36 protein-coding genes and 1 pseudogene are annotated in these 41,590 nt (G+C 45.3%); 23 read left to right on the forward strand and 14 right to left on the reverse strand.

Annotation, left to right across the window (positions count from 1 at the left end):
* Window positions 1-202: 202 nt before the first annotated feature.
* The 11 genes and pseudogenes from R7127_RS23450 to tldD all read left to right on the forward strand — a co-directional run.
* Window positions 203-301: pseudogene (locus tag R7127_RS23450) on the forward strand (MSHA biogenesis protein MshO); the annotation flags it as partial.
* Window positions 291-725 (forward strand): hypothetical protein, encoded by a 435-nt coding sequence (locus tag R7127_RS23455; protein WP_054702507.1) that lies wholly within the window; start codon window positions 291-293, stop codon window positions 723-725. The pseudogene R7127_RS23450 and the gene R7127_RS23455, both read left to right, overlap by 11 nt.
* A gap of 8 nt (window positions 726-733) precedes the next feature.
* Window positions 734-5,281 (forward strand): DUF6701 domain-containing protein, encoded by a 4,548-nt coding sequence (locus R7127_RS23460; protein WP_238974999.1) that lies wholly within the window; start codon window positions 734-736, stop codon window positions 5,279-5,281.
* 151 nt (window positions 5,282-5,432) lie between these two features.
* Window positions 5,433-6,476: a rod shape-determining protein gene (locus tag R7127_RS23465; RefSeq protein ID WP_005381144.1), complete on the forward strand. Its 1,044-nt coding sequence runs from the start codon at window positions 5,433-5,435 to the stop codon at window positions 6,474-6,476.
* Between the two features lie 150 nt (window positions 6,477-6,626).
* The gene (gene mreC / locus R7127_RS23470; RefSeq protein WP_005381142.1) at window positions 6,627-7,523 is read left to right on the forward strand and encodes a rod shape-determining protein MreC; all 897 of its coding nucleotides are present in this window, start codon (window positions 6,627-6,629) and stop codon (window positions 7,521-7,523) included.
* Window positions 7,513-8,001, forward strand: coding sequence for a rod shape-determining protein MreD (mreD, locus tag R7127_RS23475; RefSeq protein ID WP_005381141.1), 489 nt, complete (start codon window positions 7,513-7,515; stop codon window positions 7,999-8,001). The genes mreC and mreD overlap by 11 nt, the downstream gene beginning before the upstream one ends.
* Before the next feature lie 4 nt (window positions 8,002-8,005).
* Window positions 8,006-8,575: a Maf family protein gene (locus R7127_RS23480; protein ID WP_017821310.1), complete on the forward strand. Its 570-nt coding sequence runs from the start codon at window positions 8,006-8,008 to the stop codon at window positions 8,573-8,575.
* Between the two features lie 18 nt (window positions 8,576-8,593).
* Complete coding sequence (gene rng / locus R7127_RS23485; RefSeq protein ID WP_005381138.1) at window positions 8,594-10,063, forward strand: ribonuclease G; 1,470 nt, start codon at window positions 8,594-8,596, stop codon at window positions 10,061-10,063.
* Between the two features lie 12 nt (window positions 10,064-10,075).
* A complete protein-coding gene (locus R7127_RS23490) occupies window positions 10,076-13,957 on the forward strand; it encodes a YhdP family protein (RefSeq protein ID WP_172563484.1) in 3,882 nt (1,293 codons plus the stop codon).
* 33 nt (window positions 13,958-13,990) lie between these two features.
* Window positions 13,991-14,812, forward strand: coding sequence for a carbon-nitrogen hydrolase family protein (locus R7127_RS23495; RefSeq protein WP_172563485.1), 822 nt, complete (start codon window positions 13,991-13,993; stop codon window positions 14,810-14,812).
* Window positions 14,813-14,823: 11 nt separating this feature from the next.
* On the forward strand, window positions 14,824-16,269 hold the full coding sequence (gene tldD, locus R7127_RS23500; protein ID WP_005381134.1) for a metalloprotease TldD: 1,446 nt from the start codon (window positions 14,824-14,826) through the stop codon (window positions 16,267-16,269).
* Window positions 16,270-16,335: 66 nt separating this feature from the next.
* On the opposite strand, the gene R7127_RS23505 is transcribed toward tldD, so the two are convergent.
* Entirely contained in the window at window positions 16,336-17,712 is a 1,377-nt protein-coding gene (locus tag R7127_RS23505) for a PhoH family protein (RefSeq protein ID WP_005381133.1), read from the reverse strand.
* Between the two features lie 561 nt (window positions 17,713-18,273).
* Here R7127_RS23505 and rapA point away from each other — a divergent pair.
* Window positions 18,274-21,183, forward strand: coding sequence for an RNA polymerase-associated protein RapA (rapA, locus tag R7127_RS23510; protein ID WP_005388434.1), 2,910 nt, complete (start codon window positions 18,274-18,276; stop codon window positions 21,181-21,183).
* 108 nt (window positions 21,184-21,291) lie between these two features.
* Here rapA and R7127_RS23515 read toward each other — a convergent pair whose 3' ends face one another.
* A complete protein-coding gene (locus tag R7127_RS23515; protein ID WP_172563486.1) occupies window positions 21,292-22,557 on the reverse strand; it encodes an NRAMP family divalent metal transporter in 1,266 nt (421 codons plus the stop codon).
* Window positions 22,558-22,899: 342 nt separating this feature from the next.
* Between R7127_RS23515 and R7127_RS23520 the strand changes: the two genes are divergently transcribed.
* Window positions 22,900-23,652, forward strand: a complete 753-nt coding sequence (locus R7127_RS23520; protein ID WP_017821305.1) for a pseudouridine synthase — start codon at window positions 22,900-22,902, stop codon at window positions 23,650-23,652.
* A 103-nt stretch (window positions 23,653-23,755) separates the two neighbouring features.
* Window positions 23,756-24,718: a D-2-hydroxyacid dehydrogenase gene (locus R7127_RS23525; RefSeq protein WP_017636188.1), complete on the forward strand. Its 963-nt coding sequence runs from the start codon at window positions 23,756-23,758 to the stop codon at window positions 24,716-24,718.
* A gap of 89 nt (window positions 24,719-24,807) precedes the next feature.
* Here R7127_RS23525 and yjgA read toward each other — a convergent pair whose 3' ends face one another.
* Window positions 24,808-25,335: a ribosome biogenesis factor YjgA gene (gene yjgA / locus R7127_RS23530; RefSeq protein WP_033907410.1), complete on the reverse strand. Its 528-nt coding sequence runs from the start codon at window positions 25,333-25,335 to the stop codon at window positions 24,808-24,810.
* Between the two features lie 110 nt (window positions 25,336-25,445).
* Between yjgA and pmbA the strand changes: the two genes are divergently transcribed.
* A complete protein-coding gene (pmbA, locus tag R7127_RS23535; protein WP_033907409.1) occupies window positions 25,446-26,789 on the forward strand; it encodes a metalloprotease PmbA in 1,344 nt (447 codons plus the stop codon).
* Window positions 26,790-26,853: 64 nt separating this feature from the next.
* Here pmbA and mgtE read toward each other — a convergent pair whose 3' ends face one another.
* The 11 genes from mgtE to R7127_RS23590 form a co-directional block, all read right to left on the reverse strand.
* Window positions 26,854-28,212 (reverse strand): magnesium transporter, encoded by a 1,359-nt coding sequence (mgtE, locus tag R7127_RS23540; RefSeq protein WP_005381121.1) that lies wholly within the window; start codon window positions 28,210-28,212, stop codon window positions 26,854-26,856.
* A gap of 148 nt (window positions 28,213-28,360) precedes the next feature.
* Entirely contained in the window at window positions 28,361-28,636 is a 276-nt protein-coding gene (locus R7127_RS23545; RefSeq protein WP_005381120.1) for an HPr family phosphocarrier protein, read from the reverse strand.
* A gap of 2 nt (window positions 28,637-28,638) precedes the next feature.
* Window positions 28,639-29,502 (reverse strand): RNase adapter RapZ, encoded by an 864-nt coding sequence (rapZ, locus tag R7127_RS23550; RefSeq protein WP_005381118.1) that lies wholly within the window; start codon window positions 29,500-29,502, stop codon window positions 28,639-28,641.
* 14 nt (window positions 29,503-29,516) lie between these two features.
* Window positions 29,517-29,963: a PTS IIA-like nitrogen regulatory protein PtsN gene (gene ptsN / locus R7127_RS23555; protein WP_005381116.1), complete on the reverse strand. Its 447-nt coding sequence runs from the start codon at window positions 29,961-29,963 to the stop codon at window positions 29,517-29,519.
* Window positions 29,964-29,965: 2 nt separating this feature from the next.
* Entirely contained in the window at window positions 29,966-30,253 is a 288-nt protein-coding gene (gene hpf / locus R7127_RS23560) for a ribosome hibernation promoting factor (RefSeq protein WP_005381114.1), read from the reverse strand.
* A 24-nt stretch (window positions 30,254-30,277) separates the two neighbouring features.
* Window positions 30,278-31,747, reverse strand: a complete 1,470-nt coding sequence (locus R7127_RS23565; RefSeq protein WP_005381112.1) for an RNA polymerase factor sigma-54 — start codon at window positions 31,745-31,747, stop codon at window positions 30,278-30,280.
* A 50-nt stretch (window positions 31,748-31,797) separates the two neighbouring features.
* On the reverse strand, window positions 31,798-32,523 hold the full coding sequence (gene lptB, locus R7127_RS23570; RefSeq protein WP_005381111.1) for an LPS export ABC transporter ATP-binding protein: 726 nt from the start codon (window positions 32,521-32,523) through the stop codon (window positions 31,798-31,800).
* A gap of 1 nt (window position 32,524) precedes the next feature.
* Entirely contained in the window at window positions 32,525-33,019 is a 495-nt protein-coding gene (gene lptA, locus R7127_RS23575) for a lipopolysaccharide transport periplasmic protein LptA (protein ID WP_005381109.1), read from the reverse strand.
* Entirely contained in the window at window positions 33,000-33,563 is a 564-nt protein-coding gene (gene lptC / locus R7127_RS23580) for an LPS export ABC transporter periplasmic protein LptC (protein ID WP_172563487.1), read from the reverse strand. Before lptC ends, lptA begins: the two co-directional genes overlap by 20 nt.
* 86 nt (window positions 33,564-33,649) lie before the next feature.
* On the reverse strand, window positions 33,650-34,621 hold the full coding sequence (gene kdsD / locus R7127_RS23585) for an arabinose-5-phosphate isomerase KdsD (RefSeq protein WP_005381104.1): 972 nt from the start codon (window positions 34,619-34,621) through the stop codon (window positions 33,650-33,652).
* A 29-nt stretch (window positions 34,622-34,650) separates the two neighbouring features.
* Window positions 34,651-35,616 (reverse strand): calcium/sodium antiporter, encoded by a 966-nt coding sequence (locus R7127_RS23590; protein ID WP_005381102.1) that lies wholly within the window; start codon window positions 35,614-35,616, stop codon window positions 34,651-34,653.
* Between the two features lie 374 nt (window positions 35,617-35,990).
* On the opposite strand from R7127_RS23590, the gene mlaF reads away from it, so the two are divergent.
* The 8 genes from mlaF (at window position 35,991) to R7127_RS23630 (ending at window position 41,440) form a co-directional block, all read left to right on the forward strand.
* On the forward strand, window positions 35,991-36,794 hold the full coding sequence (gene mlaF, locus R7127_RS23595) for a phospholipid ABC transporter ATP-binding protein MlaF (RefSeq protein WP_005388422.1): 804 nt from the start codon (window positions 35,991-35,993) through the stop codon (window positions 36,792-36,794).
* Window positions 36,784-37,575, forward strand: coding sequence for a lipid asymmetry maintenance ABC transporter permease subunit MlaE (mlaE, locus tag R7127_RS23600; protein ID WP_005381100.1), 792 nt, complete (start codon window positions 36,784-36,786; stop codon window positions 37,573-37,575). The genes mlaF and mlaE overlap by 11 nt, the downstream gene beginning before the upstream one ends.
* 2 nt (window positions 37,576-37,577) lie before the next feature.
* Window positions 37,578-38,066, forward strand: coding sequence for an outer membrane lipid asymmetry maintenance protein MlaD (gene mlaD, locus R7127_RS23605; protein ID WP_005381099.1), 489 nt, complete (start codon window positions 37,578-37,580; stop codon window positions 38,064-38,066).
* A gap of 2 nt (window positions 38,067-38,068) precedes the next feature.
* Window positions 38,069-38,707 (forward strand): phospholipid-binding protein MlaC, encoded by a 639-nt coding sequence (gene mlaC / locus R7127_RS23610; RefSeq protein ID WP_033907408.1) that lies wholly within the window; start codon window positions 38,069-38,071, stop codon window positions 38,705-38,707.
* Complete coding sequence (locus tag R7127_RS23615; RefSeq protein ID WP_025767617.1) at window positions 38,707-39,027, forward strand: lipid asymmetry maintenance protein MlaB; 321 nt, start codon at window positions 38,707-38,709, stop codon at window positions 39,025-39,027. The genes mlaC and R7127_RS23615 overlap by 1 nt, the downstream gene beginning before the upstream one ends.
* A 3-nt stretch (window positions 39,028-39,030) precedes the next feature.
* Window positions 39,031-39,285 carry a BolA family iron metabolism protein IbaG gene (gene ibaG / locus R7127_RS23620; RefSeq protein ID WP_005381092.1) on the forward strand — a complete coding sequence of 85 codons (255 nt, stop codon included), beginning with the start codon at window positions 39,031-39,033 and terminating at the stop codon, window positions 39,283-39,285.
* Between the two features lie 9 nt (window positions 39,286-39,294).
* Window positions 39,295-40,551: a UDP-N-acetylglucosamine 1-carboxyvinyltransferase gene (murA, locus tag R7127_RS23625; RefSeq protein WP_033907407.1), complete on the forward strand. Its 1,257-nt coding sequence runs from the start codon at window positions 39,295-39,297 to the stop codon at window positions 40,549-40,551.
* 163 nt (window positions 40,552-40,714) lie between these two features.
* Window positions 40,715-41,440, forward strand: coding sequence for a 1-acylglycerol-3-phosphate O-acyltransferase (locus tag R7127_RS23630; protein ID WP_005381088.1), 726 nt, complete (start codon window positions 40,715-40,717; stop codon window positions 41,438-41,440).
* Window positions 41,441-41,590: the final 150 nt, after the last annotated feature.

Genomic DNA, 41,590 nt, shown 5'->3' on the forward strand with positions numbered 1-41,590 from the left:
AAACTCAGTATATTGTATAAAAGTCGCTCAACTTTAGGAGGTTTGGTTTCTCGTCTGAATTACGCAACAAAGCCGTTGGAATGAACAAAATAAAGTGATTGAGCGGGGCAACATATCTGTTAGCAGTCATGATGATATGGTCGATGTGGAAACCATTTCAGCCAACGTTAGCTCAACTGCCTTTGAATTTCAGCTTCGTGCCCTTCAATCGGGTGGCATTGTCCATATGGACTTTGTGTTTGAACAAGATGGAGAGCGCAGTGCTTACCAACAAGACGTGCAGGTGCTGAATGTTCCGTAAAAAACAGCAACAAGGAAACGTTTTAGTCATCGTGTTGTTCGTCATCGTTGTGATGGGGTATTTAGCCGCATCGCTAATGCGTGTGACTTGGTCCTACCAAAGTGGCGTCACCCGAGAATTTTTGGGCACACAAGCTTGGTTTGTGGTCCAATCAGCGAATGAATGGGCACTCACCAAGTTATATCCACTCAACGGTTCGAGTGATAGCGTGTCGACGCTCTGTACTGACGAGGTAAGTGGTGCAACGCCTAATGTCACACAAGGGACAGGATGCACGCTTAAATCAATGAGTTGTGTATATTTAGGAACTCTGAACAAAGATACGTCTGCAGCAGAGTCATTATTTAGGGTGCAAGCTACGGCCGTTTGTGGCTCGGGCTTATCAAAAGTTCAGCGCCAGCAAGAGATTTGGGTGAGGGAGTAATAACAAGAATGAAAAAACTGATTTGCTTAGCCTTGATATGTATGATGAGTACGGCGAGCGCCTTAGCTAAAGAATATGATCTTACGCCGAAATGGAGCTGGGAAGATTGGGATTTGATCGCTACCAATAGTCCGTGTCCAAATAGTGGCTTTTATACTGACGGACTGTCTTCTTATAAATGTTCAAGTAATGTTACGTTGAATGAAGGCGACAGTATTATTGCTGGTCCCTATACGTCAACGTTATATTTAGAACGCTACTCGACGTTTAAGGGAAATAATACGATTGGTAGTGCTAGTAGGAACCTTTCTTTAGATCTGGAAAGGAACTCTTTCACTGCCAATGGACTATACGTTTATGGTCACGTAGATAACGGCAGTTATATTGAATTAAATCAATCAACGATATTAGGCTCATTAAGAAGTTCTACCAATGGAATTAAACTTACAAATGCTAACATTGGGCAGAACGTTTTAGCAAAAGCGCAAATAAGCGGCAGCGCAAGCAATATTAGCGGATATGTTGTAAGTGACAATGGCGGCGTAACATTTAGTGCCGTTAATGTTGGTTCATATATCGAGGCTAAGAATCAAATAACAATTACAGATGGAACCATAGGAGGACATATATTGTCCTCTAATGGTGGTGTGGAAATTACAACATCAGGTGCTACCAAACTAATAGATGGTTATATAAGCGCTAAAGATGCGGTTAAGGTGACCAACTATAAAGTTAACCAGTCTATCTCTGCTGGTGACTATATTGAGTTAAATAACTCAAACGTCACTGGAAGCCTGACTTCTCAAAGCAACGGAAGTTCTTCGATTGCTGTGTCCAATAACTCGTCGATTTCTGGTGATATTCTCACTAAAGGCTACGTTAGTGTTTCTCATTCAAGTGTGGATGGAAATATTGATAATACACAGGGCAGTAACCAGAGCATGGCTATCGTCAGCAGTCGAGTTGGAGGCAATATTACAGCGAAAGGCTACGTCGACATTCAGTATTCTCAAGTTTCAGGTGTTGTGTCGAGCACTAATGAAGGTGGTCAGGTTAAGAACTCAAAAGTCAAAGGTAATGTTGATGTTAAGAAATATCTTCATGTGATCGAAAGTTCCTACGTATGTGGTGTCGCTTCCAGCTCAAATGAAGGGGCAAATATTAGTAATTCATATGTTGGTGATGACGTCTCTACCAAGAAATATTTAGACGTGAATAACTCTTCTGTTTTTGGTACCACGAGTGTAAAAAATGAGGGAATGGCGTTATCGTCGGCTAAAATTCTTGCGGACGCTAAAGCGATTGGTTTCCCTACCAACAAATACGTAAGTATTGAGAGTAACTCAACGCTTTGCGGAACCGCAAACTCTTCATACTCTTACAGTGGTCAATTAGTTGGTTATTGCGGTCTAAATGATCCGTCATGTAGAGCTTCTCAAACGCTAGGTACATGTCCAGTTGATATAAGTGAGAACTCTCAATATAAAGATTTCTATGACTACTGTGGAATGACGCCACCAGGCCCTGACCCAGAGCCTATTCAATGTGAATCGTTGCCACCTGAAGATTTTGACTCAGGCTCTCTTACAAACTGGTCTGTGATGGGCTTTAAGAATAGTGCTAAACCGAGCATTACTGGTGGCAAGTTTAGGTTATCAAGCAACCAATATAATCAAGCAACAGCATCAGCCTACAACTATATCTTCCCATCTGATGATAACGTTATGCAGGTGGAGTTTAATCACTATGCTCATTCAAATACCACACGACCTGGTGCAGATGGGGTTGGTATCGTTTTTTCTGACGCAAATGTCCCACCAGCGACAGGTGCATTTGGTGGACCTTTAGGTTTTGGTGTAAAACCCGGTTTAGAAGGTTTTGCCGGCGGTTGGTTAGCATTTGGTATCGATGAGTATGGTAACTTCTCGAATGAAGGCAGTTATTATGAGAATGACTATGGCCGTCCAGGTCGTAGCCAACAATCTATTGCTATTCGCGGAGCAGGTTATAAGAAGACAATCCAGTACAACGGTCAGTCCAAAGAAGGTTGGTTTGGGGGCTATAAATTTATTAAAAATAATACAGATGTTGGTGCACTTGATGTATTCGGAACTTATTACAATGGTCGAGGTGAAGATGAGGTCCACCGTTACAGAATGACTGTAGACTCTCGCAAAACCGTTAAAAACCGAGCGAGCGGAGTTTGGGTTTCTATTGAGCGTCAAATTGATGGTGGTCGCTGGGAAACGTTAATCAAATCATTCAATGTTATGAATGGTTATGGACAGTCTATTGCTCCAGAAAACTTCCGTATTTCTGTAACTGCATCGACGGGGTCATATACCAATATCCACGAAATTGATGATTTCCAAGTTTGTGCAGATAAATACAAGAAGTTAACGGATGGTATCCATCACTTTGAATTTGACTATTCAGGATCCGGTAGTACGTGCCAGCCTTCGAAAGTCACGCTAAAAGCATGTATGAATGAAAGGTGTACTCAAACCTATCCAGAAGATGCAGCCGCAAGCGAAGGCGAGTTAGAACCATTGACAGTTACTTTACTGCCATCATCCACCAATAGCGTCGCTAACTGGGTAAATGGAGAGCAAGAAAAGCTCACGGACATTACTTTCAACAATTCAGTTGATCTTCTATTACAGGGGTATAAAGCCGGTACGGTTACGATGGGAGTCGCGAATAGTTCGGTACCTCAGTTTGGTTTTGAAGGAGCGCGTTGTCGCATCAATAACGGTGATGAATTGTCCGTCGAGAACTGTAATGTGTTGTTTTCTCAAAACGTACTCGGAGTAAACATAGGGGATGTGGTTTCGGCTAGACAATCTGCCGGTGCAGATCATCTTTCATTCTGCTCATCACATGTAAAAGCTGGGGGCGAAAGCCGAGATGTTACTATGAAAGTGACTCACGAGATTGCACCCGTCGATAAAACGAAATCTGTTGAGGTATGGTACAAAAAAGCGGGTGACAGCAATGCTAAATGGAGTGGTCATACCGTATTGCAACCTCAAGTTGCTAAGTCTTTGTCCGATGTCTACTTTGATTCAAATGGTAAAGCTTACCTCAAAGTTAATTATAAAGAGGTTGGTAAAATCCGTATCGATGCGAAAGTTAACGACGTGAAGGATTCGGCGGGCTTTGCATCATTTGTGAGTTTCCCTGAGAAGTTAAGTCTGAACGTAAGTGGTAATGGTGCGTGTTTACCTGATTGCAAAAGCTATATTCCAGCAGGACAAGAGTTCACAATGCAGGTAACAGCATATCAATCAGACGGAGAAGTTGCCCGAAATTACCAAGAGTCGCATATTAGTATTGATCATGTAGTGACTTATCCAGACCCGACAACGAGTGTGAACAAGGGTAATGTTGTGAATGGCTCGTTACTAACAGAAAAGCTACCAGAAGACGCTAAGTGGGTTAGTGGTTCCGTGTCTTTCAAGCAGTCTGTTGATGAAGTAGGCTCATTCGAGTTTACCGCTACTGCCCCTGTTGGTGGTGAAGGGGAAGCATTCTCTACCTATCTGGGAAGCAGCACGTATAAGATTGCCGATGCAACGCTCAATGTTGGACGTTTCTACCCTAGTAAATTCAATGTTTACAGTAGCGATCAAACAACTTCGTACAACAACATATGGGATTACCCAAATGGCCAAGCATTTGCTTATATGGGACAGCCTTTTGGGTTAAAACAGTTCTACGTTGAAGCATTGTCGAAAGGAGACGGTGCCTTACATAATTACGCGTATTTTGATGCACGACACCAAGCTAAATTTAACTTGTACGAAGATAACTATGCCAATGTTAATAGGTTCAGTGCGCCGGGCACGTACACTGGTAACTGGTTGAACGGTAGTAAAGGTCCCTATGTTTCAGGGCAAAGTGTCGGGAAATATAGCGCGAGTGGACTGGTGTGGAATAAAGTAGTCACTAAACCTGACGGCCCATTAAATTACTTAGAGAATTCTTCAGATACGTCTATTTCTATTGATCTTTCCTCATCATCAGTAGATAAGGTTGGTGTGACTATTGGTACCAAGGAGCTATTTGTCCAGCCGGATTTACGCTTTGGCCGAGTTAATTTGGCTGATGTCGGCGGTAAGCAAGGTGATAACAACAAACCCGATTCACTTAAATTGCAGGTACCTCTAACAGTGGAATATTGGAAAGATGGTCGATTCGTGACAAACATTTCTGATAGTCAAACTACTATTTATGGTGTGAGAGAGAAATTCGAGCATAAATGGAAAGGTAATGAGCCTGACTCTAAGTATGTAGATGTGAGCTTGAACGGTGGAGGTGTCGTTACCAAAGGTACTTCAAGAAGCATTGTCGCGGTCGAAAGCGAATCAAACCGTCAGCAAACGGAATTGTGGCTAGATCTTACCGCGGGATCTAATCATCTCCCATGGCTCAAGTACAACTGGGACAATAAGAAAGCTGGTGAAGAAAACCCATCCTCCGTCGTCACCTTCGGTATTCACCGTGGTAATGACCGTGTGATTTACCGTGGTGAGCCAGGGTTAACCGGACAGTAACAACTTAGGTTTTTGCCCTTAAGTTAGGAAACTGCAAGAAATTGAGGCTTTCTGCTCATGTTTGTGTACCAATACCTTGCTGTGACAGCGAGGCATTGGTACATTTAGAGCAATTTTTGTCTTCTATATTTTTGCAGGATGAGCGAAGAGTATGTTTAAGAAACTTCGTGGCATGTTTTCTAACGATCTATCTATCGATTTAGGTACAGCCAACACTCTAATTTACGTAAAAGGGCAAGGAATTGTCCTTGATGAACCTTCTGTAGTTGCTATTCGTCAAGATCGTGTAGGTTCTGCAAAAAGCGTTGCTGCAGTCGGTCACGCAGCAAAACAGATGCTTGGTCGTACACCTGGCAACATTTCCGCTATTCGCCCAATGAAAGACGGCGTAATCGCTGACTTCTACGTAACCGAAAAAATGCTTCAGCACTTTATCAAGCAAGTGCACGATAACAGCATCCTAAAGCCAAGCCCACGTGTTCTTGTTTGTGTTCCTTGTGGTTCTACCCAAGTTGAGCGTCGCGCAATTCGTGAATCAGCACTTGGTGCTGGTGCGCGTGAAGTTTACCTAATCGACGAGCCAATGGCGGCGGCAATTGGTGCTGGCCTTCGTGTATCTGAGCCGACAGGTTCAATGGTGGTCGATATCGGTGGTGGTACAACTGAAGTTGCCGTTATCTCTCTAAACGGTGTGGTTTACTCATCGTCTGTACGTATCGGTGGTGACCGCTTTGATGAAGCTGTGATCAACTACGTACGTCGTAACTACGGCAGCTTGATTGGTGAAGCAACGGCTGAAAAGATCAAACACGAAATCGGTTCTGCTTACCCAGGTGATGAAGTTCAAGAGATTGAAGTTCGCGGTCGTAACCTTGCAGAGGGTGTGCCACGAAGCTTTAGCTTGAACTCAAACGAGATCCTAGAAGCGCTTCAAGAGCCGCTATCTGGCATCGTATCAGCAGTCATGGTTGCACTAGAACAGTGTCCACCAGAGCTTGCTTCAGACATTTCTGAAAACGGTATGGTACTAACAGGTGGTGGTGCACTACTTAAAGACCTAGACCGTCTACTGATGGAAGAAACTGGTATTCCTGTTGTTATCGCGGAAGATCCACTAACGTGTGTTGCGCGTGGTGGCGGTAAAGCTCTAGAAATGATCGACATGCACGGTGGCGATCTGTTCTCTGAAGAATAAAGGTTTAGGTGAAGCTCATGTCGGGCTTCACCTTCATTTCTGCTCTCTCTGTAATTCAAACATGCTCCATACCTAAAAGTATTTAGTTAAGTATTTTTAGGTTGCCAAGTAAGGCTCAATAATCATGGAAGCAATCAGGTCAAAAACAAGATGAAACCGATTTTCGGCAGAGGTCCGTCTCTGCAATTACGTCTGTTTTTTGCTGTCATCGTGTCGGCGAGCTTAATGCTGGCCGATAGTCGTCTAGATACGTTTTCCAACGTTCGATACCTACTAAACAGTATGGTTGCACCGATTCAGTACGCAGCGAATTTGCCTCGTAGTATGTTCGATGGCGTATTTGAACGTTTTAATTCTCATCAGGCATTGGTTGAAGGCAATCGCAGCTTAAAGCGAGAAGTGCTACGCCTGAAAAGCGAGCTTATCTTGCTCGACCAATATAAAGAAGAAAACCAACGCTTACGTAAGTTGTTAGGATCTTCATTTGTCCGTGATGAAAAGAAAGTCGTGACAGAAGTAATGGCGGTGGATACTTCACCTTATCGTCATCAAGTGGTGATCGATAAAGGCCGTATTGATGGTGTTTACGTTGGTCAGCCTGTTATCAACGAGAAAGGCATCGTCGGTCAGGTTACGTTTGTCGCAGCGCACAACGCACGTGTTCTGCTGCTAACGGACGCGAAAAATGCAATTCCTGTCCAGGTGATCCGCAATGATATCCGAGTGATCGCATCGGGCAATGGTGAAATGGATGAAATCCAACTGGAGCACATTCCAACCAGCACAGATATTCAGGTTGGTGATTTATTGGTGACATCCGGTTTAGGTGGCATTTACCCTGAGGGATATCCAGTCGCGACGGTTACCAATGTGGATCACGATACGCGTCAAGAGTTCGCCTCAATCAAGGCTGAGCCGGTTGTGGAGTTTGATCGCTTACGCTACCTACTGCTGATTTGGCCGAATGAAGACCGTCAACACAAAGTACTGCGGTCCAATGTAGATGAAGGGTTAGAGCAAGAACAAGAGGTAACCGATGGCCAATAATGTATTGAGTAGCCGAATGGTGATTGGCGTCAGTTTCTTCGTTGCGCTGGTACTGCAAACCATTCCATGGCCAGGTGTGTTAGATGTGTTACGCCCTTCATGGTTGTTCCTTGTTACGTGTTATTGGGTGTTGGCACTACCGCACCGAGTGAACGTCGGAACTGCGCTAGTGTTGGGCTTATTATGGGACATTTTGATCGGCTCAACGCTTGGAATTCGTGGCATGATGATGTCGATCGTTATCTACCTCGTGGCGCTGAATTTCCTGTTGATTCGCAACATGGCTTTGTGGCAACAGTCGATTTTAATTGCCTTTTTTACTGCGTTATTGGAAGTTCTGATATTCTGTGGGGAATATTTGAACCAAGACGTAGTATTTAATCCATTATCTCTGTGGACGGCGGCAATAAACTGTATACTTTGGCCATGGATGTTTTTATTAATGCGACGAGTTCGTCGTGCATGGCACGTAAGGTAAAGCGGTGAAGAAAAGCTTATCTCTCGTTCTCGCATCGGGTTCTCCGAGAAGAAAAGAGCTGCTTGCTCAACTGGGTTATGATTTTGAGATCGTATTGCCTGATGTTGAGGAAGCCAAACAGGCTCATGAGCAAGCACGAGATTACGTGTTGCGTCTTTCTTTGGAAAAAGCTCAGGCAGGCTTAGCGTTGGCTAAGCCTGATTCCGTTGTATTGGGCTCTGATACGGTCGTAGTATGCGATGACCGTGTGCTAGAAAAACCAAAAAGTTTTGAAGATTCAAAGCGTATGCTTACTGACTTATCGGGTCGTCGTCATCAAGTGATGACTGCGGTGAGCGTTGTATCATCGGAACAACAACATTCAGTGGTCGTTACCACTGACGTGTGGTTCAAACCACTGACTCACGAAGAAATCGAACAATATTGGCAGTCAGGAGAGCCATGCGATAAAGCTGGAAGTTATGGTATTCAGGGACTCGGAGGGCGATTTGTCACCCGAATCGAAGGCAGTTATCACGCTGTAGTAGGCTTACCTTTGTTCGAAACCGATCAGCTAATTCAAGAATTTTTATAATTGTTTTGAGGTGTGCACATGAGTGCAGAATTGCTGCTTAACGTGACCCCGAGTGAAACTCGTGTGGCCATGATTGAAGGTGGAGTACTACAAGAAATACATATCGAGCGCGAATCGCGTCGCGGTATTGTGGGCAATATATACAAAGGCAAAGTAAGCCGAGTGTTACCAGGTATGCAGGCGGCTTTCGTCGACATTGGTTTAGATAAAGCGGCATTTTTACATGCGTCAGATATTGTTCCTCATACCGAATGTGTGGCAGAAAACGAAAAACAGCAGTTTCAAGTCCGTGATATCTCTGAGCTGGTACGCCAGGGACAAGACATTGTTGTGCAAGTGGTCAAAGATCCGCTCGGCACAAAAGGTGCGCGTTTAACGACGGATATCACCTTACCTTCGCGTTATCTTGTTTTTATGCCGGGGGCCAGCCATGTTGGTGTTTCGCAGCGTATTGAAAGTGAAAAAGAGCGCGAGCGTTTGAAAAAGGTGGTGAACCATTACTGCGATGAGCACGGTGGTTTTATCATTCGTACCGCGGCAGAAGGCGCTGATGAAAAAGAGCTATCTCAAGATGCGGCATTTCTAAAGCGTTTGTGGCTAAAAGTCATGGAGCGTCGCTCAAAATACAAAACGCGTTCAACACTTTACGGTGAACTCGGCTTAGCTCAACGCATTCTGCGTGACTTTGTTGGCACAGAGCTCGATAAGATCATGGTCGACTCCCGCCTTGAATATGAAAACCTGAAAGAATTCACTTCTGAGTATGTACCGGAGTTAACAGATAAGCTTGAGCTTTACGAAGGTGACAAGCCAATCTTTGACATGTACGACACTGAAAACGAAATTCAGCGTTCTTTAGAGCGCAAGGTCGAGCTAAAATCGGGCGGCTATTTGATCATCGATCAAACCGAAGCCATGACCACCATCGATATCAACACGGGTGCATTTGTTGGTCGTCGTAATCTCGAAGAGACTATCTTCAATACCAATATAGAGGCAACGCAAGCTATTGCGCGTCAGCTACGTTTACGTAACCTTGGCGGTATCATCATTATTGATTTTATCGATATGGCATCCGAAGAGCATCGTCAGCGAGTACTTACCTCACTGGAAACGGCGCTGGCGAAAGACCGAGTAAAAACCAACATCAACGGCTTTACCCAGCTTGGCTTAGTTGAAATGACGCGTAAGCGTACGCGAGAAAGTATTGAACATATCTTGTGTTCTGGCTGTCCTACTTGTGAAGGCCGTGGCAGCGTGAAAACGGTCGAAACCGTATGCTTTGAGATATTACGAGAGATTACTCGTGTGAACCGTGCTTACGACGCCGATAATTTTGTCGTGTACGCATCGCCGTTTGTTGCTGAAGCGCTATTGGGCGATGAGTCTCATGCGTTGGCAGAGCTCGAAGTATTTATTGGCAAGCAAGTGCGAGTTCAGGCTGAACCCCTGTACATTCAGGAACAGTTTGACGTCGTAATGATGTAATTTGGAACATTTGTGAATTCTGGTGTTAACCGTTTTGGGCGTTTTTGTGCGTGGAGTTTAGTTACTGTATTGGTGTTATTAGCCATATTAGTAACCACGCTTCGCGTCACACTGCCGCAACTTAACCATTTCCAAGATGAGATCAAAACCTGGGTCAAACAAGGCACAGGTTTTGACGTTTCTATTGCCAATGTCGCAGGGACGTGGCGCAATAATCATCCCTCAATTGCGTTACTGGGTTTAGAGGCAAATCTACCAAACGTGCAAGATGCACGCTTCGCTGTTGAAGAAGTCCAAATTGAGTTCGACCTTATTCAATCTCTTTTTCAACTTAAACCTGTAGTGGCAGACCTTACCATTCATAACCTCGCTTTAGACATTCACACGGTAGACATTCTGCCGACTTCTCATCGTCAAGATCCGAAGCCTGAAGTGGATAAGAGCGAAGTGAAACTCATTGACCAACTCGACTCACTTCTTTTACGTCAGTTCGAAGACTTCACTATTAGCGATTCACGGATTTGGTATAAGTCGGTGTCTGGTGAAACTCGCCGTTTAGATATTGAGCAGCTTCGTTGGAGCAATCAAGGGAAACGTCACGTAGCCGAAGGCACGGTTAGCATTGCCGATGTTCGCCTGAACTCATTGTTAGTAAGCGCTAACTTTAAAGATCATGGCTCGTTGCGCGATGTATCTGGTGAGTTTTACGTGAGTGCTCAAGATGTCTCGGTCACACCTTGGCTGACCACTTACATGCAAGAAGAGTCAGGAGCAGAGTCGGGTAAAGTCAGCTTAAATACTTGGCTAACGCTCAAACATAGCCAACCGCATGATGCTTATGTTGAATTGCTGCCTTCCGAGTTGGTGTGGAATGAAGATGGACATCATGAGTTGTTTATTGAGTCTGGAATTTTCAATCTTCGACCAGATAAACAAGGCTGGAAAGTAAATGGCCACTCACTTCAGATCAGAACCGATAATACCCCTTGGCCAGAGCTAGACGTCGCGTTTGATTGGCAACCAAACGGCTGGATGCTTAATCTCTCTCAACTCGACATTGAAGCACTCATTCCGCTCATTAAGCTGGCTCCAGAGTCAGAGTCGACCAGTGACCTTATTAACAAACTAGCACCGAAAGGTCGGGTCGAAGATGTCCGATTGTCAATGAACGGTGGTTTAGACACCTTACGCTACTCGGCTGAACTGGATGAACTCGCGATGACACAATGGGAGCTCCTACCCGGGTTTCATCACGTACAGGGCAGCGTATCGGGGGATGTGAATCAAGCTAAAGCAAAAGTCACCGTCATTGATGATGTCTTTCCGTACGGCGATGTATTCCAAGCTCCGCTGAATATCAAACAAGGTGAAGTCGATATTATCTGGCAGCAAGATGATGCGGGCTGGCGTTTGTGGTCGGATAAAGTGACGGCAGCAACGCCTGATCTTCAAGTTTTGGGGGCATTTCGTCTTGATTTTCCAAAAGAACAAAGCCCATTTTTATCGTTCTATGCCGAAGCGGATCTCTACAACGCGGGTGAAACATGGCGCTATCTACCGACTCTGGCACTTGGACAAGACTTGACCGACTATCTTTCGACCGCGATTCAGGGCGGAAAAGTGAATACAGCGAAATTGTTGTGGTATGGCGAGTTAGGTGATTTTCCTTACAAAGAACATAATGGCATGTTCCAAGCTTGGGTTGGATTAAAAGACGCGAAATTTAGCTTTGATACGGCATGGCCAACCATCACGGATTTGCAGCTAGACTTGCTGTTTGAAAATGATGCCATGTATTTGGATTCAAAATCAGCCACACTAAATGGCGTTCATGCTAAGCGTATCACTGGGCGAATCCCTGAGTTGGCAGAAGGTGGACACATCGAGATTGAAGCGAAAGCAAGCGCGCCGGGTAATGAAGTCCGTGACTACATGATGGCGACGCCATTAGTGGATTCAGTCGGTGCCGCATTGACAGCGCTGCAAGTGAGTGGTCCCGTTTACTCTGAGTTTCAACTCAATATACCGTTTGATTTTGAGAAAGAGTCTCGCGCTTGGGGTTATGCAGATTTAACAGAAAATCGTGTTGATATTGAAGCGCCGCCAATGACGCTTGAAAACGCCACAGGGCGTATCACCTTCGACAATGATGTGGTTACCACATCGGGTTTGTCGGCCGAATTATTACAACAGCCTATCTCTCTTGATTTCCATGGAGAGAGTGCGGAGCAAGGCTACAACGTGACAATTAATACATTAGGAGATTGGGATGTCGAGCCTCTCAAACCCTATGTCGGTGAGCGTTGGTTAAACCTTGTTTCGGGCCATGCGCCGTGGCAAATGGACATTGACTTGCAACTCAATGATGTTGGTTTCACTTATCAGCTTGAAGTGCTGGCGCAGCTAAATCGTCTGGCTAGTCAATATCCTTATCCTTTAGCTAAACAAATTGGCGAGTCTGGACAAGCGAAACTGCAAGCATCCGGCAACCAAGAGAGTATTTCAGCAAGACTACAGATCCCAAATGTGAAGTATCAAACTGAGATAGATATCGCTGGCGATGTCCCGGTTCTGACTGCGACTCATTTAATGGTTGGCAAAGGTGGCTTCCGGATTAGTCCTATTGTCGGGCACGATGCTTCGGTGCGTGTCGAAGAACTGAATTTAGACCAATGGGCGGAGCTTGCGCAGGTCTCTGAGAGCAAGCCTTCATCGTCTGTTTTGGCAAGCATGAAAACGCCGACCATTCCATTGCCGACACGCATTGAAGTTGAAACGCCAAACTTACAGCTCGGTGGGATTGAGTTTCATGATGTGGATTTTTCAGCAAGCAAGAAAAATTTGAGTTGGCAACTCGATGTGGACAGTCAAGAGGTTAAAGGGAAAGCTAACTATCTGAAACCCTATGATCTATCGGTCTCTCTAGAGCACTTGCATCTGTACATCCCAGGGTTTGAAGAGATGACCAAAGAGCGCAGTTCAATCTTTGCGAGTGAAGATCAAAACGCACCTTTGATTACCAATTTTGACCGCAAGTTTCACGCAGAGATGCCAAACTTAACTTTGAACATCGATGATTTTTGGCTGCAAGGTTACAAAGTGGGCAAAGTTAATGTTGATTTGCAGCGTCGCGAGAACCGCTTGGAGTGGAAAAATATCACCTTTAGTAGCGGCAAAAACCGCATTGATATGAGTGGTTGGTGGGACCTGACGAAAGAGAGTAGTCATTCCAACTTAACCATGAAAATGAAAGGTGATAACAACACCGATCTTATGGAGCGCTTTGGTATTACATCAGGCATTCAACAAGCACCATTTGAGATCAATGCCAATATGGAATGGGACGGCGCACCTTGGTCAATGAAGACACAAACCTTGCAAGGAAACGTCTCAACGGAATTTGGTAAAGGCGTGATCAGTGAAGTTAGTGGTGCGGCACGCTTGTTAGGCTTGTTTAGCTTGGATTCTATCATCCGTAAGATGCAGCTCGACTTTACCGACGTATTCGATAAAGGCATGGCATTCAACTCGATCACGGGAACGGGCAAAATCCAAGACGGTGTGTTTATCACCAATGATATCGTAATGGATGCGTTAGCAGGGGAAATGCAAATCCGCGGCATCGCTAATATGAACAGCAGAATGGTTGATGCGGAAGTGAAATTCACACCAGACATCACATCAGGCCTACCAATGCTGACCGCGTTTGCCGTTGCGCCTCAAACTGCTTTGTATGTCTTGGCCATCTCTACGGTGATATCTCCGGTGGTTGAGGTCTTCACTCAAGTCAATTATGAAGTGAAAGGCCCACTAGATTCACCAACGGTGAAAGAAATTTCGCGAAGTAAAGGTGAATACAAGCTGCCAGAAAAACTGCGTGAACAGGCCAAATAACTCACCGAATATAATGGAATAGGGAGGAAACACATGGAACGTGTTGGCATTATTCAAATGACTTCGGGTCCGGATATTAACGTGAATTTGGACTTCATTGAAAAACAGTGTGCTTTAGCGAGCAAGCAAGGTGCCAAACTTGTTCTTACTCCTGAAAATACAGTGCTATTTTCCAGTCGCGAAGCTTATCATCAACATGCAGAGCCACTTGGCAGTGGCATGATTCAACAGCGGCTCTGTGAAATCGCAAGAAAGGACCAGTTAACACTGATTGTCGGAAGCATGCCCATTCAAACCGCAAAAGGTGTCACGACCACAACACTGGTATTACCGCCGCACGGTAAATGCATTGCTCACTATGACAAACTGCATATGTTTGATGTCGACGTAGCCGATGGTTATGGTAGTTATCGTGAGTCGGATACGTTTATGGCGGGTAATCAAATAGTCGTTGCGGAAACTGATATCGGCAGTGTTGGATTGAGTATTTGTTATGATTTACGTTTCCCAGAACTTTATAAAGTATTGCGTCAAGAAGGGGCGGATATCATTGTGGTGCCCGCTGCGTTTACCGCTGTGACGGGGCAAGCTCACTGGGAAGTATTATTGCGAGCTAGAGCGATTGAGACACAATGTTGGATTTTGGCAAGCGGACAAACTGGAACGCATCCATGTGGACGAAAAACATGGGGACACTCAATGGTCGTTGACCCTTGGGGACGTATCCATAAACAGCTTCAGGATGAAGTAGGTTTATTGGTGACTGAGATAGATTTGTCACAAAGCCAACAAGTAAGGCAGAATATGCCGCTGACTCAACACAGTCGCTTTCAAAATGAATTGAGACGGAAATAAAAGAGCTAACTATGAGCACAAACCAAATAGAACAGGCACTCCTTGCCCCAAATGGTCTGACAGAACAAGACATTGCTGACACGCTTGCCAGCATTGCGACGCGCCAGATCGATTATGCGGACATTTACTTTCAGTCCAGCTGGCATGAGTCTCTGGTTCTAGAAGACAGCATCATCAAAGATGGCTCTTTTAACATTGATTGTGGTGTTGGTGTCCGTGCAGTAACTGGCGAGAAAACCGGCTTTGCCTACTCTGATCAAATCCAGCCTGAAGGCCTGAAGCAGAGTGCAATGGCGGCGCGCGGTATTGCTCAGCAAGGGCAGAATGGTAAAGTCCAAGCGTTTAAACGCACCGAAAACCAAGCGTACTACGCCGCTGTGAATCCACTAGCTGAATGGGAAAAGCAGCAAAAAACAGAATTGCTCAAATCTCTAGATGCTTACATCCGCACTAAAGAACCATTGATTAAAGAAGTTTCGATCAGCATCAGCGGTGTGCACGAGCAGATGCTTGTTGCGGCAACAGACGGTACTTATGCAGGCGATATTCGTCCTTTGGTGCGTTTGTCTATTAGCGTGCTCGCACAAAAAGGTGAACGACGTGAACGCGGTAGCGCGGGGGGCGGCGGCCGTTTCGGTTACGATTTCTTTTTAACGGAAAGCAATGGTGTGAAACAAGCTTTTCATTACGCAGACGAAGCGATTCGCATGGCGTTAATCAACCTTGAAGCAGAAGCAGCACCAGCTGGCATGATGCCAGTGGTATTGGGTTCTGGCTGGCCTGGCGTGTTGCTACACGAAGCGGTAGGTCATGGCCTAGAAGGTGATTTTAACCGGAAGGAATCTTCGGTTTTCTCTGGCAAAATGGGTCAACAAGTGACGTCTTCGCTGTGTACCATCGTCGATGATGGCACGTTAAAAGACCTTCGTGGTTCACTGAATGTGGATGATGAAGGGGTAAACGGCCAGTACAACACGCTTATCGAAAATGGTGTGCTGAAAGGTTACATGCAAGACAAGCTAAACGCGCGGTTAATGGGTGTGAACCCAACAGGTAACGGTCGTCGTGAGTCTTATGCACATTTACCAATGCCGCGTATGACCAACACCTACATGCTACCAGGTGAACATACGCCAGAAGAAATAATCTCGACGGTCGAGAAAGGGTTGTATGCGCCAAACTTTGGTGGCGGTCAGGTGGACATTACTTCGGGTAAGTTTGTGTTCTCTGCATCCGAAGCATACTTGATTGAAAACGGTAAAATTACGCGCCCTGTTAAAGGTGCGACGTTGATTGGATCAGGTATCGAAGCAATGCAGCAAGTCTCTATGGTCGGTAACGACCTAAGTATCGACAAGGGCGTTGGCGTATGTGGTAAAGCAGGTCAAAGTGTGCCAGTTGGGGTTGGTCAGCCGACCTTGAAACTGGACTCACTGACAGTAGGTGGCACTGAGTAACTCAGTTGAATCGTTATAAAAAGAGCGCTCATTAGAGCGCTCTTTTACTTTGTGAGTCGGTGTCAATTACAGGTTTTCTTCAGCAAATTCCGCCAAGCGGCTACGAACCACGCCGTTGAGGTGAATATTCGCGCTGCCTTCAAAGTTCTTGAAGCGTTCAACCATGTAGGTCAAACCAGAGGTCACTGGGGTGAGGTAATGGGAGTCAATCTGCGCCAAGTTACCGGAGCAGACGATTTTGGTTCCTTCACCACAGCGGGTAATGATGGTTTTGATTTGTGATGCAGTGAGGTTTTGACACTCATCAAGCAGTACAAACGCATTTTGAATTGAACGGCCACGCATAAAGTTGATCGATTTAAATTGAATGTTGGCTTTATCGCAGATGTACTTCAATGAGCCTTCAGTGCAGTGATCGTGTTTATGTAGCGCTTCCAAGGTATCGGTCACCGCCGCTAACCACGGCATCATTTTCTCCTCTTCGGAGCCGGGTAAGAAGCCGATGGATTCACCGATATCTGGCGTGTTACGTGTTACGATAATTTTATCGAACATGCTTTTTTCAATGGTTTGCTCCAATGCTGCTGCCATTGCCAGTAATGTCTTACCACTACCCGCCGCACCCGTTAGAATCACCAAGTCAATTTCTGGATCGAGTAAGGCATCTAACGCCATTCCCTGGTAGATATTTTTAGGTGTGATGTCCCAAGCCTTACGATGCATTAGACGTTCGCGGCTCAGGTCGAGAAGCGTTAGCTTGTCTTCATTGATGGTTTCTACGCGACCAGCAAAGTCACTGTCTTCATCAATAACGTATTGGTTGATAAAGGTTGGGTCGAAGGGTTCGCGACTGAGTTTGTGGTAAGTTTTTCCGCCCAGTGCATAGCTTTCTACTTCCTCAATACCGCTCCAGAAATCACCTTCACGCAATTGAAAGCCTTTGGTTAGGTATTGAATGTCGTCAATCAGTTGGTCGGTTCTATAGTCCTCAACAAAGCGTACACCAGCCCCTTTGGCTCGCAGACGCATGTTGATGTCTTTCGTGATCAGTACCACTTCACGTGGTGCACGTTTATTTTGCAGATAAAGCACCGCGTTGAGAATACGGTTGTCACCGGCTTTGTCGGCGAAGGCTTTGACGGTTTCCTGCAGTTCAAAATCCGCCAAAATGGAAATAGTACCTTGGTCGGGGTTGTCTTTAGAAACAGGAATGCCTTCAGAGATTTCATCTGGCGTTGCTTCTTTAAACAAATCTTCCAAGGTGCGAATAGCCACGCGCGCATCTCTTGCAACGTCGCGCTTACTGTCTTTGATTCGGTCGAGTTCTTCCAACACGGTCATGGGGATAACGACATCGTGTTCTTGGAAAGAGAAGATGGCAAAGGGTTCATGAAGAAGAATGTTGGTATCGAGTACAAACAGTTTCCGATCGGTATCGCCCATAGCGTCTCCTTGCCGTAGTACGGCTCTGCATGCGAGTTGTTAGGTCGTTTCCAAATAGGTGTGAAGTGACCTAACTCTGATTGCTTGCAATAGAGGTTGTCGGGCTGATGTCGGCTAGTGTGCAACCGAGTAGCAAGACAACTTACTGCAAACCCGTGTTGATCCTAATCGTGTACTAACGCGCTTAAATCATATGCAATGGTTTTAAACGCCCCTCATTAGAAGTATACGTAATATTTACGTTCTACAACTTAATAATTGGCATGAGTATTTTACAATTTGATTGCATTTAGAGTTTGGGAAAAAAAGTTTCTGCTTGGTGCGGTTTCGGCGTGACCTAAATCACAGCTTCAAGTAAGATTAGCGACCTTTTTCTGCGTATAGGCTACGTCCGATTTATCATGTTGAGCTGGCTTAAAAAATACTCAGTTCATACTGGAATGACGAATGCTATCGGCATAGCAGAAGCCAGAATCAGATCTAAACTATTATCCATGCCCACGGGCATGAGTAGACCAACAAGAAATACGAATCAAGAACTAATAACGAGGTAGTCAATTCATGACATTTGCTTTGGGGCAGCGCTGGATTAGCGATACGGAAAGCGATTTAGGTTTAGGTACCGTTGTAGCAATGGATGCTCGTACTGTGACATTGATGTTTGCAGCGTCAGAGGAAAACCGAGTTTACGCACGTAATGATGCACCTGTTACCCGAGTCACCTTTAATGTTGGGGATGTCATCGATTGCCAAGAAGGTTGGTCTCTAAAAGTAGAAGAAGTACTGGAAGATGAAGGTCTTTACACCTATTTCGGTACTCGTGAAGACACGCAAGAAACCGCTGTTGTTCTGCGTGAGATTTTTCTTAGCAACCAAATTCGTTTTAACAAACCTCAAGATAAGTTGTACGCCGGTCAAATCGACCGTATGGACAACTTTGTTCTGCGTTACCGTGCGCTAACCAACCAGTTTGAGCAGCATAAGAGCCCAATGCGTGGCCTATGTGGTATGCGTGCAGGTTTGATCCCTCATCAGCTTTACATCGCGCACGAAGTTGGCCGTCGTCACGCGCCACGCGTCTTGTTGGCGGATGAGGTAGGTTTGGGTAAAACCATTGAAGCGGGTATGATCATTCACCAACAAGTTCTGTCTGGTCGTGCCGAACGCATTTTGATTGTGGTGCCTGAAACACTGCAGCATCAATGGCTGGTTGAGATGATGCGTCGTTTCAATCTGCATTTCTCTATCTTTGACGAAGAGCGCTGTATCGAAGCTTTTGCGGATGCAGAAAACCCATTTGATACTCAGCAATATGTGCTGTGTTCTTTGGATTTCCTACGCAAGAGCCGCAAGCGTTTTGAACAAGCACTGGAAGGTGAATGGGACCTACTGGTTGTCGATGAAGCGCATCACCTTGAATGGAGCCAAGATAAACCGAGCCGTGAATACCAAGTGGTAGAAGGCTTGGCTGAACGTACTCCAGGTGTGTTGCTACTGACTGCAACGCCAGAGCAGCTTGGTCGTGAGAGTCACTTTGCTCGTCTGCGTTTGTTGGATCCAGACCGCTTCTATGATTACGAAGCATTCGTTGAGGAAGAAGAGCAATACGCGCCCGTAGCAGATGCGATTACTTCACTCTTTTCCGGTGAAAAGCTACCTAATGAAGCAAAAAACCAGATCACTGAGTTGTTGTCTGAACAAGACGTAGAACCACTTTTCCGCATTATCGAAAGTGAAGCGGACGAAGAAGCTAAAGCGTCGGCACGCCAAGAGCTGATCGATAACTTGATGGATCGTCATGGTACAGGGCGTGTTCTGTTCCGTAACACGCGCGCGGCCATCAAAGGCTTCCCTACGCGTAACGTGCATCTGATGCCAATGGATATTCCACCGCAATACACTACATCAATGCGTGTTGCTGGGATGATTGGCGGTAAGATGAGTTCTGAAGCACGTGCGATGAAGAACCTTTACCCGGAAGAAATTTTCCAAGAATTTGAAGGCGATGACGCGAGCTGGTGGCAGTTTGACTCGCGTGTGAATTGGTTGCTTGAAAAAGTAAAAGAGAAGCGTAGCGAGAAAATCCTCGTGATTGCTTCTCGTGCGAGTACCGCACTGCAATTGGAGCAAGCACTGCGTGAGCGTGAAGGTATCCGCGCCACCGTTTTCCACGAAGGTATGTCGATTCTTGAACGTGACAAAGCGGCGGCTTACTTTGCGCAAGAAGAAGGTGGAGCACAAGTTCTTATCTGTAGCGAAATCGGCTCTGAAGGTCGTAACTTCCAGTTTGCCAACCAACTTGTCATGTTCGACTTGCCATTCAACCCAGACTTGCTTGAGCAACGTATTGGTCGTTTGGACCGTATCGGTCAAAATCGCGATATCGACATTCATGTTCCTTACCTGAAAGGCACATCGCAAGCGATCTTAGCACGTTGGTTCGATGAAGGCCTGAACGCTTTTGCGGAAACCTGCCCAACAGGCCGTGCTGTTTACGATAAGTACTCCGATGATCTGATTGAAATTCTTGCCTCTGGTGATACCAGCACGCTAGATGAGATCATTGAAGCGTCAGCAAAAATGAATAAAGAGCTGAAATCCCAATTGGAGCAAGGCCGTGATCGCCTATTAGAAATGCATTCAAATGGCGGGGAAAAAGCACAACAAATCGTTGAGAAAATTGAATCAACCGACGGCGATACCAATCTGGTCACCTTCGCACTTTCTCTTTTTGACACGATTGGCTTGAATCAAGACGATAAAGGTGAAAACGCCCTGATTGTGACCCCATCTGAGCACATGATGGTGCCAAGCTACCCAGGTCTGCCATACGAAGGAGCGACGATCACGTTTGATCGTGATACAGCGTTATCTCGTGAAGATATGCACTTTATCAGTTGGGAACACCCAATGATCCAGGGTGGTATCGATCTTCTTATGAGTGAAGGGGTGGGGACGTCTGCGGTATCTCTATTGAAAAACAAAGCGTTACCAGTCGGGACTATTCTTCTTGAGTTGATTTACGCGGTAGATGCGCAAGCGCCAAAACGCAGTGGTATCGCGCGCTTCTTACCGAAAACGCCAATCCGTTTAATGATGGACTCGCGTGGTAATGATTTGTCTGCTCAAGTGGAGTTTGAAAGCTTTAACCGCCAGCTCAGCCCTGTAAACCGTCACTTAGGTAGCAAGTTGGTTACGTCGGTACAGAAAGACGTACACCGCTTAATTGAAGCTGGTGATGTTCTTATTGAAGAGAAGGTCGAAGAAGTACGCAAGCAAGCTCATCAAGATATGCAGCACAGTTTGAATGCAGAGCTTGAGCGTTTGCAAGCACTGAAAGCGGTGAACCCAAATATTCGTGACGAAGAAATTGAAGCTATCGACGCACAAATTAAAGAGCTCACTGGTTACATCAACCAAGCTCAGGTTCAGCTCGACTCGCTGCGTTTGATTGTGGTGAGCCACAACTAAGTAAGTATTTATTGCTCATTAAAAAAGGTCTTCAGTTGAAGACCTTTTTCTTTATTTACGGTTTAGTTTCTTTATGCGGAATGCATTAATCACTGATAGCTATCTCATTTACATCAACCACTTCCACCAAATAAACACAGCCAAGAAGCCAAACAAGTAAATCAGGCCTGCAATCGACAACCACTTTAGTTTAGGTCCAACAGCCAAAGGCTCAGGTAACTTGGTTTTGCTCACTAATGTGTAATTTAGCAGAGCAAAGAATGGCGTGGTCATAAAGGCGAGGATCATCGCAAAGTTCAGCATAGGCAATAACGCAGAAGCCCAGAAAACCACAATACCCAATGCAAGTAAGGAGACTACCAGCATGATCGCTGAAGTGGTTTTAGGGTTAGTGTCTGGTTGTGAGCGCAGTAGGCGTTGAGAATCCGAAATAACGCGAGAATAGCCATCAATAACGGTAATCGTGCTGCCAAAGATACAGAAAAACGCAATTACCGCGATCAAGTAACGAGACCATTCGCCAATCGTTGCCGCATATAAGCCAACCAATTGGTGGGAGAAGCCAACACCAGAGCTTTCAAGCGCAACGCCAGATCCATAAAGCATCAAAGAGCCTAGCGATACAAAGATAATGGCAAGAAACGCCGTGCCAATATAACCGACATTAAAGTCAAATAGAGCAGAGCGGTATGTTACTTCTTGCTGGCTTGATTGGCGTTTTAGCCATGCTGAGGTTAAACAGGAGATCTCTATCGGTGCAGGCATCCACCCCATTGTCACAACGATAAAACCAATAGCCGCAATAGACCAAGGTGACGGTGGCTCGAAGTTGGCCACTTGTTCAACAGGGTTACCAAAGGCGATAGAAACAGCGAGTAAAGTCGCGATGGTTAACACCGACATGATCACTTTAGATAGCGTATCGAGCGCTTTGTAATGGCCAGCAAATAATATGAGCAGGCAGGTAACAATCACAATGATACTGAGTGATGCCATTGATAGTGAAAACGGAATGAAGTAGCCCAGCAAGCTAGCGCTAAACATCAACAAAGCGGCGGTATTGATGACGGCCGATACCACGCTCAGAAATAGAAATAGCCATAGATAAGGCCGGCCTAATTTCGCGTAGCCCTCAACCAAGGTGAGCCCTGTCCCCATGGTGTACTGTACGCCTGCTCGGAAAAAAGGGTATTTAAACAGGTTTACGAGCAGAATCAGTGCAGCCAATTGCCAACCATAAATCGCACCAGCCTTGGTTGATGCCACGAGGTGAGAGCCACCGACCGCAGCAGATGCCATTAATATGCCGGGGCCTAGCGAACGAAAAAATAAGGAAAGTTTGGATTGGGGTTTATCTATAACGGCGGAGTCCATTGCTTATTGTCCTTTTTATCTTATGTATCTTTCTAAAGAGATACATACCGCAGTACATGACAAGCTGAGCGATCGCCCTATACTGCGCAACGGTAATGTCTTTTAAATGCTGTGTTTTGGTGTATTTATTTTAAGTATTCTTTGCGAATATCATGCTGTGTGCATCTAGCACTCTATTCAGTTATGCGTCTTGTTGTCAAACTAAATTTACAACGTGCTATTTTTAGTTTTTATGCTAAAGGATTGACTTTGTTTTATTAGGTTGAACTTTTCTTCAGAATCCTGCATCTGGGTGCTATTTGGGTATATAATCGCGGCGTTTTTATTTTGTAGAGATCTCCCATGGCAATGCTTGAATATACCCCTCCCACCGACCCTTGGGTCGATATCGTTTTTGAGGATGACGACATTCTGGCAGTGAATAAGCCATCAGGGCTGCTGTCTGTCCCTGGTCGCCTTGCAGAGCATTACGACAGCATGTGGAGCCGCCTCAAAGAGTTGCATCCAGAAATTCAAGTTGTGCATCGCTTGGATATGTCGACATCAGGGTTGATGTTGCTGGCGAAAAACAAACCCGCGGAGCGAGCATTAAAAAAGCAGTTCCAATATCGCCTCACTCACAAGGTGTATTACGCACGTGTTTGGGGGCATGTTGAGCCGCAAGAAGGGAATATTGATCTTCCATTAATTTGTGATTGGCCAAATCGTCCACGACAAAAAGTATGTTTTGACGACGGCAAACCATCTCAAACTTTATTCCAAGTAGTGAAGCGTGAAGTGCACCCTGATGGCACCCATACGACCGTTGTGCGACTACTGCCCATTACTGGTCGATCGCATCAGTTACGCGTGCATTTGATGGCGATTGGTCATGCGATTATTGGTGATGAGTTTTATGCAACTGAAGAGGCGTATCAGTTTTCAGAGCGTTTAGAGTTGCACGCTGCGGAGTTAAGTTTTTATCACCCAGTCACAGAACAGTTGAGCAGTATTTTTGTACCCTGTGACTTTTCTCCTGAAGCCGAGGCGATGATCTTTAACTATTTTTCGCCAGAGCGTACATTGCCTGATTATAAAACGTTGCCACACCCTTAATGCCAATTGCACTCAACAGCGGTTCTTTCTAGTTCGCTATTTTTGGCTATTTCGTTACTGTGGTTGATGTATCCTGTCTTTCAGCCGTGAACAAGGAGTTGTTATGTCTTTGCCAAGCATCGTATTTTTAGACCGAGCGACCATCCCAGAACATATTGAGGTCCCACGACCTGGCTTTCCGCACCACTGGCGTGAGTACGACCTAACTGCGCCTGAGCAGGTAATAGAAAGGTTAGCAGATGCCGATATCGTGATTAGCAATAAAGTCCTGCTTGACCAACATGTATTAGAGCAACTACCAAAATTACGGATGATCGCGGTTGCCGCAACTGGTTTTAACAACGTCGATGTGAACTACTGTGCTAATCATGATATTGCGGTTGCTAATGTACGTGGTTACGCGACGCGTTCGGTGCCCGAGCATGTGATGTCAATGTTATTCGCTTTAAGACGGAATTTATTTGGGTACCACCAAGATATTGCCGCAGGTGAGTGGCAGCGTAACCAGCAGTTTTGTTTTTTTACGCACCCAATCGGGGATATTGGTGGTAGCACGTTAGGTGTTGTTGGTAGCGGGGCACTAGGGCAAGCGACGGCGAATCTGGCTCAAGCGTTAGGAATGACCGTGTTGTTTTCTGAGCGTAAAGGGGCGGCAGAATGTCGGCCTGGTTATGTGCCGTTTGAGGAAGTATTAAAACGCTCCGATGCGCTGACCTTGCATTGCCCGCTCAACGATCATACTCAGAATTTAATTGGTCAAGCAGAGTTGCAACAAATGAAGTCCAACTCCATTTTGATTAATACAGGGCGTGGAGGTTTGGTGGATGAGAGCGCACTGGTGGATGCCTTAAAACAGCAAGAAATTGCAGCGGCTGGTTTTGATGTTTTTACACAAGAACCGGCTGATGAGAGCAATCCGCTGATTGCCAATATGAGTTTACCTAATTTGTTACTGACACCGCATGTTGCATGGGGCAGCGACTCATCTATTCAACGTTTAGCGGAAATCTTGATTGAGAACATTAACGCTTTCGAGCGCGGAGACCGCGTTAATCGCTTAGTGTAACGCTGACTGTAAAACCAAAGATAAAAAAAGCAGACATTGACGTCTGCTTTTTGCGTTTAAATCGAATGCTCATTGCGTGAGCCCTCGAATTAAAACTCTTCTTCGTTTAGACCTTTAAGGAGCTGAAAGATTTCGCGGTACGCTTTTGCTGGTTTCCCAGATTTTTTCTCTTTCGCTGCTTGGCGAGCAAGTTGGCGTAGACGCTGACGATCCGCTTCTGGGTACATTTCCATTACGTCATCAATGGCTTTGTCACCTTCTTCCACTACGCGATCACGCAACGCTTCAAGTTTGTGGAATACCGCCGTTAATTGAGAGTGCTTATTACGAATTTTATCCAGTGCGGCTTGGATTGGCTCTGGATCTTCGTAACGCATCAATTTACCAATACGTTGTAATTGGCGACGACGCGCTTCATTTTTAAAACGTTGCGCGTCAGCAATTGCTTCTCGCAAATCTTCACTCAATGGAAACTTTTCTAGAACTGAAGGTTTGAGGCCGACAAGCTCCTCACCTAGCTTTTGCAGTTCTTCCATGTCTCGCTTCATCTCGGATTTACTTACCCAGATGATCTCTTCTTCTGGTTCCCATGGCGCTTTTTGATTCTTACGTGCCATTTCAGTTGCCTGTGTTTTGATTAATATTATGACTATTTTAACAAGAATCATGGGGAGAAAGCGAAATTCTTGTTATCCTATTGTTCATCAAAGACAAGATGTGAAAGACAATGGATATTAAACAGCAGGTTGCTGAGCAACGTACCGAGCTAGAGCAAGCCGTCGCAAGAGCCTTAAAGCTTGCATCGGCAAAATCTGACGCCGCCGAAGTCGCAATTACTAAAAGCACTGGTTTAAGTGTTTCAACTCGTATGGGTGAAGTAGAGAATGTCGAGTTCAACAGCGATGGTGCGCTGGGCATTACCGTTTACCGAGGTCAACGCAAAGGCAGTGCTTCCACGTCTGATTTAAGTGAAGCGGCAATCGAGCAAACCGTTATAGCGGCGCTAGATATTGCACATTACACATCTGAAGACCCATTTGCAGGCCCTGCAGCAAAAGAATACATGGTGCAAGAGATCCCTGAGCTTGATCTTTTCCACCCTGACGCACCCGATCCAGACTATGCTGCCAATGTGGCGATTGCAGCAGAAAAAGAGGCGCTAAGTTATGACAGTGCAATCAAGCAAAGTGATGGCGCGAGTTATGATAGTCATTACGGCGTGAAAGTGTATGGCAATAGCCATGGCTTATTAGCTAGTTATGCGTCTAGCCGCCATAGTACTAGCTGTTGTGTAATTGGCGTTGGTCAAAACGGCGAGATGGAACGTGATTACAGCTACACCGTGGCACGTCATCGTGATGACTTATGGACCCCAGAAACGGTGGGTCGTAAGGCGGCAGAGAATACGGTTAACCGCTTAGATGCGCAGCGTCTAAAAACAGGTCAATACCCAATCATGTTTGCGGCTGATGTTGCGACAGGCTTGATTGGCCATCTCGTTATGGCGATCAGCGGTGGTAACTTGTACCGAAAATCTTCTTTCTTACTTGACCATCTAGGCAAACAAGTGCTTCCTGAATGGTTCAATATCTCAGAACGTCCGCATGTATTGCGTGGTTTGGCATCAAGTCCATTCGATAGTGAAGGTGTGTACACTCAAGACCGTGAGATCATTACCGACGGTGTGCTAGCAACTTATCTGTTAACCAGTTATGCCGCACGTAAAATGAAGATGACGCCGACAGGTCACGCTGGTGGGATTCATAACTGGTACGTGAAGTCGACAGGCCAAAACTTCGAACAAATGCTTAAAGAGCTCGGTACTGGTCTTCTAGTGACAGAAGTCATGGGACAAGGTGTGAACGTGGTAACGGGTGATTACTCTCGCGGTGCCGCAGGCTTCTGGGTTGAGAATGGCGAAATCCAATACCCAGTATCAGAAATTACCATCGCAGGTAATCTAAAAGACATGTTCACCAAGATTGTGGCGGTTGGTAGTGATATTGAAACGCGCTCACAAATCCAAACGGGCTCTATCCTACTGGATAGCATGAAAGTGGCGGGTGAATAAGCTTTTCTAGCAATTCAGAATCAAAAAAGCCTGATGTGTTCATCAGGCTTTTTCGTTTTTTCTGTTAGGTAATCAGTATTGTGGCAAGCCCTAAGAAGACAGATAAACCAATCACATCCGTCACCGTTGTTAATGCCATACCACCAGCTAAAGCAGGATCGATGTTCATTTTTTTCAATAGGATTGGAATCGTTACTCCGGCAATACCTGCGACCAATAAGTTGGTCAGCATGGCGGCGGAAATGATTCCTCCGAGCATCCAGTTACCTTTCCAAGCAACAACAATACCACCAATAATCAGCGCCCACATGATACCGTTGAGTAAGCCGATCGAGGCTTCTTTCATTAACAGTTCACGTTTGTTTGAGTCACCGATATGACCAAGAGCAAGACCACGAATCACTAGTGCGACGGTTTGGTTACCAGCGACACCACCCATGGACGGAACAATCGTCATCAATACCGCAATGGCCGCCATTTGATCTAATGTGGCCTCAAACATATTAGAAACGGAAGCAGCAGCAAGGGCGGCTAATACGTTAGCGCCAAGCCAGATACTGCGTTTGCGAGCTGATTTTACAACAGGCGCGAAAGTATCTTCGTCATCGTCCATACCCGCCATACTCATCATCGAGTGTTCCGCGTCTTCACGAATAACGTCAACCACGTCATCGATGGTGATACGACCGACCAAATGCAAGTTTTCATCAACAACAGGTGCAGATACCCAATTACGGCGTTCGAACAGACTCGCAACATCTGAGTCGCTAGTATCGACGGTGATGGCCTCGTCCGCGTCTTCCATTACATCAATGATTTTTACGTCTGGCTGAGTGGTAATAAGCGTCGTGATCGGCAGTTCACCGATGAGCTTACTCTCTTCATCGATCACATACAGGGCATCTGTAGCTTCTGGAAGCTCGCCTTTCATACGTAGATAACGCAAAACTACGTCCACATCTACGTCACCACGAATTGTGATGACGTCGGTGTTCATCAGTCCACCCGCGGTGTCTTCTGGGTAGGATAGGGCGGTTTCGACCCGTAGGCGGTCAGATGAGTCCATTTGCGACAGGACTTCGCGTGACAGGTTGTCAGGCAAGCTACGCAGTACGTAAGCCACGTCATCGGTATCCATGCCTTCTGTCGCTTCTGCAAGCGCTTCTGGTGCCATTTTGGATACGAGGCTGTCTTTGACGTCTTCGTTCAGCTCGTCAAGGATTTCACCATAATCTTCAGGGTCGGTGAGTTGCCAAAGAACTTCACGGCTCTTACGTGGGGAGGCTTCTAAAAGGTGAGCGATATCCTCAGGTTCCATGTCCTGTAATTGACGACGAACATGGACGAAGCGGCCATTTTCTAGCGCTTCTGTGACTTCTTGGAGGGCTTGGTGAGCTTGGTCGAATTCAATTTGCTCTGCCATTCATTCCTCCCAATTCCTGATATTTACAATGCGTTGAATAATAACTTAATTCTAGGCGCCTTTTAATAACAACTTATGATACTAAGCAAATTTATTTATTAGGTCAGGGAAGAGAAAGATAATGGGAGGTAAGAAAAAAGCGAGTAAACTACTCGCCTTCATCAAATTTATCTTCGATCAAGTGGCAAACGGCATCCAGTGCTTCTTCCGCTTGCCCACCCGTTGCGTGGATCGTGACGTATTGTCCTTGAGCGGACTCTAGCATTAACAGGCCCATTACGCTGTCTGCTGTGGCGGTTTTGTCTTCTTCATTGTCGATGGTGATGACCGCTTCAAAGCTCTGTGCCAGTTCGACCAGTTTGACTGCTGCACGAGCATGTAAGCCAAGGCGGTTTTGAATCAATACTTTACGACTTAACTCCACGGCTATTCCTTAGCGTTTTTCTCTAGTGAGGTATGGCGAATTTGTACTTGGTGTCCTTTGTTGGCGAAGTATTCACCGATTTGCTGAGTTAAGTACACCGAGCGGTGCTTACCACCAGTACAACCGATTGCAACGGTCAGGTAGCTGCGGTTGTTTTTCTCAAGTAGAGGTAACCAATTCTCTATAAAGCTTTCAATTTGATATTTCAAACTTAACACCGATTGGTGTTGCTCTAAAAATGCGGCGATAGGAGCATCCAGACCTGTAAGCGGGCGTAGTGCTGGTTCCCAATGTGGGTTAGGTAAGAAGCGAACGTCGAATACGTAATCGGCATCGGAAGGCAGGCCGTATTTAAAACCAAAAGACTCAAATACCATCACGAGCCCTTTGCGATCTCTGCCTTCAACGCGCATACGCACAGTTTCACTCAATTCATGCAAAGACTGCCCACTACTATTTAGGACCAGATCTGCATGCGCTTTGAGTGGCGTCAAAATTTGCTTCTCACGCTCGATGGCTTGATCGAGCGAGAGGGAGGTGCCACCTAAAGATAACGGGTGAATTCGGCGTGTTTCGCTGTAGCGTTTGAGTAGCGTTTCTTTATTGGCGTCCAAGAAAAGCACGGTCACATCAAGCTCAGTTTTTAACTGTTCTAGTGTACTCGTCAGTTCTTTTAGCTTTTTAGGAATATTTCGAATATCAATGCTGACTGCAACATTCTGTTTGCTGTCAGCAACAGAATGAACAAATGCGTCCAGCAAGTTAACTGGTAGGTTATCAACACAGTAGTAACCTAAGTCTTCCAGTACACGAAGCGCAATACTTTTACCGGCACCTGAGTGCCCGCTAACAACGATTAGTCGCATGGAGTTAGTCCTGCTTATTGGTGAATCATGATGTCGTAAAGTTCTTCATCACTCTGAGCATTACGCAGTAGTTTCAATACTTGCTTATCGCTCAGACGTTCTGCCATAGAGGATAGAGTCTTGAGGTGCTCTTTGCACTGTTCTTCTGGTACAAGGAGCGCAAAAAGAAGATCGACAGGTCGATTGTCAATCGCATCAAATTCGATTGCTTCATCACATTGCAGTAAGACAGCAATGGCCTTGTCGCTTGATTGCATTCTCGCGTGAGGGATCGCAATACCGTTTCCGATACCGGTACTGCCCATTTTTTCTCTATTGAGCATGCATTCGAACAGCTCGGTAGAATCTTGGCCCGTTTGATCAGCCACGATACGGCTGATCATTTCAAGGGCGCGTTTTTTACTCGTGCAGTGGACCGCACTTTTGGTGCAGTCCAATGACAGTATTTCGCTCAGTTGCATGATTAATGACTGTTTAGTTTTTCTTTGTGCTTATTAAGTTGGCGAACCAATTTATCTACCAGCGAATCGATCGCGGCATACATATTTTCGTCATCGGCTGATGCGTGGATTTCGCCTTGATTTATGTGAAGCGTAGCTTCCGCGATTTGAGTAATTTTTTCAACTTTTAGTACAACATGCACTTGATTGATATGGTCGAAGAACCTTTCGAGCTTCTGAAACTTAGAATTTACATAGTCTTGCATTGAATCGGTAAGATCAACGTGATGGCCTTGAATATTGATTTGCATAGACTTTCCTTTTCAGTTAGTGCCTTATAATAGGCGTTTACGCTGACTTGAAGGGGCAATTCCCAAGGATTCGCGATATTTGGCTATCGTACGTCTTGCGACCTGAATCCCTTGGTCAGCCAGAAGAGCAGCAATCTTGCTATCACTCAGTGGTTTGGCAGTATTCTCTGCTGCGACCAGTTTTTTAATGAGTGCACGAATTGCTGTTGACGAACATTCTCCGCCGTTGTCAGTACTAACATGGCTAGAGAAGAAGTACTTCAATTCAAAAATACCACGTGGTGTATGCATAAATTTTTGCGTTGTTACACGAGAAATCGTGGATTCATGCATGTCCACAGCCAAAGCGACATCATTGAGTACCATTGGCTTCATGGCTTCCTCACCATACTCGAAGAAATCTTGTTGATGTTCAACAATACATCTTGCAACTTTGAGTAGCGTCTCGTTTCTACTCTCTAAGCTCTTAATTAACCATTTTGCCTCTTGCAAATTGCTGCGGATGTACTGGCTATCCGCGCTATTACCTTTGCCTAACTGAGCATATTGTTGATTTACTTTTAATTTTGGCACGCTATCCGGGTTTATAGAAACGGTCCATTTGCCATTGTCTTTAAAAACGGATACGTCTGGAATTACGTACTCGGTATCATCAGGAGTGATGCGACTACCTGGACGAGGATCTAACTGTTGGATAAGCTTTAAGACTTCACGCAGATCGGCTTCTTTCAGCTTAGTCTCTTTGATGACGAGCTTGTAGTCACGGTTGCCTAGGTGATCAATATGATCCGCAAGTATCATTTTGGCTTCAGCAAGCCATGGCGTGTCTTCTGGGAAGGTCGTCAGTTGCAGTAACAAACATTCTTGTAAGTTACGCGATGCAACGCCAAGAGGATCGAATTGTTGAATGCGTTTACGAACGGCTTCTACTTCGTCTAACTCTATCTCTTCATTATCGAAGCTCTCATGAATCTCTTCAGGCGACAAAGTTAAATAGCCGTAGTCGTCAACAGCGTCAATAATCGCTAATGCAATCGTGCGGTCGGTTTCACTGAATGGTGTTAGGTCAAGCTGCCACATGAGGTAATCATGTAATGATTCAGTGGTTTCGCCTTGGTAGACGGGCATATCATCATCAAGAGCTAAGCCAGTGCTACCAGTATTCGCGCTGTAGACGTCATCCCAAGTCGTGTCGATTTCAAGTTCAGAGCTAATTTCTGATTTCTCTATCACATCGGAGCTATCTGGAACGTCAATTTCTGTTGGTTCGCTAGCACTGTTGCTATCAGCAGCCTCGACCGCTGACTTATCTTCACCGTTTGCTAGAGGCTCGTCTTGGCCTTCTTCAACTTCCAATAATGGGTTTGAGTCCAACGCTTCTTGGATTTCTTGTTGAAGATCGAGTGTCGACAATTGCAATAAGCGAATCGCTTGCTGCAACTGTGGCGTCATGGCTAACTGCTGACCTAGCTTGAGTTGTAATGAAGGTTTCATTCAGTGTTACTTACCTTGTAATGCTCAGAATCTTACCGTTCCTAATATAATCATAGACGGAATTGTTCGCCGAGATAAACTTGTTTCACCTGTTCATTATTGAGAACTTCTGCCGGAGTTCCCGATGCAATTAGGTGCCCTTGGCTCACGATATAGGCTTTTTCACATACGTCCAGTGTTTCACGTACATTATGGTCAGTGATTAACACTCCGAGACCACGATCGCGCAGATGCTCAATGATTTTCTTGATGTCATTAACCGAAATTGGGTCAACACCAGCGAAAGGTTCATCCAATAAAATGAACTGAGGGTTGGCCGCTAAAGCTCGAGCGATTTCCACCCTGCGTCGCTCACCCCCTGATAGTGCCATACCAGCACTGGTTCTGATGTGCTGGATGTGGAATTCTTCCAACAAATCTTCCAGTTTATCTTGGCGCTCTTCCCTCGTCATTTCTTGACGAGTTTCAAGTACGGCCATGATGTTATCTTCTACTGAAAGCTTACGGAAAATCGACGCTTCTTGCGGAAGATAGCCAATGCCAAGTCGTGAACGGCTATGCATCGGCAAAATACTGATGTCATTGTCGTCAATGGTAATGGTGCCTTCATCGCGAGGTACTAAGCCGACAATCATGTAAAACGAGGTGGTTTTACCCGCACCGTTTGGACCGAGCAGCCCAACAATCTGACCAGATTCAACTTCTAAGCTAACATCAGTGACGACTTTGCGTTTTTTGTAGCTTTTCGCCAAGTTTTTCGCGCTCAGTACTGCCATATTAGTTCTCTATCTGATTGGGTTGCAAAATGGTCGTAACGCGCTCTTCCTTAGAGCTATCTGCGACTAGCTTTTGTTTACCAATTTGGTAACGAATCGAAGAACCTTTGATGGTGTTGTTGTCTTGCGCCAGCTGCGCTTGACCTTTCATGGTCAGTTCGTCTGTAGAAATACGGTAATCCAACTCCGTAGCTTGACCACTAAGTGTTTTACCATCGTCCATCAGCTGAGAAAACTTCGCAGGTTTACCAAATGCTTGAATCTGTTTAATTGCTTCGGTTTTAGGATCGCGAGTTACCACGATTCTATCAGCATCGATATTGATGCTCCCTTGCTTAAGAGATACATCGCCTTCAAAAACAACCTGGTTACTCTTCATATCCACCTGTTGGGTGTCAGAGTTTATGTAAACCGGCTGTTGAGTATCCGACTTGAGTGCCAGCGCTTGAGGCGCCGCCAATACCAGTGCCAGTAGGCTAAGGTGTAACGGTTTCATATCGACCTTGAACTTCATCTGTCAGAGTCGCAGTATGCTGTTTTAAGTTGCCTTGCATTGCGCCTCCAGTAGTTTCAAATTGTGGTCCAACCAACATCACTTGTTGGTCAGCTTTAAAATCACGATTGGTTAGATTAATGACCAATTTGTCTGTTGCCATGGTATCAAAACTCGCACCAGGCAGAAGATTTTGCATTAAGACGTTGTCATATAAAGTCAAAACTTGGTCTTCATCTAACACTGCTCTTGTGGCAGTCACCTTCCATTCAATGACGCTACCTTCACGGTAAACCATCAAAGTCGGGTTATTAAAAATAGTATCTCCACTCTTAGCATAATGGTCTAAGTTAGTGGAGCGAATGATGTAACTGCGGACACCATCTTCACCGTAGGTGATATTTTCTAATCCAGAACCACTGAACATGGGCAGTTCAGAATCTGGTGCTACTTGAATTGCGTCGTTGCCTTTAGGGGTTAGTAGGTAATAACCGCACCACGCTACAACGAAGATCAAGAGCAAATAAATAAGGCGAGTAAAACTCATATAATGAAGGCCTATCGTTTAGCTCAGTACTTCCCTGACCATTGCCTTTATTCGTCTAATAAATGGTTTAAATGTTTGTGCTGATATTACATCACGCCAGCTTTTAGTAAATCGTGCATGTTCAGTGCACCCACAATTTTTTCGTCTTTACATAAAATCAGAGCGTTAATGTTTTTATTCTGCATCAAGTTCAAACCTTCAACCGCCAGCATATCAGGGTGCGCTGTGGTTGGGTTTGTCGTCATGACCTCGCCAATTGCCGTCGTATGAATATCGATACGCTTGTCTAGGGTACGACGTAAATCACCATCGGTGAATATACCAAGCATAGCATCGTGCTCATCGACGATGGCTGTCATGCCTAACCCCTTTTCTGAAATTTCAAGCAGGGCATCGCGAATTAATGCGTCAGGAGAAACTTTAGGTAGCGCTTCTCCAAAGTGCATAATATCAGACAACTTAAGTAGCAGTTTTCTCCCCAGTGCACCACCTGGGTGAGACAGGGCAAAATCTTCGGCAGAAAAACCACGAGCTTGAAGCAGAGCTACGGCTAATGCATCTCCCATCACTAATGTGGCAGTCGTACTGCTAGTTGGCGCCAGGCCTAACGGACAAGCTTCTTGAGGTACCGTAATTTGCAGGTGTAAGTCAGACAGCTTGGCCATATTTGATTCTGGCTTACCTGTCATGCTGATGATCTTAATATTCAGGCGCTTTAATACTGGAAATAGAGACAGAATTTCGTTTGATTCACCAGAGTTAGAAATTGCCAGCACAATGTCACCAGGGCTAATCATACCCAAGTCACCATGTGCGGCTTCGCCTGGATGAACGAAAAACGCCGAAGTCCCAGTGCTTGCCAGAGTGGCGGCAATCTTGTTACCAATATGGCCTGACTTGCCAATACCCATAACGACAACTTTGCCGTTGTTGGAAAGGATAAGTTCACACGCTTTTTCAAATTGATCATCAAAGTAGGTATCTAGCTCTTGCAGAGCAGCAACTTCGATATCAAGAACTTGTTTAGCAGCAGCGCGAAAATCAAATTGATTGGACATATCAGATCTCTACTTATTGATCGTGGTAATTAAGCGGTCATGTTTGCGAATAAGTACACTTGGTAACCTAAGAAGCACACAAACAAGATGGCACCTTCAATACGGTTAATACTGCGTGATTTACCCAAACACATCGCGACAAGTAACAATGAAACGCCTAACATGACCCAGAAGTCACGTCCCATCGCGTACTCACTGAGCACCGATGGATTAATGATGCCAGGAATCCCCATTACCGCCAGAATGTTAAACACATTCGAACCGATAATGTTACCGACAGCCATGTCGTCTTCACCCTTTAAAACTCCCGCAAGTGATGCGGCTAGTTCTGGCAGGCTAGTGCCAATGGCGATAATAGTTAGACCGATAACAAGGTCGCTCATACCAAAGTGTTTAGCAATAATTACCGCGTTATCAACCAGCATGCTGGCTGCCAAAGGAAGCAGTATCAAGCCAATAACCACCCACATGATTGCTTTAGGGTTACTGACGCCTTCTGGGATCTCTGACTCTTGGTCATCAAGAAAAACATCACCTGATTTTTGCTCTTTGCGGCTGATTTGCAACATAGCAAATAAAAATGCCCCAAAGAGTACAAACAATAAGACACCCTCATAAAAACCGAGATGGCTATTCCAAAGCAGAATACCAGCGAGTACGGTTACGGCTATCATGAGTGGAAGTTCTCGGCGGATGACGGCGGAGCTAATCGACAAAGGCTTGATCAGCGCTGTAATACCTAGGATTAACGCAATGTTCGCTATGTTTGAGCCTAATACGTTACCCACCGCTGTATCTGTTTTGCCATCCCAAGCAGCGGTTGCAGATACCATCATCTCAGGGGCGGATGAGCCCATCGCGAGGATTGTCATGCCGATGACAAGCGGGGAAATACCGACGTTGCGGGCTATCGCTGCAGAGCCAAAAACAAGTTTATCTGCACTCCAAACAAGCAAAACAAGACCGACTATAAGCAACGCAACGGCTTCGAGCATGAGAATTCCTAAGTATTAAATAAGTAAAATGAATAACCGCTAATTTTGACCTTTTGCGGCCTAAAATGGAAGATAAACGAAGAATAAATTAAAGGTTAGTAACGAAAATGTATGTAAATCTCACTCATTTAAATGAGCAATTCTGGTCTAGGATTTAAACACTTCGTGCTAATTCGGTCATAAACCATGAGAAATTGCAGGGATATACTCGACTTTATTTAATTGAACAGTGCTTTAAATTCAACGCCAATGTGCTTATGATTGCAGCCTAATAAATGTACCGACGTTACTTTATTAAACGTAGAATTCAACTCCGATGAGTATCTGCTTGATGATTCCGTGAGTTGCAACGCTCCTACAGTAGAAGAGATGATATGTCGAACAACGATTTAGTCACCGTGAACAACCTCACTTTTTCACGGGGAGAACGCATGATCTTTGATGATATTGATCTGCATGTTCCTGAGGGCAAAGTGACGGCCATTATGGGACCATCGGGAATTGGTAAAACAACACTGCTGCGTTTGATTGGTGGTCAGTTGTATCCCGAGCAAGGAGAGATCTGGTTTGATGGCGACAATATTCCCTCTCTCTCGCGTAAAAAACTCTACCATGCTCGAAAGAAAATGAGCATGTTGTTCCAGTCAGGGGCTTTATTCACTGATTTGAATGTTTTTGATAATGTCGCCTTTCCATTGAGAGAGCATACCGATTTATCGGAAGATTTGATTCGCACCATGGTGTTACTCAAGCTCGAAGCTGTCGGTCTGCGCGGCGCGGCGCAATTAATGCCGAGTGAGCTTTCAGGTGGTATGGCAAGACGCGCTGCTTTGGCTCGTGCAATCGCACTTGATCCTGACCTGATCATGTACGATGAGCCGTTTGTGGGGCAAGACCCAATCACTATGGGCGTTTTGGTTGAGCTAATTAGCAATCTAAACCAAGCGTTAGGTTTGACCTCTATTGTGGTTTCTCACGACGTACCTGAAGTCATGAGTATTGCTGACTGGGTATACCTGATGGCCGATGGAAAAATCATCGCCTATGGTACGCCAGAAGAGCTGACTCAAAACTCTGATCCTCGTGTCCAGCAGTTCTTACAAGGTGATGCCGACGGTCCTGTACCGTTTCGTTTCCCTTCTCAAAGTATCGAAAAGGACTTATTTGATGGTCGATAACTTCATTCACTTTGTCGCCTCGCTGGGTCGACGCACGCTTTCTATTTGCGGAGCATTTGGTCGTGCGACTTTCATGTTGATTGGGGCGCTATTTTCTAAGCCACAACCGATCAGAAGCTTTCCTCTGCTTGTTAAGCAACTTTATTCTGTTGGTGTTCAGTCGCTGGCGATCATCGTCGTATCTGGTCTGTTCATTGGAATGGTTTTGAGTCTACAAGGCTATGTTGTGTTGGTGGATTACGGCGCAGAAGGCAGTTTGGGGCAAATGGTAGCGCTTTCGTTACTCCGTGAATTAGGACCTGTTGTTACTGCACTTTTGTTTGCTGGTCGTGCCGGTTCTGCGTTAACCGCAGAGATAGGTCTAATGAAAGCAACGGAACAACTGTCTAGCCTTGAAATGATGGCGGTAGACCCATTGAAACGAGTGATTGCACCACGGTTTTGGGCTGGGGTTATCTCAATGCCTTTACTGGCTATGATTTTCATGGCTGTGGGAATTTGGGGCGCTCAGCTTGTTGGTGTTGACTGGAAAGGCGTTGATCACGGCAGTTTTTGGTCAGCGATGCAGTCCTCTGTTGAGCTAGGGCAAGACATTGGTAACAGTATGATCAAATGTTTTGCGTTTGCAATTACGGTTACTTGGGTCGCTCTATTTAACGGTTATGATGCTATTCCAACATCGGAAGGGATCAGCCGAGCAACTACGCGCACTGTTGTGCATTCTTCTTTAGCAGTACTAGGATTAGACTTTGTACTGACCGCATTGATGTTTGGGAATTAATCATGCAACAAACACGTAAAACTGAATTATGGGTTGGCAGCTTTGTATTAGCGGGAATTTGCGCGATTCTTGTGATGATTTTTCAAGTTGCTGACGTAAAAAGCATTGGCTCTGGTGATACTTATACCCTCAAAGCCGAGTTCGATAATATTGGCAGTTTAAAAGTTCGTTCTCCCGTAAAAGTGGGGGGCGTTGTGATTGGTCGAGTAAGTAGTATTTCGCTTAACCCAGACAACTTATTGCCAGTTGTAACACTATCTATCAATAGCAAATACAATCAGTTCCCAGAAACGTCGAGCGTACAAATTTTGACATCTGGCCTGATTGGTGAGCAATACATTGGTTTAGTACCTGGCTTCGTTTTTGATGATGAAGTCATGCTGGTGGATGGTGATACCATCGAAGACACCAAATCGGCGCTTGTGCTTGAAGACTTAATTGGTCAAGTACTATACAGCGTAGGTGGTTCAGACGACTCAAGTAAGGAATAACTATGTTAGCGAGATTACTACTTTCAGTTTGTGCTGTGTTTAGCGTCTTTGGAACAACAGCAGCAGAGGTGGATAAAACTGAACCTTATAAGATGATGAAGCAGGTAGCTGAAGTCACGTTCGAAAGATTGAAAGCCGAACAGCCGAAAATCAAACAAGATCCAAATTTACTTAAAGTGATCGTTGAAGAAGAGCTAATGCCTTACGTCAACTACCGCTATGCAGGGTTAAAACTTCTTGGTCCAAACTTAAAAGGTGCTAAGCGTGAAGATGTACTTGAGTTTATCGATGCATTTCGTGCTTACCTGATTGCGTCTTATGCACAAGTGTTGACGCAATACTCTGACCAAAAAATTGAGTTTGGTCCTGAGCCTAGCATTGATGACTCTAAGCGTATTACAAGCATTAAAGTTGATATCATCGATACTCCGCGTCCAAACATCAAACTTGAGTTTAAACTGCGTAAAGACAACCAGTCTGGTGAGTGGGAAGCATTCGATATGATTGCAGAGGGCATTAGTTTGCTTTCTAGTAAACAATCCGAATGGAACAGTAAAATTCGTCAAGAAGGCATTCTATCTGTTGCTAAAGACCTAGAAAAATTGGCCGCAGAACCGATCCGCTTCGAGGCGAAGAAATAATGGCCCAGACTCCCGCTCAGTGGCAATTGGATCAAAACATTCTTAAGCTAACAGGGGCACTTGATAGAGATACAGTGCCTTCATTGTGGGCGTATGCACAGCAATGGCAACCTGCTCAATCGGAGCTGGAATGCTCGCTAAAAGAGATAGAGCGAGTCGACTCTGCAGGAATGGTGATGTTAATCCACTTATTAGAGCATGCAAAAAAGCAAAACTGTCATATAATGCTCAGTTTCGTGCCGGCGCAACTGCGCACTTTGTTTCAACTGAGCAATGTTGAATCTTTAGTGGCCAAACACGTACAGAATTATCAGGGGTAAATTGTGGATAGCGCAAAAGTACAACAGTTATTAGAAGAAGCACTAAACCTTCAAGAAGTGCATGTGAAAGGTGAAGGTAGCCACTATGAAGTGGTTGCTGTTGATGCTTGTTTCGATGGAATGAGCCGCGTTAAGAAGCAGCAGCTAATTTATGCTCCTCTGATGGAATACATCCAGCGTAACGACATTCACGCATTATCGATCAAAGCGTTCACACCAGAAGAGTGGGCTCGTGATAAGAAATTGATGTCGCTTTAAGGTTTATTGATGGAAAAGTTTCGAGTTATTGGGTCAGATAAACCACTAGTTGGTGAAGTGACCATTTCAGGTGCAAAAAACGCAGCACTGCCGATTTTATTTGCGTCTATCTTGGCGGAAGAGCCAGTAGAAGTGGCAAACGTACCACACCTTCGTGATATCGATACAACCATGGAATTGCTTAAGCGTTTAGGCGCGAAAGTAAGCCGCAATGGCTCTGTTCATGTTGACCCAAGCAGTATTACAGAATACTGCGCGCCTTATGATTTGGTGAAAACCATGCGTGCTTCTATTTGGGCTTTAGGTCCTTTGGTGGCGCGCTTTGGTCAAGGTCAGGTTTCTTTACCAGGCGGTTGTGCCATCGGTGCCCGTCCTGTGGATCTGCATATTTCTGGTTTAGAGCAGCTTGGCGCAACCATTACATTAGAAGATGGTTATGTGAAAGCAGAAGTGGATGGTCGTCTAAAAGGCGCGCACATCGTGATGGATAAAGTCAGCGTAGGCGCGACGATCACCATCATGTGTGCCGCAGCGCTGGCGGAAGGCACAACAACACTAGATAACGCTGCGCGTGAGCCTGAAATCGTCGATACCGCTGAGTTCCTAAATAAGCTTGGCGCAAAAATCTCTGGCGCTGGCACAGATACCATTACGATTGAAGGTGTTGAGCGCCTAGGCGGTTGTAAACACAACGTGGTTGCTGACCGTATTGAGACGGGAACATTCCTCGTCGCAGCAGCAGTATCTGGCGGTAAAGTCGTATGTCGCAACACTAATGCTCATTTGCTTGAAGCGGTTCTCGCCAAGCTGGAAGAAGCTGGCGCGCTTGTCGAAACGGGTGAAGATTGGATCTCTGTTGATATGACCGACCGCGAACTAAAAGCGGTAAGTGTACGTACTGCGCCACATCCTGGTTTCCCGACGGATATGCAAGCTCAATTTACGCTTCTGAACATGATGGCTAAAGGTGGCGGCGTGATCACAGAGACTATCTTTGAAAACCGCTTTATGCACGTACCAGAACTCATGCGTATGGGCGCTAAAGCTGAGATCGAAGGCAATACGGTTATCTGTGGTGATGTTGAGTCACTCAGCGGTGCGCAAGTGATGGCAACCGATCTACGAGCTTCGGCTAGTTTGGTTATTGCAGGTTGCATTGCTAAAGGCGAAACCGTCGTTGATCGTATTTACCATATCGACCGTGGTTACGACAAAATCGAAAATAAACTGGCTGCACTTGGCGCAAATATTGAGCGAGTGAGCTAGGCAAGTTAAACTGCACCGCAGGTAACTTGGATATTTGGATATCAAGAGAGCCGAAACCTGAGTTTCGGCTTTTTTATATCACTCTCATGACCATATTTTCCCTTTATGGAAAGAGAGATATTAATAGCTGTATCTGGCAAAAGCCGGTTCCTGGAGAACAAGAATGATTGCACTGTTACGTGTATTTGCTGTCGCTATCTTTGCGATTGTTATGTTTATTGGTGGTTGTGGTTACTGCCTATTAAGCCCTAGAAACCCTAAGCACGTTTTCACTTTTGGCCGTTTGTTTGCCAAGATGTCTCGTGTGTTTGGGATTAAGTTAGAGTTACGTATCCCTGAAGATGCGTATTCACGCGGCCAACATGTTTACATTGCTAACCACCAGAACAACTGGGACATGTTTACTGTTTCTGCGGCTGTGACTCCGAAAGTTGTGACAGTAGGTAAAAAGAGCTTGGCTTGGATGCCACTGTTTGGTCAGCTTTACTGGCTTACGGGTAACATTCTGATTGACCGAGCGAATCGTTCTAAAGCAAAAGGTACTATCGATCAGGTCGTGAGCAGCATGAAAGAAAGTGATGTTTCGGTGTGGATGTTCCCAGAAGGCACGCGTTCTCGTGGGCGTGGTTTGCTGCCATTCAAAACAGGTGCTTTTCATGCGGCAATTGGTGCAGGTGTGCCAATCATTCCTATCGTATGTAGCTCGACGAATAAAATTAAGCTGAACCGTTGGAACAATGGTCATGTGATTGTTGAAATGCTACCTCCAATCAGCACTGAAGGCTATGGTAAAGAGGGCATTCGCGAGTTAGCGAATATCTGTCGTGAACAGATGAAAGAGAAGCTTGAATCGTTAGATGAAGAAGTCAAACAGCGCAACGCTGCTTAAGTTTTACTGCGATATCATCACGAAAAGACAATAAAAAACGGGTAGCCTGAGCTACCCGTTTTTTTATGTTTGTCTGTGCCGTCCTAAATAAGGTTGACACTTTCTACCCCCAAAATTGGAGAGTGTTATGAAATCAACAACTAAAAGAAC

The sequence above is a fragment of the Vibrio sp. 1159 genome (assembly GCF_033340395.1).
In the GTDB taxonomy this organism is placed as follows: domain Bacteria; phylum Pseudomonadota; class Gammaproteobacteria; order Enterobacterales; family Vibrionaceae; genus Vibrio; species Vibrio alginolyticus.

Coding starts and splice junctions, on each gene's coding strand:
- R7127_RS23630 (WP_005381088.1), top strand. CDS start 40,715: ATGATTGCACTGTTACGTGTATTTGCTGTCGCTATCTTTGCGATTGTT.
- mgtE (WP_005381121.1), bottom strand. CDS start 28,212: ATGGCAGAGCAAATTGAATTCGACCAAGCTCACCAAGCCCTCCAAGAA.
- R7127_RS23495 (WP_172563485.1), top strand. CDS start 13,991: ATGGAACGTGTTGGCATTATTCAAATGACTTCGGGTCCGGATATTAAC.
- R7127_RS23515 (WP_172563486.1), bottom strand. CDS start 22,557: ATGGACTCCGCCGTTATAGATAAACCCCAATCCAAACTTTCCTTATTT.
- tldD (WP_005381134.1), top strand. CDS start 14,824: ATGAGCACAAACCAAATAGAACAGGCACTCCTTGCCCCAAATGGTCTG.
- mlaE (WP_005381100.1), top strand. CDS start 36,784: ATGGTCGATAACTTCATTCACTTTGTCGCCTCGCTGGGTCGACGCACG.
- R7127_RS23590 (WP_005381102.1), bottom strand. CDS start 35,616: ATGCTCGAAGCCGTTGCGTTGCTTATAGTCGGTCTTGTTTTGCTTGTT.
- R7127_RS23615 (WP_025767617.1), top strand. CDS start 38,707: ATGGCCCAGACTCCCGCTCAGTGGCAATTGGATCAAAACATTCTTAAG.
- ptsN (WP_005381116.1), bottom strand. CDS start 29,963: ATGCAACTGAGCGAAATACTGTCATTGGACTGCACCAAAAGTGCGGTC.
- murA (WP_033907407.1), top strand. CDS start 39,295: ATGGAAAAGTTTCGAGTTATTGGGTCAGATAAACCACTAGTTGGTGAA.
- mreC (WP_005381142.1), top strand. CDS start 6,627: ATGAAACCGATTTTCGGCAGAGGTCCGTCTCTGCAATTACGTCTGTTT.
- mlaF (WP_005388422.1), top strand. CDS start 35,991: ATGTCGAACAACGATTTAGTCACCGTGAACAACCTCACTTTTTCACGG.
- mlaD (WP_005381099.1), top strand. CDS start 37,578: ATGCAACAAACACGTAAAACTGAATTATGGGTTGGCAGCTTTGTATTA.
- R7127_RS23525 (WP_017636188.1), top strand. CDS start 23,756: ATGTCTTTGCCAAGCATCGTATTTTTAGACCGAGCGACCATCCCAGAA.
- hpf (WP_005381114.1), bottom strand. CDS start 30,253: ATGCAAATCAATATTCAAGGCCATCACGTTGATCTTACCGATTCAATG.
- lptC (WP_172563487.1), bottom strand. CDS start 33,563: ATGAGTTTTACTCGCCTTATTTATTTGCTCTTGATCTTCGTTGTAGCG.
- kdsD (WP_005381104.1), bottom strand. CDS start 34,621: ATGTCCAATCAATTTGATTTTCGCGCTGCTGCTAAACAAGTTCTTGAT.
- R7127_RS23565 (WP_005381112.1), bottom strand. CDS start 31,747: ATGAAACCTTCATTACAACTCAAGCTAGGTCAGCAGTTAGCCATGACG.
- mlaC (WP_033907408.1), top strand. CDS start 38,069: ATGTTAGCGAGATTACTACTTTCAGTTTGTGCTGTGTTTAGCGTCTTT.
- R7127_RS23460 (WP_238974999.1), top strand. CDS start 734: ATGAAAAAACTGATTTGCTTAGCCTTGATATGTATGATGAGTACGGCG.
- rapA (WP_005388434.1), top strand. CDS start 18,274: ATGACATTTGCTTTGGGGCAGCGCTGGATTAGCGATACGGAAAGCGAT.
- R7127_RS23455 (WP_054702507.1), top strand. CDS start 291: ATGTTCCGTAAAAAACAGCAACAAGGAAACGTTTTAGTCATCGTGTTG.
- lptA (WP_005381109.1), bottom strand. CDS start 33,019: ATGAAACCGTTACACCTTAGCCTACTGGCACTGGTATTGGCGGCGCCT.
- rng (WP_005381138.1), top strand. CDS start 8,594: ATGAGTGCAGAATTGCTGCTTAACGTGACCCCGAGTGAAACTCGTGTG.
- R7127_RS23520 (WP_017821305.1), top strand. CDS start 22,900: ATGGCAATGCTTGAATATACCCCTCCCACCGACCCTTGGGTCGATATC.
- mreD (WP_005381141.1), top strand. CDS start 7,513: ATGGCCAATAATGTATTGAGTAGCCGAATGGTGATTGGCGTCAGTTTC.
- R7127_RS23465 (WP_005381144.1), top strand. CDS start 5,433: ATGTTTAAGAAACTTCGTGGCATGTTTTCTAACGATCTATCTATCGAT.
- rapZ (WP_005381118.1), bottom strand. CDS start 29,502: ATGCGACTAATCGTTGTTAGCGGGCACTCAGGTGCCGGTAAAAGTATT.
- yjgA (WP_033907410.1), bottom strand. CDS start 25,335: ATGGCACGTAAGAATCAAAAAGCGCCATGGGAACCAGAAGAAGAGATC.
- lptB (WP_005381111.1), bottom strand. CDS start 32,523: ATGGCAGTACTGAGCGCGAAAAACTTGGCGAAAAGCTACAAAAAACGC.
- R7127_RS23505 (WP_005381133.1), bottom strand. CDS start 17,712: ATGGGCGATACCGATCGGAAACTGTTTGTACTCGATACCAACATTCTT.
- pmbA (WP_033907409.1), top strand. CDS start 25,446: ATGGATATTAAACAGCAGGTTGCTGAGCAACGTACCGAGCTAGAGCAA.